We start from the raw sequence: 55,398 nt of genomic DNA on the forward strand, positions 1-55,398 counted from the left end.
GACGTCGAGATAGTCCGCGGCACCGTCGCGATAGCGCGTCAGCGCGAGATCGCGGGTGCGCGCCGCCGCGTCGGCCGCGACATGCTGATCCTTCTCCTGCGCGGCGAGCAGCCGCTGTGCGGACAGGTCGTCCTCGACCTCGCGGAACGCATCGAGCACGGTCTGGCGATAGGTCGCGACGGTCTCGTCATAGTCGGCGCGGGCGATGCGGACGCCCGCCCGCCGCCGGCCGCCGTCGAACACCGCCAGCGCCGCCGACACCGGGCCGAGCGCCCAGAAGGTGTTGGAGGCGCTGAACAAGGCGCCGGTAGCCGCCTGGAAGCCGCCCGACGCGCCGAGCGTCAGCGACGGGAACAGCGCCGCGCGGGCGACGCCGATCCGCGCATTGGCGGCGGCGACGCGGCGTTCGGCCGCGGCGATATCGGGGCGGCGCTCGACCAACGTCGAGGGCAGGCCGGCGGGGATCGCCGGCGGTGCGAGCTGGCGGTCGACCACCGCGATCGTCACCTCGGCGGGCGGGCGGCCGATCAGGACGGCGATCGCATGCTCGTCGCGCTGGCGGGCGATCGCCACCGACGACAATTCGGCCCGTGCGCTCGACAATTGGCTCTGCGCGCGGCTGACGTCGATGCCCGAGGCGATGCCGCCGGTGTGGCGCGTGTCGGTGAGGCGGAAGGCGCGCTCGAACGCGGTCACCGTCTCGCGCAGCAGCACGATCCGCGCGTCGAGCCCGCGCATGTCGAAATAAGCAGTGGCGAGCTGCGCCTGCAGGCCGAGCCGTAGCCCGGCGACATCGGCCTCGCTCGCCTGCGCGGCGGCGGTGCTGGCGCGGATCGAATTGCGCACCCGGCCGAACAGATCGACCTCGTAATCGAGCGAGGGGCCGACCGTCGCCACCGTATAGGTCGCGGCGGAATCGTTCGGCGACAGCGGCCGCCCCGCCGAGACGCGCTGGCGGCCCGCCGACGCGCCGACGCCGATTTCGGGATACAGATCGGACCGGGCCTGACGGACCAGCCCGCGCGCCTGTTCGTAGCGCGCCGTGGCGGCGGCGAGATCGAAATTGCCCCCCGCGACCTGCTCTTCGAGGCCGTCGAGCGTCGCATCGCCGAACGCCTGCCACCATTTGCCCGCGGGCGGCACCGCGGTGCCCGCCGTCTGCCAGCCCGCCGCTTCCTTGAATGCGGGCGGCGTCGCCGCGGTCGGCCGGCGATAGTCGGGCGCGGTCGAACAGGCGGCCATCGCCAGCGCGGCGACGGTGGCGAGCAGGCTTTTAGTGTTTGGCATCGACCGGCGCCTTGGCTGTCCCCGTCACGCGTACCGGATCACCCTCGGCGAGCGAATCGGGCGGGTTGTCGATCACGTCGTCGCCGCGATCCAGCCCGGCGCTGACCTCGACCGTCGCGCCACGATCCTGACCGATCGTGATCGTGCGCAGATGCGCGCGACGGTCGGCACCGACGACCGCGACCTGCGTGCCTTTCTGGCCGATGATCAGCGCGCTCGCCGGCAGCGTCAGCGCATTGCCGCCGCTCGCCAGCGGGAAGCTCGCCTGCGCATAGGCGCCGGGCTTGAGCGCGCGATCGGGATTGGCCGCCTGAACCTCGACCAGCACCGTCCCCGACGCGGGATCGACCGCATCCGCGGTGCGCGTCAGCTCGGCGTCGAAGCGGCGGCCGGGATATTCGGGCAGCGCCAGCGTGACGTGCTGGCCGCGATGGACCTGCGCCGAATAGCTCTGCGGCACGCGGACATAGGCGCGGATGCGGCTGACGTCGGCGACGGTGAACAGCGGCGTCGATCCCGCGGTGCCGGCGGTGACCAAGGCGCCGACATCGGTGGCGCGGCTCGTCACCACCCCGGCGAAGGGCGCGACCAGCCGCGTGAACCCCTGGGTGAAGCGCAGCCGCGACACGTCGGCGCGCGCCGCCTCGGCGACCGCGGTCTTGGCGGCGAGATCGCCGATCTTCTCGTCGGTCTCCTGTTTCGAGACCGCATCCTCGGCGAGCATCGTCCGCCAGCGCGTCGCGGTGGAGGCGGCGAGCTGGCGATTGGCCTGCGCGGTTTGCAGATTGGCGCGCGCCGCGGCGAGCTGCTGGTCGACCTCCGGCGCGTCGAGTACCGCGAGCACCTGCCCCGCCCGCACGGGATCGCCGATATCGACGTACCAGCGCCGGACGTAGCCGCTGGTGCGCGCGAAGATCGGCGCGCTGTTGAGCGCCTGCAACGCCGCCGGCAGCGACAGATTGCCCTGCGTCGTCGTCGCTGCCGGATGCAGCACGGTGACCGCCGGCGTCGATTGCGCGTCGGTCCAGCTCGCGAGCCGATGCTCGGCGCGCGACCGGATCGCGATGCCGGCCCCGGCGACGCCGACCGCGAGCAACGCCGCGCCGATCACGATCGGGCGCAGCGGCTTGCCGGCGCGCTGCACGGCCTCCTGCTCAGCCATGGACTTCCTCCAGACGATTTGCCTCGGGTGCGGCGGCCGCGGCGCGGCGGCGGTGCACGAGGCTGAAGATGACGGGTACGAACAACAAGGTGGCGAAGGTCGCGACGACCAGCCCGCCGATCACCGCGCGGCCGAGCGGCGCATTCTGCTCGCCGCCCTCGCCCAGTCCCAGCGCCATCGGCAGCATGCCGATGATCATCGCCAGCGCGGTCATCAGCACCGGGCGGAAGCGGGTCATTCCCGCCTCCAGCGCCGCCGCGGTCGCATCGCCCAGCTCTGCGAGCCGTTCGCGCGCGAAGCTGACGACGAGGATCGCATTGGCGGTGGCGACGCCCATGCACATGATCGCGCCGGTCAGCGCCGGCACCGACAGCGTCGTGCCCGTGACGAACAGCATCCACACGATCCCGGCAAGCGCGCCGGGCAGCGCGGTGATGATCACGAAGGGGTCGAGCCAGCTCTGGAAATTGACGACGATCAGCAGGTAGATCAGCAGCACCGCGCCGATCAGCCCGAAGCCGAGGCCGGAGAAGGCGCTGTTCATCGTCGCATATTGGCCGCGCAGCGTGACGGTCGCGCCCTTGGGCGCCTGATCCTTCAGCGCGGCAAGGACCGCGTTGATATCGCCCGACACCGCGCCGAGATCGCGGTCGTTGGGGGTCGCGAAGATGTCGACGACCGGCGCGATATTGTAATGCGAGATCACCGCCGCGGCGGTGCTGCGCCGGATCGTGCCCAGCCCGCCGAGCACCTGCGCCGGCCCCGCGGTGCCCGACACCGGGATGTTCGACAGATCGTCGATCGAGCCGACGCGATATTCCGGCGCCTGCGCGACGACCGGATAGGACACGCCGTTTTCCGGGTTGAGGAAGAACACCGGCGCGGTCTGCGACGTGCCGGCGAGCGAATTGGCGACGCTGGTGGTGACGTCGCGCTCGGTCAAGCCGTATTGGCCGATGCGGCTGCGATCGACCGCGACGTCGAGCTGCGGATAGCGCGCCGATTGCTGGATGCGCGCGTCCGCGACGCCGGGGATCGCCTGGATGCGGCGCAGGATCAGCCGCGCATAAGCGGCATTGGCCGCCGCATCCTTGCCCGCCACCTGGATATCGATCGGTGCGGGCGCGCCGAAGTTGAGGATCTGGCTGGTGATGTCGGCGGGCAGGAACGAAAAGGTCGCGCCGGGGAAGTCGCGCGGCAGTTGCTCGCGCAGTGTGCGGACGTAATCGGCGGTCGGCGCGTGATCCTCGGCGAGCTGGATCAATATGTCGCCGTCCTGCGGCCCGACCGTGCCGGAGTTGTTGTAGGTCGTGTTGATCGAGCTGACCGGCAGGCCGATGTTGTCGACCACCGAGACGAGTTCGTTCGCCGGAATGATCTGGCGGATGCGGCGCGCGATCCGGTCGAACTGCGCCGACGTGCCCTCGATACGGCTGCCGACCGGCGCGCGGACGTGCAGCGCCATCTGTCCGGCATCGACCGCCGGGAAGAAGTTCTGGCCGAGGAACGGCACCAGCAGGAACGACAGCAAGGTCACCGCGAGGAAGCCGATCACGAACGGCCGCGGCGTCGCCAATGCGCGTTCGAGCAGCCCGCCGTAGCGCGTGCGGATCGCCTCGAACCGCGCCTCGAACCCACGCTGGAAGCGGACCAGCGGATTGCGCGATGCCGGCGTGCCGGCGCTATGCTGGTCGTGGTCGTCGCCGCTGCCGTGCGGGCGCAGCAGGTACATCGCCATCGTCGGCACCAAGGTGCGCGACAGGATGAAGCTGGCGATCATCGCGAACACCACCGCCAGCGCCAGCGGCACGAACAGGAAGCCGGCGACCCCCGGCAGGAAGAACATCGGCACGAAGACGATACAGATGCACAGCAGGGAGACGAAGGCGGGCGTGACGATCTGCGCGGCGCCGTCGAGGATCGCGGTCCGCACCGGCTTGCCCTGTTCGAGATGCCAGTTGATGTTCTCGATCGTCACCGTCGCATCGTCGACGAGGATGCCGACCGCGAGGCTGAGGCCGCCCAACGTCATCGTGTTGAGCGTATTGCCGGTGATCGCCAGGCCGATGATCGCGGCGAGGATCGCCAGCGGGATCGAGATCGCGATGATGACGGTCGAGCGCCACGAGCCGAGGAACAGCAGGATCATCAGGCTGGTCAGCGCGGCGGCGATCGCGCCTTCCTTGACCACGCCCTCCACCGCCGCCTTCACGAACAACGACTGGTCGCCGATCGGCACGATCTTGAGCCCGGGCGGCAGCGTCTCCTCCAGCTTGGGCAGCGCGTCCTTGATCCCCTGCACGATCGCCAGCGTCGAGGTCGCGCCGTTCTTCAGCACGGTCATGATGACGGAGCGTGCGCCATCGACGTGGACGACGTTGGTCTGCGGCGCGGAGCCGTCGCGGACGTGCGCGACGTCGCGCATGTAGATGGTCGCGCCGCCGACGACCTTGATCGGCAAATTGTTCAGTTCCTCGACGCTGCCCGGCGCGTTGTTGAGCCGCACCGCATATTGGAAGCCGCCGATCTTGGCGAAGCCAGCCGGGTTGATCTGGTTCTGCGCGGCGATGGCATTGCCGACGTCCTGCGCCGACAGGCCCTTCGACTGCAACGCCTGCGGATCGAGGTCGATCTGGATCTGCCGCTGCCGCCCGCCCGAGGGATAGGGGATCGCCGCGCCCGGCACCGTCACCAGGCCGGGGCGGATCTGGTTGCTGGCCAGATCGAACATCTGCCCCTCCGACAGGCCCTTGCCGGACAGAGCGAGCTGGACGATCGGCACGGTCGAGGCGCTGTAGTTGAGCACCAGAGGCGGGGTGATGCCGGGCGGGAGCTGCTTGAGCACGGTCTGCGAGACCGAGGTCACCTGCGCGGTGGCGGTGCGGATGTCGGCGCCGGGCTGGAAATAGATCTTCACCACGCCGATGCCGGGCAGCGACTGGCTTTCGATATGATCGATGCCGTTGACCGTGGTGGTCAGCACGCGTTCGAACGGGGTGATGATCCGTCCCGACATCTCGTCCGGCGACAGGCCGCTATATTGCCACGCGGTGGCGATCACCGGCACGCGGATGTCCGGGAAGATGTCGACCGGGGTACGCAGCGCGGCGAGCACGCCGACGATGCCGATCACGATCGCCATCACCACGAAGGTCAGCGGGCGAGCCAGCGCGGTGCGGACGAGACCGATCATGGCCGACCCTGCGCCGGGGCGGCGGGCATTCTCAACGCAGCGTGGGACACGACCTGCTCCATCGGCTTCGAACCGCAGCGCAACCCTTGCTGCACCGCAGCGATTGCGTGGTTAACCATGCGCTTGTCCAATATCGGTTTACGCCGGATCGAGACGTAGTAGATATGGATCATGGAACTTCGCCATCTCCGATATTTCATCCAGGTCGCCTCCGATTTGCATTTCGCGCGGGCGGCGACGCGGCTCGGCATCTCGCAGCCGCCGCTCAGCCAACAGATCCGCCAGCTCGAGGAAGAGATCGGCGTGCGATTGTTCGAACGGACCAGCCGCCGCGTCGCGCTGACCCCCGCGGGCACATTGTTCCTCGACGCCGCGCGCGAGACGATCCGCCAGGCCGATCGCGCGGTGGAGATCGCCCGCCGGGCGGCGCGGGGCGACATCGGCGCGCTGAGCATCGGCTTCAATCCGTCGGCACCGTTCATCCCGCCGGTCGCGCTGGCGATCAACGCCTACCGCCGCACCTATCCCGACGTGCAATTGTCGCTGACCGAGATGGGCGCGCCCGACCAGATCACCGCGGTGGAGAGCCGCGCGCTCGACATCGGCTTCGTACGCCACTTCGGGCCGCCTGCGCTGCCCGAGGGGGTCGCCGCGACGCGGCTGCTCAGCGAGGGGCTGTTCGTCGCGATGCGCGCCGATCATCCGCTCGCGACGCGCAGTGCGCTGCGGCTGGCGGATATCGCCGGTGAGCCGATGGTCGTCTACGGGCGTGACCGCAGCGGCTGTTTCAGCGACCGTATCTTCGCGATGATCCGCGAGGGCGGCGGCGAGCCGGTGGTCGCGCAGCGCGTCGGCGAAGCCTCGACCCTGCTCGGCCTCGTCGCCGCGGGGGTCGGCGTGACGATCGTCGCCGCGTCGCTGTGCGCCTTGCAGTCGACCGGCCTCACCTATCTGCCGCTGCTCGACCCGCAGGCGCGCACCGACATGTGGCTGATCCACCACCGCCAGTCCGCCACATTGCCCTGCCGCCATTTCATCGCGATCGTCGAGGAAGGGCTCGCCGCGGATCACGCCGTGGCGGCATAACCCGCCCGGCACGCCTGCAATTCTGCCCGCAGCGTGGCGACCAGCGCCGCCGCCGGCATCGGCCGTGCCAGCGGCGCCCCCTGCCCGGCCCATTGCGCGCCGAAGCCGTGCTCGCCCCCCGCCCGCGCCGCGGCGTGCAACGCCTTTCCGGCATCATAGGCGATGGGGTAATCGGGCGGCCGCCGATCGGTGACGAGCGCGGTGAAGCGATTGGCCAGCGCCCGCGCCGGCCGCCCCGAGACCGCCGCGGTCATCCGCGTATGATAGGCCCCCGGCCCCGCCAATGCCGCCCGATAGGCGTCGTCCGCCGCCGACTCCGGGCAGCCGACGAACGCAGTCCCGAGTTGCGCCGCGACCGCACCGAGATCGAGCGCCGCGGCGATCCCGGCGCCGTCCATGATCCCGCCCGCCGCGATCACCGGCAGACGCGTCTCGCGCACCAGCAGCCGGGTCAGCGCGACCGCGCCAAGTTCGTCGTCGGGCGCCGCGGGGTCGAAGATGCCGCGATGCCCGCCGGCCTCGATCCCCTGTGCGACGACGCCGTCGATCCCCGCCGTCTCGATCGCCCGCGCCTCGGCGAGGCTGGTCGCGGTCGCGAGCAGCACGATCTCCCGCCCCCGCAATGCGCCGATCGCCTCCGGCGAAGGCAGGCCGAAGTGGAAACTGACCACCGGCGGCGCCACCTCCAGCAGCATCGCCAGCATCCCGGGATCGTCGGCGAAGCTGCGATAGATCGTCCGCAGCGTCGCCGGCGGCGTCGCCCCGAATTCGGCGAACAACGGCGCGAGCGCCGCCAGCCACGCCGCCTCGCGCGCCGGATCGGCCCGCGGCGTGCGATGGACGAACAGATTGACGTTGAACGGCCGCCCGGTCGCTGCCCGCACCGCCGCGATCATCGCGCGCGCGCCCGCGGCATCGGTCGCGCCGACGCCGATCGAGCCCATCGCCCCCGCCTCGCACACCGCCGCGGCCAGTGCCGGCGTCGACACTCCCGCCATCGGCGCCTGGATCAGCGGCACCGAACATCCGAACCGATCGAACCACGTCATGCCCGTCTCCCGTCACGCGATCTCGGCCATCTCCACCACGCGTTGCTCGCGCGCGCTGATCTCCGCCGCGGTGCCGATCGCGACCGCGCGCAGGCCGTCCTCGGCGCTGACCAGCACCGGCCCCTCACCGCGCACCGCCGCGGCGAAGGCGAGATGCTGGTAATAGGTCGCGCCCTCGTGCGATCCGGCGGCGCGCGCGGTCGGGTCGACCGCAACCCGCGTCCGCTCGACCCGCTTCGGGTTGCCGAAGCCGACGCGCGGCGAGAACACCAGCTCGCCCGGCGGGATCAGCACGTCGAGACGCGCGGCATCGCCCGTCGCGCTCATCTCTTCCTGATGCTCGGCGCCGTCCGCGAACATCGACAGATCGAGCATCGCACGCACGCCATTGGCGAAATCGACAGTCGTGAAGCTGTTGTCGATGATGTCGGGGGCCTCGCCGGCATAACGTTCGTCGCGATGGTTGACGTCCATCGCGCCCGAACAATGGACGCGCACCGCCTCCGCGCCGACGATCAGCCGCATCAGGTCGAAGAAATGGCAGCATTTCTCGACCATCGTGCCGCCGGTGTTGCGCGCGAAGCGGTTCCAGTCGCCGACCTTGGGCAGGAAGGGAAAGCGGTGCTCGCGGATCGACAGCATGTGCAGCCGGCCGACGCGGCCGGCATGGATCTGGTCGATGAATGCGGCGGCCGGCGGCATGAAGCGATATTCCATCCCCGTCCAGAACGGCCGCGCGCGTCCCGCCGCCTGCGCGACGATCCAGCGCGCGTCGGCGATCGTCGTCGCCAGCGGCTTCTCGCACAGGATCGCCGCATCCATGCCGAACAACGGCTCCAGCACCGCGCGGTGGGTGTGATTGGGCGCGGCGACGACGATCGCGTCGACCACCGCCTCGCGCGCGAAGGCGGCGACATCGTCATAGGCGGCGACACCGGCGGCGTGTTCGCCGAGCGCGTCGCGCGCCCAGCCGAGCGAGGTCGCCACCGGATCGACGATCGCCACCACCTCCGCGCCGGGAACGAGCGCGATGTTGCGCAGATGCTCGACGCCCATCATCCCCGTGCCGACCACGGCGTATCTGATCGCGGCTACCATCGCTTGCCTCCCTATGCCATGTCGCCGGTCATGACGACGCTGCGCCTTTCAAGCCAACCCCGCCCGCTCGGCAAGAGCGATATCCTCGTTTCGCCGATAGCCTGGGGCATGTGGCGGCTGGCCGGAGACGACCTTGCCGCGGTACGGGCGCGGATCGACGCCGCGCTCGAAGCTGGGATCACCCTGTTCGACACCGCCGACATCTATGGCGCCGACCAGCCCGCCGGCTTCGGCTCGGCCGAGACGCTGTTCGGCCGCGCGCTCGCCGAGGCGCCAGCCCTGCGCGACACGATGGTGATCGCGACCAAAAGCGGCATCCGCCCCGGCATTCCCTATAACAGCAGCGCGCCCTATCTGGCCGCCGCGCTCGACGACTCGCTCGCGCGGATGCGGATCGACCACGTCGATCTCTACCAGATCCACCGGCGCGACCTGCTCACCCACCCGCAGGAGGTAGCGGCGGCGCTCGACCGGATGGTCGACGCCGGCAAGGTCCGCGCGATCGGCGTCTCCAACCACAGCCCTGCCGAAGTCGATACGCTGCAAGCTTTCCTCGGCCGGCCGATCGTCAGCGTCCAGCCCGAATTCTCGCCCCTGCACGTCGCGCCGCTGTTCGACGGCACGCTCGACCAGGCGATGCGGCACGATCTGGCAGTGCTCGCCTGGTCGCCGCTCGGCGGCGGCCGGCTCGCCGACGGCAGCCATCCCGCGGCACAGGTGCTGGCGGCGCACGGCGCGCAGTTCGGGGTCGACGCCGCGACGACCGCACTCGCCTGGGCGATGGCGCATCCGGCGCGGATCATCCCGATCGTCGGTTCGCAGACGCCGGTGCGCATCCGTGCCTCCGCCGACGCCTATAAGGTCGAATGGACGCGCGCCGCCTGGTACGACGTGTTGCAGGCCGGCATGGCGGAGCGTCTGCCATGACCGCGCGCGGCCCCTGCGAGATCAGCTGGTTCTCGGCCTTGTGCGACGACGATTACGAATTCCTCGGCGTCCCCGATCCCCGGCTGCAATCGAGCTTCGACCATTGCCGCGACATCGTGTTGCAGGCGGAGAGCGGCGGCTTCGACAACGTGCTGCTGCCGTCGGGTTATGCGCTCGGCATCGACACCACCGCCTTCGCCGCGGCGATGGCGCCGCTGCTCCGGCGGATGCGGATGCTGATGGCGGTGCGGATCGGCGAAAGCTGGCCGCCGCAGCTCGCCCGCCAGATCGCGACGATCGACCAAATGCTCGGCGCCGGCGCCGGCGGGCTCGCGCGGCTGGCGATCAACATCATCTCCAGCGACCTGCCCGGCGAGACGCTGGCGAGCGGCCCGCGCTACGCCCGCACGCTGGAGGCGATGACCATCCTGCGCACCCTGCTCGACGGCAAGCCGCTCGATCATCAGGGCGAATTCTGGCAGCTCAGGATCGATCCGCCGCGGATCGGCACGGTCTCGGGCCGCTGCCCGCCGCTCTATTTCGGCGGCCTGTCGGAGGCGGCGCGCGAGGCGGCGGCGCAGGGCTGCGACGTCTATCTGATGTGGCCCGACACGATGGACGGCGTCCGCGCGATCGTCGCCGACCTCCGCGCGCGGGCCGAGCGGCATGGCCGCACCCTGCGCTTCGGCTATCGCGTCCACGTCGTCGTCCGCGAAACCGAGGCGGAGGCGCGCGCCGCCGCCGACCGCTTGCTGTCGAAGCTCGACGACGACACCGGCGCGGCGATCCGCGCCCGCTCGCTCGATTCGCAATCGGCCGGCGTCCGCCGCCAGGCCGAGCTGCGCGAGGAAGCGGTGCGGCAGGACGGCTATGCCGAGGCCAATCTGTGGACCGGCATCGGCCGCGCCCGATCGGGCTGCGGCGCGGCGATCGTCGGCGACCCCGACCAGGTGCTCGCCAAGCTGGCGGCCTATCGCGACGCGGGGATCGATGCCTTCATCCTGTCGGGCTACCCGCATGCCGCCGAAGCCGACCTGTTCGCCCGCCACGTCCTCCCCCGCATCGACCACGCGCCATTGGTGGTGTGAGGGCGATCGTTCGATCGCTTTCCTTATCAAAATCGTCACCCCGGACTCGTTCCGGGGTCTACCGGGCCGCAGGGGAACGGTGTCGAATCAAGCCTTTCTCCTCGCCGCAGGGTGGACCCCGGAACACGTCCGGGGTGACGGGGTAAACTTGGACGACGACCGGCTCGCACGAGCGTCCATATGCGATAGCCCTCCCGCCGGTGGAAGATTTTCCTTCAGTCCCTGAATATCGAAGCCGTTAGCCCTGAGCCTGTCGAAGGGCGGGTGAGTCCCACCGCGCTTCGACAGGCTCAGCACGAACGGAGTGGCGGGAGCCCATCGTGCAGGCCTTGCTGGTCCGCGTAGCGGCACCAGATCGGCCAGATGTCCTCGACTGCAGCATGGGCAGCCGGTGTCGGCGGGAGTAGGTGAACGTCATCCTCGGCCGCCCGATAAACGCCATCGCCCGCGGCCGTCACGATCACCGGCGCCGCCCCGAACTGATCAGCCGTGACATCGACGATAAACCCATCGGCCTCGACCCAGGCATGGCTCTCCCAGCAAGCCGCAACGAACAGGCCGTAACAGGCGTCTATGATGCCAGTGTCCCGATTACCGGACTGACCGCTGCGAAGCACCGCCGCAATCCCGTATCGGTCCAGCACCCGGGTGAGGAACAGGCTCGATCGCACGCAGGTCCACTGCGAGGCCGTGGCGGGCATTGGTGGTCCCCATTGCTCATGCCATCGATGCCAATGCGGCACGAGGAAGGTTCTGGCGGTCGTCGCGAGTGCGAGCAGCATGGCTCGACATCCGGCGTCCGGCCGCATTGATCAAGAGGCTCGTCCCCCAACGCGCTGGCGACGCCCGCGCAAAGCGCGTATGGCGGCGGCATGCTCCAGCCCAGTGCCGCCTTCCTCTCGCGTGCCCGGCCACGCAGCGTCGCGCGGTGGCTGTTCGTCGTCGCCGGTCTCATCGTCGCGATGGTCGTCGTCGGCGGGATCACCCGGCTCACCGAATCGGGCCTGTCGATCACCTCGTGGAAGCCGATCAGCGGCATCGTCCCGCCGCTGACCGAGGCGCAATGGCAGGCCGAATTCGCCGGCTATCGCCGTATCCCCGAATATGCCGCGTTCAACCAGGGGATGACGCTGACCGGCTTCAAACACATCTTCTTCTGGGAATATGCGCATCGCCTGCTCGGCCGGATCATCGGCCTCGCCTTCGCGGCGCCGCTGCTGTGGTTCGCGATCCGCAAGCAGATCCCGGCCGGCTACGGCTGGCGGCTGGTCGCCCTGCTCGCGCTCGGCGGCTTCCAGGGTGCGATCGGCTGGTGGATGGTCGCCTCCGGCCTGTCGGTGCGCACCGACGTCAGCCACGTGCGGCTCGCGATCCACCTGCTCACCGCGCTCACCATCCTCGCCGGCATCGTCTGGACCGCGCTCGACCTGCGCGCGCTGCATCGCAGCCCCCTCGCCCATCCGGCGCGGTTGACCGGCGTCGCGATCGCCGCGCTGGCGCTGCTCGTCGTCCAGCTCCTCTATGGCGCGTTCACCGCCGGGCTCGACGCCGGCTATGCCTTCGCGAGCTGGCCGCTGATGGGCGATGCGCTGTTCCCCGCCAACGTGCCGATGGTCGATCCCGGCTGGCGGAACGCGGTCGACAATCCGGTGGTCGTGCAGTTCATCCACCGCTGGTGGGCGTTCGTCACCGCCGCCGGGCTGGTCTGGCTGGCGGTGCGCGCGACGCGCACCGGCGCGAAGGCGAGCTGGTGGGTGATCGCGCTGGTCGCGTTGCAGATCGTGCTCGGCATCGCGACGCTGCTCAGCGGCGTCCAGATCGACCTCGCCGTCGCGCATCAGGCCAATGCCGCCCTGCTGCTGATCGCCACCGTCTTCGCCGCCCATGCGGTCGGCCGCCAGACCGCCTGAACGAGCCCATGGTACTATTTTACCCGTCAGCAAAGCCGCGCTTTGCTTGACTTTCGGGGGGACTTCCAGCAGTAGCGCGGTCAATCACGCCGTCCTCCGGGGCGGCGTGCATCGTTTCAAACTGGAAGGTCCAACGCCATGAAGGCGCTCATGAAGACCACCAAGTCGGCCAAGCCGCACGAGGTGGAGAAGAAGTGGCATATCGTCGATGCCGACGGCCTGGTGGTCGGTCGCGCGGCGACGATCATCGCCAACGTCCTGCGCGGCAAGCACAAGACGTCGTTCACCCCGCACGTCGATTGCGGTGACAACGTCATCGTCATCAACGCCGACAAGATCCGCTTCACCGGCAACAAGGCCGCGAAGAAGGTCTATTACAAGCACACCGGCTATGCCGGCGGCATCAAGGGCATCACCGCCGCCAAGGTCCTCGACGGCCGCTTCCCGGAGCGCGTTCTCGAAAAGGCCGTCGAGCGCATGATCCCGCGCGGTCCGCTCGGTCGCGAGCAGATGCGCAACCTGCGCATCTTCAAGGGCAGCGAGCATCCGCACGAAGCTCAGAACCCGGACGTTCTCGACATTGGCGGCATGAACCGCAAGAACAAGGTGGGCGCGTAATGACCGACAATCGCCAGTCGCTTTCCGACCTCGCGTCGCTGACGCAGCAGCCCGCTCCGGCCGCCGCCGGCGCGCCCGCGATCACCACCGACGGTGAGGCGCCCGCCGCCCCGACGCAGGTGCTCCCGGTCACCCCGCTGCGCGAGCAGGTCCTCGACAAATATGGCCGCGCCTATGCGACCGGCCGCCGCAAGGACGCCGTCGCCCGCGTCTGGCTGAAGCCGGGTTCGGGCAAGATCACGATCAACGGTCGCGATCAGGAAGTCTATTTCGCGCGTCCGACGCTGCGTCTCGTCATCAACCAGGTGTTCGGCATCACCGAGCGCGAAGGTCAGTATGACGTGATCTGCACCGTCAAGGGCGGCGGCCTCTCGGGCCAGGCCGGCGCGGTCAAGCATGGCATCAGCCAGGCGCTGACCCGCTTCGAGCCGGTGCTGCGTGCGCCGGTCAAGGCGGCAGGCTTCCTGACCCGCGACAGCCGTACCGTCGAGCGCAAGAAGTACGGCCGTGCGAAGGCACGCCGCAGCTTCCAGTTCTCGAAGCGCTAAGCGGTTCGCGAACCACGGTTCCGAAAGGGGCGGTCCGGCAACGGGCCGCCCTTTTTCGTGGCGGCCGTTAGCCCGGCGAGCGCCGGGACCGATAGGAAACGCCTGATTACCTCGGAGCCCCCCCCAGTGCTCCCGCGCAGGCGGGAGCCCAGAACCAAGTGAAACAACGTCTGATGGCGTGCGTGACTCTTGGTCTCCCGCCTACGCGGGAGCACTGGTGGAGCTCGTAGGGTGTCGCGACCGTCGGATTGGCGAACAGGGCGCAACGCCCGCTTCAGAACAGCTTGCGCACCGACAGCTTCACGATCCGGCCATAGGGATCGAGGAACGCCGGCTGGAAGCGATAGGGCGTCACCCCGTTGCGGTCGCGCACCGCGATCCGATCATTGAGAATGTTGTTTACCTGGAGCTGGAAGCTGAGGCTCTTCGCCCAGGTCGCCTTGGTCAGCTTCTCCGCGTCGATCGTACTGTAGAGCGCGAGGAAGGTCCGCGCCGAGAAGCGCAGGTCCGATGCCGCGATCGTGCTGCGGACGCGCGTCGGCGCCTGCCACATGCCGAAGATACCGCCCTGGGCCGGACCGTAGGACCCACCGAGCGATCCCTGCGCCTCGTAACGTGGCCGGCCGCCATTGCCGCTGATCGATTGGCCGTCGAGCAGATCGAGCGTCGGCTGACCGGGCTGCGCCAGCAGCCGGTCGTCGATCCGTGCCGTCATGGTGACGAAGGCATAGAGCGACGGCCGCGGCTTGGGGGGCGGCGGTGGCGGCGCGTCCTTGGCCGGCGGCGTGGCGAGCGGTTTCGGCTCCGGGCCGATCATCGTCCAGAGCGACATCTTGCCCTGGATCTTGCGTTCGCGCTCGCGCGCCAGATTGACCGGGCGGACGTCGACGCTGGTCAATTGCCCGGCCGCATCGCGGACGAACCGGTCCGGAAACGCCGATTGCAGCGCCACCGTCACCGCCTGGAGATAGCCGATCTGGCCGTCGATCCGCGTCGCGATATAGTCGAGGTTGAAGCGCAGCTCCTTGCCCTTGATCGGTTGCCACGCCAGCCCGGCGGTATCGACCTGCCGCCGCTCCGGCCCCAGCGCGGGATTGCCGCCCGCGGTCACCGCGACGAGGCCGCTGGTGCCGGTGACGAAATCGAAGAACGGCGCATTGGGAACGATGACCACCGGATTGGTCAGCAACGCGATATCGGGCGCCGTCTGGCTGACGTTGGTCGAGACGGTGAACTGCAACGGCGCGACCGGCGTCCAGATCAGGCCAAGATTGCGGCTCGCGAGGCTGCCGTAATCGGACACCGCCGACACGCCGAGCGATGCGTTGGCGGAAAGCGACCCGATCGCATCGAGCACGCCGCGGCTCGCCGAGGCGATCGGCAGGTCGAGCGCGACGCTGCCGCTCTTGGTCACCCGGCGCAGGTCGAGCAGCGCCGCCGGCGTGTCGGTCGCGACGCCGCCGCTGGCCGAACGGGCGAAATCGCCGGTCAGCGTCATCTGCGCATCGCCCGCGGGCAGCGCCAGCAGCGGCCCGACCACGGTCGCCTTGCCGACCAGCGTCTGCACCACCGTGCGGCTGCGGCTGACCAGCCGGTCGACGACGGCATTCGCGCCGAGCGGCTGGAACGGATCGGCGCCGGCGTCGATCGCCGCCTGGATCGCGTCGGTCGCGATGCCGCGATCGACCGCGGCGGTGGTCCGCGCGCGATCGTAGCTGCCGGTCACCGTCCAGATCCACCGTTTCAGACTGCCCTGCACGGTGCTGCCGGCATGGAGCGAAAGCGCCTGCGTCCGCTGACGCAGCGTCCCCGCCTCCGGCAGATAGCGATAGAGCAGCACGTCGGTGGCGAAGGGCGACGCCGGATTGCCGGCGGGCACCCGCAGCACCGCGGTCGGCAGGCCCGCCAGCCCGACGCCGCGCTGCGCCTCCATCGTCAGGTTGAGCGACGCGGTCACCGTCTTGCCGATCGGCACCGATTGCGTGCCGTCGACCCGCAACTGATCGCGGCTCGCGAGCGACTGATAGGGCGCCAGATCGGTGACCCGGGGAACCCCCGCGGCGTAACCGGCGAGCGTGCCACGCGCGGCGGGATCCCCCGGCACCGCCGCCGCGGTCACCGCCCTGCCCGCCAGCGCATTTAGCGCCGGATCGATCGCACCGCCGCCGATGCCGGTGACGTTGCCGGTCAGGTCGAACAGGTTGCTCGCATCCGGCACCGTCGACCGCCGCGCCCCGGACAAGGGGTCCTGCCGGTCGTAATTGATCGTCACCGAGGTGCGGCGCGCATCGTCGAGCCGCGTCGAGCCGAGTTCGAGCGCGGCGGTGCTCGCGCCGCCATCGGTGGTGGTACCCGCGCCCTCCTCCACCGCGAGCGAGCGGAAATGCTTCTTGGTGATGAAGTTGGTCACCCGCACCGTCGGCGGAAAGCCGAACCGCGCCGATTCCTGCTCGGGCAGGATCTCGGTCCGCTCGATCGCCTCGGGCGGCAGCGTCCGCAACTCGCCATAGCCCGAAATCCGCCGGCCGTTGAGCAGGAACACCGGGTCGGCGCCACTGTTGGAGGTGGTCAGCGGCTTGAGCAATTTGAAGATGTCGTCGATCCGCGTCGCGCCCAGCGCCTTGAGCGCCTGCGCGTCGAGCACCGCGACCGGCGCGGCATCGCCGATCACCGACCCGCGCAGCCGTTCGCCGGTGATGACGATGTCCTGCGGCGTATCGTTTTGGACTGCCGGCGCCGCAGCCTCCTGCGCCTGTACGGCCGGGGCGGTCGCCAATAGCGCCACGCCGGCGAGCCGATATCCTATCCCGACCGCCATCCCCCCCGACCTTCCCCCCCGCCCGCGCCGAAAGACGAAGACTATGGAGCGAAAGACGAAGTGACAAATCGATTGTGCGATCGTCTTGTTCGCGCAGGACAGTTCAGCGCCGAAACTTGACGATGTCGGCGATTATCCGCGGTAGAACACCAACGCGACTACGACGATCAGCAGCGATACGATCAGCAGCACCGGCACGCGCCGCGCCCTACGGCCTGCCGCGGCGGCCTCGTAGGCATCCATGTCGAAATAGAAGCGCCCCGCCGCCGGCATGCGGATCGACCCGTCGGCGATCATCGCCGCGAACGCCTTCGCCTCGCGGCCCGCGGCGGGGGTGAAGGGGATCGCATCCGACGCGGTCACCGCCCGCGCCTCGACGAAGCGTGGCGCGATCGTGCCGTGGACCAGATAGCGGTCGCGCACCGTGCCGCGTGGCTCGACGCGGGTCAGCCGGCCGCTCATCGCCGCTTGCCCTGGTGGCGGACGTTCGCCGGGCGGCCGCGATGCTTGATGACGCGATCCTTGCGCCCCGACCCGACGTGTCGCGGTCCGGGTGCCGCGCCCTTGCCGCCGGGCAGTTCGAAGCGCAGCGCGCCCGACACCGGATTCGCCTCCGCCAGCCGCAGGTCGATGCGCTGGCCAAGCGTATATTCCTCGCCAGTCTGCTCACCGACCAATTTGCGTGCCGCCTCGTCGAAGCGAAAATATTCGCCGCCCAGATCGCGTACCGGCATCAACCCGTCGCCGCCGATCCCCTCGACAGTGGCGAAGAAGCCGTAATTCTGCACCCCGGTGATCCGCGCCGACAGCGTCTCGCCGACCTTCTCGGCGAGATAGGCTGCGACATAGCGGTCGATCGTGTCGCGCTCCGCCTCCATCGCGCGGCGTTCGAGGCCGCTGATCGTCTCGCCGATCACGTCCATCGCCGCCGCGTCGGTCTGGCCCAGCCCGCCCTCGCCGAGCCGATAGGCGGACACCAAAGACCGGTGGACGAGCAGATCGGCATAGCGCCGGATCGGCGAGGTGAAATGCGCATAGGAGCCGAGCGACAGGCCGAAATGCCCCTGATTGGCCGGGGCGTAATAGGCCTGCGTCTGGGTGCGCAGCACCTGTTCCATCACCTGCGGCCGGAAATCGGCGTCGCCGACGCGGTCGAGCACGTGGTTGAACGTCGCCGGACGGATCACCTGCCCCAGCGCCAGCGGTACGTCGAACGTCTCCAGATACTCCTTGAGGGCGACCAGCTTCTCGCGGCTCGGCGGTTCGTGGACGCGATACATCACCGGTGCCTTCTTCGCCTCCAGCGCCTTGGCGGCGGCGACGTTGGCGGCGATCATATAATCCTCGATCAGCCGGTGCGCGTCGAGCCGTTCGCGCGGCGCCACCGACATGATCCGCCCCATCTCGTCGAGCACCACCCGCCGCTCGGGCAGGTCGAGGTCGAGCGGCTCGCGCGCATCGCGCGCCTTGGCGAGCGCACGCCAGCAGGCCCAGAGCGGCGTCAGCACGTCGATCATCCGCCCCTCGCCGGCGTCGATCACCGCCTGCGCATCCTCATACGCCAGGTTCGCCGCGATCCGCACCCGCGCGCGCGTGAAGCGCCAGCTCTTGAGCGCGCCCGACTTGCCGACCTGCAAAAGGCAGACCAGCGCCGCGCGATCCTCGCCCTCCTTGAGCGAACAGACTTCGGCGGACAGGATCTCGGGCAGCATCGGCACCACGCGGTCGGGGAAATAGACCGAATTGCCGCGCCGCCGCGCCTCGCGATCGATCTCGGAGCCCGGGCGCACGTAGAAACTGACGTCGGCGATCGCCACCACCGCCCGCCAGCCGCCGGCATTGGCGGGATCGTCGTCGGGCGCCGCCCAGACCGCATCGTCATGATCGCGCGCATCGGCCGGATCGATCGCGACGATCGGCAGATGCGTCAGGTCCTCGCGATCGTCGCCGAGCGGCTGCTGCGACACCCGTGCCGCCTCGTCGAGCGTATCGCCGCTGAACACGTCGGGGATGCCGAGCTTGTGGATCGCGATCAGCGAGAAGCTGCGCGGCGCGAACGGATCACCCAGCCGCTGGACGACGCGCACGCTGATCCGCGGCGGCCGGCCGGTCATCTCCGTCATCACCAGATCGCCCGCCTCGGCGCCGCCGGTGTCGGAGACGGGAAATTCGCGCCGGTCCTTCTTCTCGACCCCGGTCAGCCAGAACCGCTCCCCCTCGCGGCGCAGCACGCCGAGCACCTGTTCGGACGCCTTGGCGAGCACCTTCATCGGATGCGCGATCCAGCCGTTCCCGGCCTCCTCGGTCCGCGCGAGGATGCGCTCGCCGATCCCCAGCGCGCCCCGCTTGCGTTCGCGGACGCGCAGCCGCGGCGGCGGCGTTTCCGCCTCCCAGCGATCGGGCACCGCCCAGACGTTGCCGCCGTCGTCGACGTCGGCGACGCGCAGCACCGTGACCTTGGGCAGGCCGCCCATCTTGTGGAAGGCGCGGCCGGGGGCGCCGTCGATCAGCCCCTCGTCGGCCATGTCCTTGAGCATCGCCTTCAGCGCGATCTTCTCCTGCGCGGTCAAGCCGAACGCCTTGGCGATCTCGCGCTTGCCGGCGGGAACGTCGGAGGTTTCGATGAACTGGAGGATCTGCGCCTGCGTCGGCAGGCCGGGTCTGGTCTTGTTTTTCACAGACCAGAGATAGGGACTGCACCCGCCGCCGTCATGCCCCAACTTTGCGCGGACGCGCCGGAGGGTCTACAGGCGCGCCATGCCGCCGATCCGCGTTTGTGCGCTCTACCGCTTCACCCCCTTCCCCGACCCCGCGGCCTTGCAGGCGCCGCTGCTCGCCGCCTGCGAGGCCGCCGGCGTGCGCGGCACGTTGCTGCTCGCGCACGAGGGGATCAACGGCACGATCGCCGGCCCCGACGCGGGCGTCGACGCGGTGCTGGCGCATATCCGCGCGCTGCCCGGCTGCGCGACGCTCGACGTCAAGGACGCGCGCGCCGACGCGATGCCCTTCCACCGCACCAAGGTGCGGCTGAAGCGCGAGATCGTGACGATGGGCGAACCCGCGATCGACCCGCTCGACGCCGGCCATTACGTCGATCCGGCCGAATGGAACGCGCTGATCGCCGATCCCGCGACCCTGGTGATCGACACGCGCAACGATTACGAGGTGGCGGTCGGCAGCTTCGCCGGCGCGGTCGATCCGCAGACGCGCACCTTCCGCGAATTCCCGGCGTGGTTCCGCGCGCATCGCGGCGAACTGCTCGCCGGCACGAAGCAGGTCGCGATGTTCTGCACCGGCGGCATCCGCTGCGAGAAGGCGACCGCCTTCCTCAAGGCGGAGGGCGTCGAGGACGTCTTCCACCTCAAGGGCGGCATCCTGCAATATCTCGAGGACGTCCCCGCGGAAGAGAGCCGCTGGCAGGGCGAATGTTTCGTCTTCGACGAACGCGTCGCGGTCGGTCACGGCCTGACGCCGGGAACGCACGGCCTGTGCCGCGCCTGCCGGATGCCGGTGTCGCCGGCCGACCGCGCCTCGCCGCTGTTCGAAGAGGGCGTCAGCTGCCCACGCTGCCACGCCGCGCGCAGCGAAACGGATCGCGCCCGCTATGCCGAACGGCACCGCCAGGCGCTGCTCGCCGAGGCACGCGGCGAGGCGCATGTCGGCCGGCGGTACGAAGAGGACACCTCTCCTTCCTGAAAGTCAGCGGCCGGGGTGTCCGCGTTACAGATACGTCTCACGACCGTGCGTCGCACCGTCGCATGCCGCTCCCCCGCTCGCCAAGCATACTCCGTCACCCCGGACTCGTTCCGGGGTCCACGCCGCGGCGAGGAGACCGGCTTGAGGGGAAACCATCCTTTTGCGGCTCGGTGGACCCCGGAACAAGTCCGGGGTGACGAGTTTTTGGACGAGCCCGATCGAGCCTCATCCTCCCGCTCTTCCTTTAGGAGGGCTGAGCGACTTACCGAGACGCCTCAATAGCTCCGCGCAAGCAGCACCCGCTCCACCGCAGGTCCGCCGGTGAACACGCAGGCGCCATCCGCCGCCGCCGCATCGGACGGCGCGTTGCGGATCGTCAGCTTGAGCGCCTTCAGCCGCTCGACCACCGCGTCGAGCGCCGCGCCGGTCGGCCGCGCCCATTGCACCTCGACCCAGCCGGGATTCTTCACGCCCTCGGCGAAATGCGCCTCGACCGCGGCGAAATCCGCCGCCGGCACGATCGCCGCCTGCATCCGCGCCCGCGCCTCGTCGTGCAGCGCCTGCTGGATCGCCGCGAGCAACGCCGGCGCCTCCGCCTCGAAATCGCCGCGCGCCATCACCTGGCTATCGAGCTTGCCGTCCTCGCGATACAGCCGGTCGCGGCGGATCACCGAGACGTTGCCGCCCGCCATGTCGCGCCCGCCGATCTCGATGACGATCGGCGCGCCCTTCTTCACCCAGCCCCAGCGCTTGGTCGCCGCCTTGGCCGGCTTGAGGTCGAGCAGCGCGCGCACCGGCTCGCCGAGCGCGGACAGGCCGGCGAGGTTCGACTGGATGTCCTTTGCATAAGCGATCAGCGCCTCGTCCTCGGGCTGGTCGCGCAGCATCGGCACGATCACGATCTGCCACGGCGCGATCCGCGGCGGCACGCGCAGCCCGTCGTCGTCGCCATGCACCATGATGACGCCGCCGATCATCCGCGTGCTGACCCCCCAGCTCGTCGTATTGGCCAGTTCCAGCTCGCCGCTGGCGTTCTGGAAGCGGATGTTCTGCGCGTGCGCGAAATTGGTGCCGAGGAAATGGCTGGTCCCCGCCTGCAACGCCTTGCCGTCCTGCATCATCGCCTCGATGCTGTAGGTCGCGACCGCACCGGGGAAGCGCTCGTTCTCTGGCTTCTCGCCGGCGACCACCGGCAGCGCGAGGCAGTCCTCGGCGAAGCTGCGATAGACTTCGAGCATCTTGCGCGTCTCGTCGCGCGCCTCGTCGGCGGTGGCGTGGGCGGTATGGCCCTCCTGCCAGAGGAACTCGCTGGTGCGCAGGAACATGCGCGTCCGCATCTCCCAGCGCACGACGTTCGCCCATTGGTTGATGAGCACGGGCAGGTCGCGCCACGACTGCACCCAGCGCGCGAACGCCGTGCCGATCACCGTCTCCGAGGTCGGCCGCACCACCAAAGGCTCCTCGAGCTTGGCGGCGGGATCGGGCATCAGCCCGCCCTTGCCGTCGGGGATCAGCCGATGGTGGGTGACGACCGCCATCTCCTTGGCGAAACCCTCGACGTGCTCCGCCTCCTTCTCGAAATAGGAGAGCGGGATGAACAGCGGGAAATAGCAATTCTCATGGCCGGTCGCCTTGATCCGGTCGTCGAGCAGCCGCTGGATCCGCTCCCAGATGCCATAGCCCCAGGGGCGGATGACCATACAGCCGCGCACGCCCGATTCCTCGGCGAGATCGGCCTCGGCGATGACGGATTGATACCAGGCGGCGAAGTCGGCGTCGCGCGTGACGGAAAGAGCGTGCTTCATGGCGTGGACGCCTAGCCAAAGCGCTTCGGCGCGTCACCCCCCTCACGCACTGGCCGCGAACCGTGATCGGCGCGACGTGGGAAGCGCTACGGAGTCACGACCGGGCCGGCCGCCAACATCCGCTTGCCGCGGAGATACATCTCCAGCCGCTGCGCGCTGAACAGCCCTAGCGCCAGCGCCATCAGCACGTCGGTGATCGCCATCGGATCGAGCCCCGCCGGCCCCGCATAGCTCAATGCGCCGCGCGCGCTGCTGCGCACGACGATCAGCAGCACGATGAACAGCAACGCCGCCGGCGACGAGGTCTGGCCGAGCCGGTGCGTCTCCGGATCGAGCGTGATCCGCATCATCTTGCCGCGCTGCCAGCCGAGCGCCGCCCCCAGTGCCAAAGCGACGAGGCAGAAGGCCCAACCCCAGCCATGCGGCGGAAAGCGCGTGAAGGTGAAGCCGATCACCACCGCATAGAAAGCGGGCAGGATCCACAGATGTTCGAGCTTGAGCGGCCGCACCCGGCTCATCCGCTTCCAGCGGATCGCCATCACCACCGCGACGACCACGAGCGGGATCGCATAGCTGATCCACCCGCCCGGTTGCTGTCCCTGCATATGTCCGTGTCCCCGCCCGTTACGGGACAGAAACTAAAGCCACCGACGGCATTGCGAAAGGGGGTATCCTAGCCCCAACCTCCGTCACCCCGGGCTCGACCCGGGTCCCGCTACGCCCGAAACGCGAAGGTAGCGGGACCCCGGCTCAAAGCCGGGGTGACGAGGGAGCTGCCTTTATTCCGCCGCCTGCGCCAGCGGCTGTTCCTTCCATACCAGCACCGGCTTGCGCGCCGCCTGCGTCTCGTCGAGCCGCGCACGCGGCGCGAAATGCGGCGCGGTCTTGAGGCTGGCGTCGCCGGCCTTGGCCCGTTCCGCCACGCTGCGCAGCGCGCCGACGAACTGGTCGAGCGCCGCCTTCGATTCGGTCTCGGTCGGTTCGACCAGCATCGCGCCGTGGACGACGAGCGGGAAATAGACCGTCATCGGGTGGAAGCCCTCGTCGATCAGCCCCTTGGCGACGTCGAGCGTCGAGAAGCCCTCGGCGAGATTGGCGTCGGAGAAGATCGCCTCGTGCATGCACGGCCCCGACTTGGCGAAGGGCGCGTCGAGCGTCCCCTCCAGCGAGCGCAGCACGTAATTGGCGTTGAGCACCGCATCCTCGGCGACCTGCTTGAGGCCGTCGGCACCGTGGCTGAGGATATAGGTCAGCGCGCGGGTGAACATCCCCATCTGGCCATGGAAGGCGGTCATCCGGCCGAACGTGTCGGGATGATCGTCGCCCGCAGTCTCTTCCTCAATGAGCTGGATATGGCCGTCGGCCATGCGCGCGGTGAACGGCAGCGGCCCGAAGGGGCTGAGCGCCTCCGACAGCACCACCGGCCCGGACCCCGGTCCGCCGCCGCCGTGCGGGGTCGAGAAGGTCTTGTGCAGGTTGATGTGCATCGCGTCGACGCCGAGGTCGCCGGGCCGCACCCGGCCGACGATGGCGTTGAAATTGGCACCGTCGCAATAGACGTAGCCGCCCGCATCATGGACCGCATCGCTGATCGACTTCAGGTCGCGCTCGAACAGGCCGCAGGTGTTGGGGTTGGTGATCATCACCGCGGCGACGTCCGGCCCCAGCCGTGCCTTCAACGCCGCGGTATCGACGCGGCCATCGGCGGTGGCGGGGATATCCTCGACGGTGAAGCCGGCGAAGGCCGCCGTGGCGGGATTGGTGCCATGCGCCGATTCGGGCACGAGGACGACCTTGCGATGGCCCTCGCCGCGCTTCTCCAGCGCCGCCTTGATGCACAGGATGCCGCACAATTCGCCGTGCGCGCCGGCCTTCGGCGACATGGCGACGCCGTGCATGCCGGTGAGCTTGATCAGCCACACCGCCAGTTCGTTGATGACCGCGAGCGCGCCCTGCACGGTGTCGACCGGTTGCAGCGGATGTACGTCGGCGAAACCGGGGAGGCGCGCCATCTTCTCGTTGAGCCGCGGATTGTGCTTCATCGTGCACGAGCCGAGCGGGAACAGGCCGAGGTCGATCGCGTAATTCTGGCGGCTGAGCCGCGTATAGTGACGGATCGTCTCGGGCTCGGACAGGCCGGCAAGCCCGATCGGCGCCTTGCGGCTAAGATCGCCGAGCCGCGACCCCGCGACGTCGCCCTCGGCGAAATCGACGCCGGTGGTCTGCGTATCACCGATCTCGAAGATCAGCGCCTCTTCCAGCATCAGCGCCTTATTGCCGGTGAAGGTCGGTGCGGCGCCATTGCCGCCGCCGGCGGTCATCTCGGGACGCCAGCCGCTCTGATTGATGCTCATGCCAGAACCTCCTCGAGTGCGGCGGCAAGGGTTTCGACGTCCTCCGCGGTCGTCGTCTCGGTGACCGCGACGATCAGCCCGTTGGCGAGGCCCGCCTCGTCCGGATACAGCCGGCCGAGCGACACGCCCGCCAGGATGCCGCGATCGGCGAGCGTCCGCACCACGGGGCGCGCCTCGACCGGCAGCTTCAGCGTGAATTCGTTGAAGAAGGTCTCGGTGACCAGCTCGACGCCCGGCACCTTGGCGAGGCGATCCGCGGCGCGGCACGCCGCGGCGTGGTTGATCCCCGCCAGCCGGCGCAGCCCCGCCTCGCCGAGCAGCGTCATGTGGATCGAGAAGGCGAGCGCACAAAGGCCCGAATTGGTGCAGATGTTGCTCGTCGCCTTCTCGCGACGGATATGCTGTTCGCGCGTCGACAGCGTCAGCACGAAGCCGCGGCGACCCTCCGCATCCACCGTCTCGCCGCAGAAGCGGCCGGGCATCTGGCGGATGTACTTCTCCTTGCAGCCCATCAGCCCGACGTACGGACCGCCGAACTGGAGGCCGACGCCGAGCGACTGGCCTTCGCCGACGACGATATCGGCGTCCATCTCGCCCGGCGAGGTGATCGCGCCCAGCGCCACCGGCTCGGTGACGACCGCGATCAGCAGCGCCTTGTTGGCGTGGCAGGCGTCGGCGAGCGGCGTCAGGTCGGCGATCCGGCCGAGGATATCGGGATATTGCACGACGACGCACGACGTATCGCCGTCGATCGCGGCGATCATCGCATCGATATCCGTTTCGGCGGTCAGCGCCGGCGTAGAGGTTTCGAGATGATCGCCGGTGTATTTCGCCATCGTCTTGGCGACGCTGACATAATGCGGGTGGAGCCCGCCCGACAGGATCGCCTTGCCCTTGCGGGTGATGCGCCGCGCCATGCCGATCGCTTCCCAGCAGGCGGTCGAGCCGTCGTACATCGACGCGTTCGCCACGTCGGTGCCGAGCAGCCGCGCGACCTGCGTCTGGAACTCGAACAGCATCTGCAGCGTGCCCTGCGCGATCTCGGGCTGATACGGCGTATAGGCGGTGAGGAACTCGCCACGCTGGATCAGGTGATCGACGCTCGCCGGCACGTGATGGCGATAGGCGCCCGCACCGAGGAAGAACGGCACTTCGCCCGCGACCGTGTTCTGGCGGGCGAGCGCGGTCATATGCCGCTCGACCGCCAGTTCGGAGGCGTGGTTCGGCAGGTCATGGATCGGGCCGGACAGGCGGGCGGCCTCGGGCACGTCGACGAACAGATCGTCGATCGATCCCGCACCGATGACCGCGAGCATCGCGTCGCGGTCGGGCTGGGTAAGCGGCAGGTAGCGCATCATCATTCCCTTGAGAGCCCCGCCTGTGGGAAGGGCCTTTACCTATGGCGACGGGCTGAGGTTCGATCGATCATCCCCGCAGGTCCCGTCACCCCGGACCAGTTCCGGGGTCCACCGGGCAGCAGGGGCGCCCTATCGTTTCAGACCGTCCTCCTCGCCGCCGCGTGGACCCCGGAACAAGTCCGGGGTGACGTATCAAGCGCGGCGAGGCATCGACCAGAGCGGAGCACCAATTGCGAGGCTGATCGTTACAGCTTGGCGACGAAATCCGCGTAGGCGGCTTCGTCCATCAGCGTCTCCAGCTCGGCCGGATCGCTGAGCGTGATCCTGAAGAACCAGCCTTCCGCTTCCGGATCCGAGTTGACGAGGCTGGGATCGTCCGACAGCGCGGCATTGCCCTCGGTCACCGTCCCCGACACCGGCGAATAGACGTCCGACGCGGCCTTGACCGATTCGACCACCGCGGCCTCGTCGCCCTTGCCGAGCTGCTTGCCCGCCTCGGGAACGTCGACGAACACGATGTCGCCGAGCTGGCCCTGCGCATAATCGGAGATGCCGACGGTGCCGGTGTCGCCATCGACATCGACCCACTCATGATCTTCGGTGAAATAACGGCTCATCACTTGCCTCCTGCGCGGACATAGCGGTGGGGAACGAACGGCATCGGAGCGACCGTCGCCTCGTGGATCTTGCCGCGCTGGACGAGGCGCAGCGGCGTGCCGGCCTCGGCGAGCGCGGCGGGAACATAGGCCATGGCGATCGGCGCACCGACGCTCGGCGCGAAGCCGCCGCTGGTGACGCGGCCGATCACCGCGCCCTCGGCGTCGACGACGCTCGCGCCCTCGCGCACCGGCTGGCGCCCGGCGACCGACAGGCCGACGCGCTTGACCGCGGGACCATCGGTCCGCTCGGCGAGGATACGCGCGGCGCCGGCGAAATCGGCGGCCTCGCGGCGGCGCTTGGACAGAGCGAAGCCGAGATCGGCCATCACCGGCGTCGTCTCGGGATCGAGATCGTGGCCGTAGAGCGGCAGTCCGGCTTCGAGCCGCAGCGAATCGCGCGCACCGAGGCCGATCGGCTTGACCTCGGGCTCGGCGCAGATCGCATCGGCGAAATCGGCGGCGGCTTCGGCGGGGATCGAAATCTCGACGCCGTCCTCGCCGGTATAGCCCGAACGGCTGATCCACAGCGCATGGCCGTTCCAGTCGAACGCGCCCGCGGTCATGAACACGAGGTCCTCGACGCCGGGGATCAGGCGCGACACGGCGGCGACCGCCTTGGGCCCCTGCACCGCGAGCAAGGCCTGATCTTCCATCAGGTTCATCGTCAGATCGTCGGGCAGCACGTCGAGCAGATAGGCGAGATCGTCATATTTGGTCGCGCCGTTGACGACGACGTAATGGCTCGCCGCGCCGAACGGATGCGCGCCCTCGGCGGGCAGCGTCGTGGCCATCAGATCGTCGAGGATGCCGCCCTCGTCGTTGAGCAGCAGCGAATAGCGGATCTTGGTCGGCGCGAGCCCGGCGATATCGCCCGGCAGCACCGCTTCGAGCGCCTTGGCGACGCCGGCGGCGTCGAGCCCGTCGCCGGTGAAGCCGACCTGGCCCATATGGCTGACGTCGAACAGGCCGGCGGACTCGCGCGTCCACAGATGCTCGGCCATGATGCCCTCATATTGGACGGGCATTTCATAGCCGGCGAACGGCACCATGCGGCCGCCGCGGGCGCGGTGCCAGCCGTCGAGCGGCAGCAGCTGGATTGCGGGCTCGTCGCCGTCGAGGTCGTCGAGCGGGTCGGGCAAGGTGTCTGGCAGCGAATCGCTCATCAACCGTCTCCAAGAAAGGCACGGGACCAAAGACGGCACGGGGCCGCAATCGATCCGTCATACCCCCTCTGTCACGGTGACCTGAGAGCTTTGACCCGGCGCGTCTCCGCAGCGGGCTTACCCCTTCGGTGGCTCCTCAAAGGAACGCTTTCCAGAGTGTCGATAAGGCAGCGCGCGGTCCCGTTTGCCTGAGAGATTCCGGGGTGGTTGCTCCTTCGGCGGCCTCCTTGTGAAGAGGCTCTCTCCCGCGCCCGCCCATGCCGGTCGCCCGGCATCGACGCGTGGTGCTGTGACGGGCGGCGGGGCCTTAGTCAATGCGGAAACGCCCTCCCCTCCCTGCGCGGGAAGGGAAGAGAATCAGCGTTGCGCGTTATACTTCAGCTGGTCGTCGGTGAGCTGGAAGCCGACCAGCGCCTCGAAGGTCGCGCGCAGGACCGCGGAGCGCACCTCCGGCCGCGCCAGCGGATCGGTCGCGGCATCCTCGTCGCCCGCCTTGCGCTTGCGGGTGAGCTGGTTGCGCACCTCGTCGGGCAAGGTCGCCGCCGCCCGCGCGATCTGCGTCGAGGCGGTGCCCTGCGCCTGCGCGCGCGCCTGCCCGGCGTCGAAATGCACCGCGATCTGCCCCTTGCGCTTGGCGGTCACCGCCGAGCCGCCGCGGACGATCGCGATATAATAAGGCAGCACCACGTCGCGCGGGCCCTCGGTCCGCGTCCGCCGCGCGAGCACGTCGAAGGTGACGCTGGTGGCGATCTGCTCGCCGGCGTCGTTGCAGGCGCCGCGCACGTTGGTCATGCTGGCGACGACGTCGATCGCGCTCGCGTCGCGGCTCGTCGCCGGATCGAACAGGGTGATGTCGCCGGTACCGGCGGCGACGCCGACCGTCGGGCAGGCGGAGCGCACGGCGGAGATGCCGCCTTCGACGATCTCGCCCTTGCTGGCGCAGCCCGAGAGGATCAGCGCGAGGGCGGACAGGCCTAAAGCCGGGGTTTTCACGAGGACGCGTACCTTTGTCGAACGGACAGTGATGCGCCGCCGGAGAACCCGGGCGATGCGCGGCGCACCATAGGAACCGGCTTTCCCGCGTGCAAGCAATCGCGTACTTCCGCGCGGTGAGCCAATCGCGTACTTCCGTGCGCCGCACCAATCGCGTAGAACCGCCGGCATGGCCTCCCAATTCCCCGCGGACGGCGGCAAGCCCGTCCTCGAACTGCTGATCGCCGCACCGCGCGGCTTCTGCGCCGGCGTCGACCGCGCGATCCGCATCGTCGAACTCGCGATCGAGAAGCACGGCGCGCCCGTCTACGTCCGCCACGAGATCGTCCACAACAAGTTCGTCGTCGACACGCTGAAGGCGCAGGGCGCGGTGTTCGTCGAGGAGCTCGACCAGGTGCCCGACGGCGCGCCGGTGGTCTTCTCCGCGCACGGCGTGCCCAAGTCGGTGCCGGTCGACGCGCAGAACCGCGGCCTCGACTATCTCGACGCAACCTGCCCGCTGGTGTCGAAGGTCCATCGCCAGGCCGAGCGGCTCGTCGCCGCCGGCCGCCACATCGTCTTCATCGGCCACGCCGGCCATCCCGAGGTCGTCGGCACCTTCGGCCAGGTGCCTGCCGGCGCGATGTCGCTGATCGAGACCGCCGCCGATGCCGAGATCTTCGCGCCGGTCGATCCCGACAATCTCGCCTTCCTCACCCAGACGACGCTGTCGGTCGACGACACCGCCGCGGTGGTCGCGGTGCTGCAGCGCCGCTTCCCCAACATGCTGCCGCCGCGCGGCGAGGACATCTGCTACGCCACCTCGAACCGGCAGGCGGCGGTCAAGGCGATCGCCGCGGCGTGCGACGCGATGCTGGTGATCGGCGCCCCCAATTCGTCCAACTCGGTGCGGCTGGTCGAAGTGGCGGAGCGCGAGGGCATCCCGGCGCGGCTGATCCAGCGCGCGGGCGATCTCGACTGGACGTTCCTCGACGGCGTCGGCACGCTCGGCATCACCGCCGGCGCCTCCGCGCCCGAGCTGCTGGTCCGCGAACTGGTCGACCTGCTCTCCACCCGCTTCGCGATCACGGAGCGCGAGGAGGAAACGACGCGCGAGACGATCGCATTCAAACTGCCACGCGGCCTCGACGCCGCGGCATAGGCTGACCGTCCCCCGGCGCACGTCCGGGGGACGTGGAGACTGGGGAGGGATCATGGCCGTCTACACGCACGTCTCGGCCGAGGCGCTGTCCGCGTTCCTGCGCCGCTACGCCGAGGTCGGCGAGCTCGTCTCCGCCAAGGGTATCGCCGAGGGCGTCGAGAACAGCAACTATCTCGTCGACACGACGACCGCGCGTTTCATCCTGACGCTCTACGAGAAGCGCGTCGACGCCGGCGACCTGCCCTTCTTCCTCGACCTGCTCGATCATCTGGCGGACCGCGGCCTGCCGGTGCCGCCCGCGATCCGCGACCGCGACGGCGTCGCGATCCAGACGCTGGAGGGCCGCCCCGCCTGCCTGATCCGCTTCCTAAACGGCGTCTCGGTGACCCGCCCGACGCCGGATCAGGCCGCCACCGCCGGCGCCGCGCTCGGCGCGCTACACGCCGCGGTCGCCGATTTCGACGGCAGCCGGCCCAACAGCCTCGGCATCGCCGACTGGCGGCCGCTGCTGATGCGCTGCGGCAGCGATCTCGACGCCATCGCGCCGGGCCTGTTCGCGCGCGTCGATGCCGCGCTGGCGGCGGTCGAGACGGCCTGGCCGCACGATCTGCCGACCAGCGTCATCCACGCCGATCTGTTTCCCGACAACGTGCTGATGCTCGGCGCACGGGTGACCGGACTCATCGATTTCTACTTCGCCTGCCGTGACATACGCGCCTATGACGTCGCCGTGATGCACACCTCCTGGGCCTTCGATCCGCAGGGCGCGCCGCTCGCCGGCGTCGGCCCGGCGCTGCTCGCCGGCTATGGCGGGGCGCTCGGCCTGTCCGCCGCCGAGCGCGCCGCGCTGCCGGTGCTCGCGCGCGGCGCGTGCATCCGCTTCCTGCTCACCCGCGCATGGGACTGGCTCGACACGCCGGCGGATGCGCTGGTGACGCGCAAGGACCCGCTCGCCTATCTGCGCCGGCTCGACTGGTACGACGCCCATCCGGAGGCCTTTGCATGACCGACCCCGCCGCCCCCCAGCTCGTCGAGATCGCCACCGACGGCGCCTGCAAGGGCAATCCCGGCCCCGGCGGCTGGGGCGCGCTGCTCCGCTTCGGCGGCCACGAGAAGGAATTGTCGGGCGGCGAGACGCTGACCACCAACAACCGCATGGAGCTGACCGCGGCGATCGAGGCGCTGCGCGTGCTCACCCGCCCGTGCCGGATCAAGCTCAGCACCGACAGCAAATACGTCATGGACGGCCTGACCCGCTGGATCCATGGCTGGCGCAAGAACGGCTGGCGCACCGCCGACAAGAAGCCGGTCAAGAATGCCGAACTCTGGCAGGCGTTGTTCGCCGAGACGCAGAAGCACGAGATCGAATGGATCTGGGTCAAGGGCCACGCCGGCAACGCCGACAACGAACGCGTCGACAAACTGGCGAGTGACGCGGCGATTGCGGCGAGCCGCCCGGCGGGGTGACCTGGTCCTCCCCCGCCAGGGGGAGGTGGCACGGCGCAGCCGTGACGGAGGGGGAGGATGGGGTGGTAGCCGCCAATTTTGCTCCCGCCCTATCCTCCCCCTCCACCACTCGGCTGACGCCGAGCGGTCCCCCTCCCCCCTTGCGGGGGAGGACTTAAGCGAACCGCCCCGCGGCATAGCGCGCGACGTCGACCCCCTCGAACCCCGCCGGCAGGGCCGTCCCCAGCAACAGGCTCGCCGCCACCGCCGCGCCGGCGGGCGCGGTCTGGATACCGAAGCCGCCCTGCCCCGCGCACCAGAACAGCCCCGCCACCGCCGGATCGAAGCCGTACACCGGCAACCGGTCCGGCGCGAAACTGCGCAATCCCGCCCAGCGCCGCTCGACTGCCGCGACCCGCCAGTCGACCACGCCCTCGAACCGGTCGACCGCCAATGCGACGTCGATCTCCTCGGGCGCGACGTCGTGCGGATCGACCGGCGTCTCGTCGTGCGGACTCAGCCACAGCCGCCCCGCCTCCGGCTTGAAATAGAAGCGCCCCGCGATATCGGCGACATGCGGCAGATCGGCGCCCGCGGGCGGATCGGTGCGCAACTGCACCATCGTCCGCCGATAGGGCTGGATGCCGAGCGGCGCCGCCCCCAGCCGCACGGCGATGCGATCGGCCCAGGCCCCCGCCGCATTCACCAGCACGCGCGCGCGATACGTCCCCGCCGGCGTCGCGATCGTCCAGATGCCGTCGGCACGCCGCGCCTCGTCCAGCCCGGCGCGCGTCGCGATCGCTCCACCGGCGCGGCGAAATTCAGCCAGATAGGCGGCATGGAGCGCCGCGACATCGATATAGGCGCAGCTCGGCTCGTGCACGCCGAGCGTCCATTCGGGCCGCAGCCCCGGCACGAACGCAGCGGGATCGACGCGGTCGAGCGCCACCGTGGTCCCCTCGAACGCGGCGAGGAAGGCGTCGACCCGCCCGGCATCCGCCGCCCGCCCGATATGCAGCGACCCCAGCGGCGCGAGATAGCCGCCGCCGCGCAACGCCGCTTCGGAGGCGCTGGTCAGCGGCTGGATGCCCGGCCCGCCATAGGTCTCCGACCAGAAGGCCGCCGAGCGCCCGGTGCTGTGATAGCCCGCCTGCGCCTCCGCCTCGAGCAGCAGCACGCGGGCGTGCGGCGCGAGCGCGGCGGCGAGGCTGGCGCCGGCGATCCCCGCGCCGACGATTGCGATATCGTGGATCATCGCAGCCGGTCCAGGAACGCGTCGATCGCGTCGAAGGCACGCCGCCGCACCGCATCGTCCTCGCGCAGGATCTCATGCGCCGATTCGGCACCGAAGCGCACCAGCTCGACCCGCGGCAGCCGCGCCGCCAGCCGCACCGCGGCGCGGGCATCGACCAGCCGGTCGGCATCGGCGACCAGCATCAGCATCGGCACCGCGAGCGTCGCCAGCCGCGGGTCGGCCTGCAGCCGCGCGCCCGAGTCGAACGCCTCGAGCACCCACGCCCAGCTCGGCGGCCCAAGCAGCAGCGACGGATCGCGCGCATACCAGAAGGCCTCGTCGGCATAGCGATCGAGCGAATGGGTGAGCCGCTGCTGGCGATGGCCGGCGGACGCCTTGCCCGGCCGCACCGTCCACGCCGGCCGGGCGGGATCGCCGATCTTCGTCATCGCCCAGGCGACCGCACGACCGGCCCGCGCGCCGAGCGGTGAGCGCACGCCGATCATCGGCGACACCAGCACCGCCGCATCGGGCACGACGCCGCCGTCGAGCATCGCGCGCAGCGCCAGATGCCCGCCCATCGAATGGCCGAGCAGCACCGCCGGTCCGCTCCCCTCGCGCGTCCAGTCGCGCCAGAAGGCGGTGAGGTCGCCCACCCACGCGTCGAAACTGGCGGCATGGCCGACGTGCGGATCGGCGGCGAGCCGCCCGGAGCCGCCCTGCCCGCGCCAGTCGAACGCGGTCACCGACCAGCGCCGGGCATGCAGGTGGCGGATCGTCTCGAGGAATTTCTCGACGATGTCCGCGCGGCCGCCCTGCACCAGGATACGCCCGCGGGCGTCGGGGTGCGGCCAGTCGAAGCGACGGTGGCGCCAGCCGTCGGGCGCCCGCCATTGCGTCAGGCGCGAATCGGCGGGCAGGTCGCGGCGCAGCTCGGCTTGGTCGGTCATCGTTGCTTTGGTTACGGTTTCGCAAGCCATGCCGTCTACCTGTCGCGTCCGATGGGATGGGATAGTCTATTGATCGCGGCGCTGGCCGTCACGCTCGGCGGCCTACTCGTCGCCGCGGGAATCGAGGATGCCCGCACCCGCGAGATCGCCAATGGCAAGAATGCGGCGATCGCGCTGCTCGCGCCGCTGTGGTGGTGGGCGATGGGGCTCGGCTGGGGCGACGTCGCGGTGCAATTGCTCGTCGCGGCGATCGTCTTCGCGGCGTTCGTCGGCGCCTTCGCCTGCGGCTGGATGGGCGGCGGCGACGTCAAGATGATCGGCGCGCTCGCCTTGTGGCTGCCGCTCGGCGGCCTGTTGCAGATGCTGATGCTGATGTCGGTGCTCGGCGGCGCGATCACCGTCGCGATGATGATCGAGCGCCGCTGGCAGCGCCGAATCGGCGAGGTCGAGGTGCCTTATGGCGTCGCAATCGCCGCGGCGGCGCTGCTCGCGCTGCCCGCCACTCTGCCAGCCCTTTGAAGACGAACCGGATTTTAACCAGTCCGCGGCCAAGATGGCCCAATCAACCACCGGTGCGCTGAAAGGCCCGTTGAGACCATGGATAGTCGCAAGATCGTTTTGCTGGTGGGCGCGTTGCTCGTCGCCGGCATCACGGCATTTTTCGCCCGCTCGTTGCTCGTCGGCGCCTCCGCGCCGCAGGCGGTGGCGATGGGCGCCCCCGCCCCGGTCGTCGTCACCGGCCCGGAAGTGCTGGTCGCGACCCGCGCGCTGCCCGTCGGCACGATCCTCGACGCCACCGCGCTCAAGTTCCAGCCGTGGCCGCAGCAGCTCGTCGACAATGCCTATTACCTCAAGGCGGGCACCGACGTGGCGAAACTGACCGGCACCGTGGTGCGCAACGCGATCACCGCCGGCCAGCCGGTCACCCGCGGCGCTTTGGTGTCGCCGGGCGACCGCGGCTTCCTCGCCGCCGCGCTCGGACCGGGGATGCGTGCGGTCACCGTCAGCGTGTCGAGCCAGGCGGCGGTCGCCGGCTTCGTCTTCCCCGGCGACCGCATCGACCTCGTCCTGACCCAGACCGTCAACGGCGGCGGCGACGGCCAGCCGCTCAAGGTGTCCGAGACGATCATGCGCAACGTCCGCGTGCTCGCCACCGACCAGCGCACCGACAATGTCGTCGGCGAGGACGGCAAGTCGAAGGTCACGAGCTATTCGACGGTGACGCTGGAGGCGACGCCGAAGATGGCCGAACAGGTCGCGGTGGCGCGCACGATCGGCGAATTGTCGCTGTCGCTGCGCGCGCTCGCCGACAATTCGACCGAACTCGAAGAGGCGATCGCCAGCGGCGCGGTCAAGGTGCCCGACGGCGACCCGCGCGCCGAAAAGGCGATGATGCTGCGCCTCGCCACCCAGCCGCAGACCGGCGGCACCACCTTCGCCACCGGCGCCGACGTCTCGCGCTTCCAGCGCAGCACCGTGCCGGCACGCGCACCGGCCGCCGGCACCCCGATGGGCACCGGCACCGCACCGGGTGGCGCGCCCGGCGCCGGCGGCGCGACGATCCAGGGCCCGGCCGTGCGGATCGCCCGCGGCAACACCGTGACCGTCGTTCCGGTCGGAGGGAAAAACTGACATGCCTCTCGTCCACCCCCTCCGCACCCGCTGCGGCCGCACCGCCGCCGTCGCGCTGGCGCTCGCCACCACGGTCGCCGCGCCGCTCGCCATCGCCGATGCGCGCGGCACCGGTGCCGATGCCGCGGTCGCCGGCGTCAGTTCGTCGGTCGTCCAGGTCAACACCGGCCGCGGCCGGCTGGTGACGCTGTCGCGACCGATGAGCGACGTCTTCGTCGCCGATGACAGCATCGCCGACGTCCAGGTCCGCTCGCCGACGCAGCTCTACATCTTCGGCAAGAAGACCGGCGAGACGACGATCTCCGCCACCACCCGCGGCGGCGCGGTCGTCTATGCGACCACCGTCCGCGTCGGCAACAACCTCGATTCGATCGCGGCGATGCTCCAGCTCGCGATGCCCGACGCGCGGCTCGTCGCGACGCCGATGAACGGCATCGTGCTGCTCACCGGCACCGTCGCCGGCCCCGGTGACGCCGCCGAGGCCGAACGGCTGGTCCAGGCCTATGTCGGCGACGCGACCAAGGTGCTCTCGCGCCTCAAGACCGCGACCCCGCTGCAGGTCAATCTGCAGGTCCGCATCGCCGAGGTCAGCCGGACGTTCATCAAGAACGTCGGCGTCAACCTGCTGTCGCGGGATACGTCGGGCGGCTTCCTCTTCGGCATCGGTTCCGGTCGATCGCCCGGCACGATCAATGTGAGCCCGACCGCCGCGGACCCGAACGTGGCGCCGACCACCGGCTATACATTCACCAATACTGGCGGCGCGCAGCGGACCACGCTCGGTTTGGCCGGCCGACTGCTCGGCCTCGACATGCTCGCCGCGATCGATCTCGGCGAGACGCTTGGTCAGGTGACGACGCTCGCCAACCCCAATCTCACCGCCTTGTCGGGCGAGACCGCGACCTTCCTCGCCGGCGGCGAGATCCCGATCCCGCTCTCCGGCGGGCTCGGCACCGTCACCGTCGAGTACAAGCAATATGGCGTCAGCCTCGCCTATACGCCGACGGTGCTGTCGGACGGCCGGATCTCGCTGCGCGTCCGTCCCGAGGTGTCGCAGATCGACAATGCCAATGCGGTCAGCGTCGGCGGCACCCGCGTTCCCGGCATCACCACCCGCCGCGCCGAGACGACGCTGGAGCTCGGCTCGGGCCAGAGCATGATGATCGGCGGCCTGCTGTCGAACAGCCACGGCAACAACATCGACAAGACGCCGTTCCTCGGCGACCTGCCGATCATCGGCTCGCTGTTCCGCTCGACCAACTTCCAGCGCAACGAGACCGAGCTGGTCATCATCATCACCCCCTATCTGGTGAAGCCGGTGAGCGATCCCGCCCAGATCGCGCTGCCGCATGACGGCTATCGTGCACCGAGCGATGCCGCGCGAATCCTGCTCGGCGAGGTCGGTTCGGGCGGCAACGGTCCGCGTCCGGTGCCGACGATGGTCCCCGGCGGCCAGCCGCCCGCGCCGACGATCGGCGCCGCCGCGGCGGTGCCGCCGGTGCCGCAGCGTCAGCCCGCGCCCGCCGCCGCCGATCCGCGCGCCACGTCGAAGAAGAAGGGCGCCGTCCCCGCCCCCGGATTTTCCAACTGATGCCCGCGCCGGCCCCGATCAAGGACCCGTTCAAGGACATGGCCCCGATGACCAAGCATAAGCTGCTCCTCGCCACCCTGCCCGCGCTGCTTCTCGGCGGCTGCATGGGCACCACCAACCGCGGCCTCGAATCGGTTCATCAGCCGGTCGTCGCACGCAGCGATTACGCGCTCGACCTCGCCACCGCCGGGGCCGGCCTCGCCGCCGGCGAAGGCCGCCGGCTCGCCGGCTGGATGGACACGATGCACCTCGGCTTCGGCGACAAGGTCGCGATCGACGAGAGCGCCGACGGCGCCGGCCGCGCGCGCGACGAGATCGCCGCCGTCGTCGCCAGTTACGGCCTGCTGCTCTCCGACGACCGGCCGGTGACCGCCGCGCCGGTGACGCCCGGCACGCTGCGCGTCGTCGTCAGCCGCATGCACGCCAGCGTGCCCGGCTGCCCCGACTGGAGCCGCAATTCGAGCAACGAATTCGACGCCAACACCTCGTCCAACTACGGCTGCGCCATCAACGCCAACCTCGCCGCGATGATCGCCCGCCCGAGCGACCTGATCTCCGGCACCGATGCGCAGCCGCTCGTCGACACCGCAGCCAATGCCAAGGCGATCGACACCTATCGCAAGAAGGCGCCGACCGGCGCCGCCGCGCTGCAGGCGACCAGCGCCCGCGGAGCCAATTGATGAACGCCCCCTGGAAACCCGCCGGTCTGTCGACGCGCGAGCCGTTCGCCGCCTACGTCTGCGACGAGACCACCGCCGAAACGCTGCGCCCGATCGCCGCCGAACTCGGCTGGTCGGTCGACAAGGTCTACAAGGGCGGGCTGCGCAACGCCGTCCAGTCGCTGTCGGTCTCGGCCAGCCCGCAGATCCTGCTCGTCGATCTCGCCGAATCGGGCGATCCGCTCAGCGACATCAACGGCCTCGCCGAAGTGTGCGAGCCCGGCACGGTGGTGATCGCCGCGGGCCAAGTCAACGACGTGCGCCTCTACCGCGACCTGATCGCCAGCGGCATCCAGGATTATCTGCTCAAGCCGCTGCATCCCGACGCGATGCGCGAGGCCTTCGGTCACGCGCAGGCGATGCTCAACGCCCCCAAACTCGCCGAGGCCAGCATCGACCGGCCGCATTGCGCGATCGCCGTCATCGGCACGCGCGGCGGCGTCGGCGCGTCGACCGTCGCCACCTCGACCGCCTGGCTGCTCGCCGAGCGCGAGAAGCGCACCACCGCATTGCTCGACCTCGACGTCCATTTCGGCACCGGCGCGCTGACGCTCGATCTCGAGCCCGGCCGCGGCCTCACCGACGCGATCGAGAATCCCAGCCGCATCGACGGCCTGTTCATCGAACGCGCGATGGTCAAGGCGACCGAGAAGCTCGCCGTCCTCTCCGCCGAGGCACCGATCAACGCGCCCCTGGTCACCGACGGCGCCGCTTTCTACCAGTTGCAGGAAGAGATGCGCGCCGCCTTCGAGGCGACGGTGGTCGATCTGCCGCGTGCGATGCTGGTCCAACATCCGCAATTGATCAGCGACATCCAGGCCGCGGTGATCGTGACCGAACTCACCCTCGCCTCGGCGCGCGATACGATCCGCATCCTGTCGTGGCTCAAGACGCATGCGCCGCAGACGCATCTCACCGTCGTCGCCAACCGCGTCCACCCCGCCGCGCAGCTCGAGATCAGCCGCAAGGATTTCGAAAGCTCGATCGAGCGCAAGATCGACTTCCTCGTCCCCTTCGACCAGAAACTGGCGGCGCAATCGGCCAAGCTCGGCAAGCCGCTCGCCGAGGCGGGCAAGAACACCAAGACGATCGCGCCGCTGATCGACCTCACCCGCCACGTCCTCAACGCCGGCGAGGAACTCGTCGCGGGCAGCGGCGACGGCAAGACGCGCAAGAAGGGCAAGTCGTTGATCGGCGGCTTCTCCGCGTTGCTGCCGCGCCGCGCCAAGAAATAGCGTCGCGGCGATGGACCTCTTCCCTCTCGCGATGGTGCTGCTCGGCGGCGGACTGGCGATCGCCTTGGTCGCCTTCGCGCTTGCCGGCCCGTCGCCGCAGCGCGCGCAGACGCGCCGCGTCGCCGCGATGCGGATGCGCCACGGCGATTTCGCGGTGGTCGAATCGCAGATGCGGCGCATCGCCGCCGGCCGCGTCCAGACCCGCACCGACCTCGCGGTCGGCCGGCTGCTGCCCAATCCGGCGCAGCTCGCCCACCGGCTGGCGATGACCGGCAAGGACTGGAGCGTCGGCCGCTACGGCATGGTCAGCGCCGGGCTGATCGTCGTCGTCGCCGGGCTGCTGATGCTCAAGGGCGCGCCGTTCCTCTTCGCCCTGCTGTTCGGCGTCGCGGTCGGCGCCGGCGTGCCGCATTGGATGGTCGGCTATTTCATCCGCCGCCGCGTCACCCGCTTCACCGCCAAATTCCCCGATGCGATCGAATTGCTCGTCCGCGGCCTGCGCTCGGGCCTGCCGGTCAGCGAGACGATCGGCGTCGTCGGCAACGAGGTGGAGGGGCCGGTCGGCGAGGAATTCCGCATGGTCTCCGACAAGATGAAGATCGGCATGTCGATGGACGCGGCGTTGCAGGACACCGCCGACCGGCTCGGCACGCCCGAATTCCAGTTCTTCGTCATCACCATCGCGATCCAGCGCGAGACCGGCGGCAATCTCGCCGAAACGCTCGCCAACCTCGCCACGGTGCTGCGCCAGCGCGGCCAGATGAAATTGAAGATCAAGGCGATGTCGTCCGAATCCAAGGCTTCGGCCTATATCGTCGGGTCGCTGCCGTTCATCGTCTTCGGGATGATCTGGATGATCAACGCCGGCTATATGCAGGGCTTCTTCTCCGAACCGCGGCTGATCATCGCCGGCATCGGCGGCCTGCTGTGGATGGGTATCGGCGTGTTCATCATGGCCAAGATGGTCAGCTTCGAAATCTGATGGCCGGGGGCGAATAGACATGCAGGCTTCCGGACCGACGCTGATGGGCATCGACGTGCTCTGGGTCGCGACCATCCTGTCGGGGGTCGCCGCCTTCGCGGTGATGCTCGCCATCTATACGGTGATGCGCACCGTCACCGATCCGATGACCAAGCGCGTCAAGGCGCTCAACGAACGCCGCGAACAGCTCAAGGCCGGCATCACCGCCTCGACCAAGCGCCGCGCCAAGCTGGTCCAGCGCAGCGACACCACCGACTGGATGCGCGGCCTGCTGTCGTCGCTCAAGGTGTTGCAGGACAGCCAGGTCAAGGACGCGCAGCTCAAGCTGATGCGCGCCGGCATCCGGTCGAAAGAATGGGCGGTCGGCGTCATCTTCGGCCGGCTCGCGCTGCCGATCGTGTTCGGCGGCCTGATGGTGGTCGTCGTCTACGGACTCGATTATTTCCCCGACTGGTCGCCGTTCAAACGCTATGCTCTGGTCGCGGTGACCTTCATCCTCGCCTACAAGGCGCCGGACATCTATCTGAAGAACAAGATCACCAAGCGCAGCGACGCGATCCGCAAGGGCCTGCCCGACGCGCTCGATTTGCTGGTGATCTGCGCCGAGGCGGGCCTGACCGTCGACGCCGCCTTCCACCGCGTCGCCAAGGAGCTCGGCCGCGCCTATCCCGAACTCGGCGACGAATTCACGCTGACCGCGATCGAACTCGGCTTCCTCACCGAACGGCGGCAGGCGTTCGAGAATCTCGCCACCCGCGTCGACCTCGACGCGATCCGCGGCGTCGTCACGACGATGGTACAGACCGAGAAATACGGCACCCCGCTCGCCTCGGCGCTGCGCGTGCTGTCCGCCGAATTCCGCAACGAACGCATGATGCGCGCCGAGGAAAAGGCCGCCCGCCTGCCGGCGATCATGACGATCCCGCTGATCCTCTTCATCCTCCCGACGCTGTTCATCGTCATCCTCGGCCCCGCCGCCTGCTCGATCAGCGACGCCTTCTAGCGGGAGCTCCCTTTGGGGGCATCCCCCATGGGGACGTAGAAGACATTCTCCCCCATGAGATGGGAGACATTCCCCACCGCCGTTCGCCCTGAGCCTGTCGAAGGGCAGGTGAGACCCGATCCGCTTCCCCCTAAGATCCGTCACCCCGGACTGGTTCCGGGGTCCACTGCGCCGCAAGGGCATGGCGTAACCTCCAGCCGTTCTCCTCGCCGCAGAGTGGACCCCGGAACCAGTCCGGGGTGACGGATGGATTGCGAGAGCGACGGACCCACACAACGCCCGGCTGTCCTACACCCGCCGCAAATGCTAGAGAGCGCCCCCCACACGCTCTTTCTCATCGCCATCGATCAGCACGTTTCCGGAAACGATAAACCCGGATCGTTTCCATTCAGGTGTCCATCTTGTCCACGTTCGGCGCCTAACCCATTCCACCACAACGACACCGCCTCCACGCAGCGCGACGCTCCGTCGCCGCCGATGAACCAACCCCCGCCGCGCTCGTTATGCACCCGTAACAGGGAGGCTCGGATGCTGTTCACCACCACCACGCAGTTCGTCGCTTTGGCATTGTGCCTCGTTGCCGGCTGGTTCTTCGGGCTCGCCAGCCACGGCGGTGGCCGCAAGTGGAAGACGCGCTATGCCGACGAGCGCGAGGCGAATGCCGGCTATCGCAAGCAGGGCGACGCCGCGCTTGCCGACGCCAACCGCCGCATCGCCGAGCTGGAGCGCGAGAACGACCGTCTCGCCCGCACTGCCGAAACCGTACCGGTCGCCGCCGCCCCCGTCGCCGCCGCGCCGACCATCGGGGAGCGTCTCACCGGCCGTGCCCGCCCGGTGCGCACCGTCCGCCCTGCCTACCCCGCCGGCAACCGCCCCGGCTGGTTCGATTTCGGCGATCGTTCGCGCGTCTGACGCGACCGCCGCGCCCGGATCGCCACCGCTCGACTTCCGCGGCGTGACCGGGCAAGATCGCGCCATGGAGACCATCTCGCGCACCGGCGGCCAAATTCTGGTCGATCAATTGCTTGCACAGGGTTGTGAGCGGATTTTCACGGTGCCGGGGGAAAGCTTCCTCGCCGTACTCGACGCGCTCCACGACGCGCCCGGCATCGCGACGGTGGTCTGCCGGCAGGAAGGCGGCGCGGCCTATATGGCCTGCGCCGACGGCACGCTCACCCACCGCCCCGGTATCGCCTTCGTGACGCGCGGGCCGGGTGCGACCAATGCCGCGATCGGCGTCCATGTCGCGCGGCAGGATGCGCAGCCGCTGATTCTCTTCATCGGCGACGTCGACCGCACCACCCGCGACCGCGAGGCCTTCCAGGAAATCGATTTTCCCGCGATGTTCGCCCCGATCGCCAAATGGGCGGCGCGGATCGACGATGCCGCGCGCATCCCCGAATATGTCGCGCGCGCCTATGCGGTGGCGATGAACGGCCGGCCCGGCCCGGTGGTGCTGGCGCTGCCCGAGGACATGCTGCGCGACACCGCTGCGGTCGCCGACCGGCCCCGTGTCGAACGCCTGCCGCAGGGCTGCGACGAAGCCCCGCTCGAACAGCTCACCGATCTGCTCGCCACCGCCGAACGGCCGCTCGCGATCGTCGGCGGCGCGGGCTGGGACGGCGTCGCCGCGCAGGATTTCGCCGCCTGGGCCGATCGCACCGGCGTCCCCGTCGCCACCGCCTTCCGCCGGCAGGATGCCATCCCGAACGCCTGCCCCAGCTACGCCGGCAATCTCGGCTACGGCCCCAATCCGGCGCTCGTCGCGCGCGTGAAGGATGCCGACCTGCTGATCGTCGCGGGTGCGCGGCTCGGCGAGGCGACGACCGACGGCTATACGCTGATCACCCCCGATCACCCCGGCCAGCGCCTCGTCCACGTCCATCCCGATGCGAACGAACTCGGCATGACCTATCGCACCGATCTGGCGATCTGCGCCGGCATGGCCGAATTCGCCGAGGCACTGGTCGCGCTCGACGGCCCGCCCCATCCCGGCGGTGGCGAGGCGCATGCCGAATGGCTGCAATGGTCCACGCCCGCGCCGCGCGACGGCGTTACGATGGACCTCGGCCCCTGCGTCGCCGCGATGCGCGAACAGCTTCCCGCCGACACGATCATCTGCAACGGTGCCGGCAATTACAGCGGCTGGTGGCACCGCTATTGGCACTATCCCGCCCCCGGCACGCAGCTCGCGCCGACCGCAGGGGCGATGGGCTACGGCCTGCCCGCCGCGGTCGCCGCTGCGCTCCGCTATCCCGAGCGGCAGGTGGTCGCGCTCGCTGGCGACGGCTGCTTCCTGATGAACGGTCAGGAACTCGCCACCGCCGTCCAGCACGATGCGCAACTGCTCGTGCTGGTCGTCGACAACCAGGCCTATGGCACGATCCGCATGCACCAGGAGCGCGAATATCCCGGCCGCGTCGCCGCCACCACGCTCGCCAATCCCGATTTCGCCGCGCTCGCCCGCGCCTACGGCTGCTGGGCCGAGACCGTCGAGCGCACCGACGATTTCGCCCCCGCACTCGCCCGCGCGACCGAACAGCGCGGCGTCCGCCTGCTCCATCTGCGCACCGACGTCGACGTGATCACCCCCGCCACCACGCTCGGTAAGCGACCGGCCTAGCTCCGCCCGCGCGCCGCGCGGGTCGGCACCACCAGCCGGTCGAGGAAGTTGCGCAACTCGGTCATCCGCGTGCGCGGCTCGGTCACCTGCTCGTCGAGGCCCAGCCGCCACGCCAGATCGCGCCGGTCGGGCGCGTCGTGCAATGCCTCGACCAGCGCCGCATGCGTCGCCACGTCGAGCGCGTCTCGCGCCAGCCCCAGCGCGACCAGATCGTCCGCCTGCCGCCGCAGCGCCGCCGCGACCTCGCGCAGCGAGATTTCCGGATGATATTGCACGCCCCAGAAGATGCCGCCGTCGTGGCGGATCTCGGCCGCCTGCACCTCGGTGACGCCGCTCGAGGCAAGCAGCCTGCCGCCTGCGGGCAGCGTCGCCACCTCGTCGCTATGCACCGCCGGCACGTCATAGGCCGGCGGCCGACCGGCGAGCAGCGGATGATCCTGCCCTGCCGGCTGGCGCACGATGCGCCTCGCGAACCCCGCCTCGCGTCGCGCGCCCATCGCCCGCACGGTGCCGCCCGCCGCGACCACCGCGACCTGCAAGCCCGCGCACGACCCGAACGCCGGCGTCCCCGACCGATAGACCGCGCGCATGAAGTCGATCTCGCGCCGCGCCTCGGGCGTGTCCTCGTACAGATGAAGCGGCGACCCGGTCAGGATCACCCCGTCATAGCCGTCGAGCCCGCCCGCCGGCGCCGCCGCATCGTGATCCGCCGGCTTGACCCGCTCGCAGACCGCATCGGGGACCAGCGCTCCAAGCCGCTTGAGAAACGTCTCGCCCGAACTGCGCCCGACGCTCTCGCGCCGCGTTTCGCGCGCCGCCGGCGGCTCGCTTTCGGCCACCAGCAACCGCAAGGGCATCGTCATCCGTCGGCCGGTTTCGTCGTCACGGTCCGGCCGCGCTCGATCAGCGCATCGATCGCTTCGGTCTCCAGCCGCCCCGCCGTGATCAGCGCGGCCTCCGGCGTCAGCGACACGGCGACCCCATCGGGGCCATCGACGATGATCTCACCATGTTCATGGCTGACCGAGGACGGAGTATTGTACGGCGTGGTCATTAGACACTAACAAGCCATATTAACCGATGTGTCCGTCACCCGGACAAAATTGTCCCCGGTCAGGCCATGCCGTCAGCGCAGCTTGTCGCTGCCGTTGATCAACGCGGCCTTCTCGCCGTCCGACATCGCCGCGGCATTGACGTCGGCATCGTCGATCGCATCCGCCTGCTGGCTCGCGCTCTTGCGTTCGGCCTTGGCCTGATCCTCGAGATTGTCCGCCTGCGCTTCGAGCGAGTCGGCACGGTTGTCGGCCGCGGCCTTGACGTCGCTGCCCAGCTTGTCATCGCCCTTGCCACCGCATGCGGCGAGCGACAGCGCCATCGTGCCTGCGCTCAGCGCGATCATCATCTTCTTCATCTGCGTCGTCCCTGTTGAATATGGAAAGGGCCGCCCCGCTTCCCCGGGACGGCCCTTTGCCGGTCATTTCACCCGAAGGTCAGATATTGTCGCCGAGCGCGCCCTTGACGCCGCCCTTGAACTTCTCGCCCTTGCCTTCGGCCTGCTGGGCCTTGCCCTCTGCGGTCAGGCTGGCATCGTCATTGTGCTTGCCGATGGCTTCCTTGGCGTTGCCGATGGCTTCGTTGACGGTGCCTTTGATCTTGTCGGTGAGCTCGCCCATGAGGACCTCCTGCTATGACCGCGCCCCGCCAACCGGGCCGCTTGATCTACAGCAAGGACAACGGGTTGGGAACGGACCGGTTCCGTGACAAATGCGTCAGGCGGTCAGATCAGCCCGGCGAGCGGGCTCGACGGATCGGCATAGCGGCGCTGCCCCATCCGCCCGGCGCGATAGGCGAGCCGCCCCGCCTCGACCGCCGCGCGCATCGCCGCCGCCATCATCACCGGGTCCTTCGCCTCGGCGATCGCGGTGTTCATCAGCACGCCGTCGCAGCCCAGTTCCATCGCCACCGCCGCGTCCGACGCGGTGCCGACCCCGGCGTCGACCAGCACCGGCACGCCCGCGCCCTCGACGATCAGCCGGATCGTGATGCGGTTCTGGATGCCCAGCCCCGACCCGATCGGCGCGCCCAGCGGCATGATCGCCACCGCGCCGGCATTCTCCAGCCGCTTCGCCGCGATCGGATCGTCGACGCAATAGACCATCGGCTTGAAGCCCTCGTTGGCGAGGATCTCGGTCGCACGCAGCGTCTCGTGCATGTCGGGATACAGCGTCTTCGCCTCGCCCAGCACCTCGAGCTTGACGAGGTCCCAGCCGCCCGCCTCTCGCGCCAGCCGCAGCGTGCGGATCGCGCTCTCCGCATCGAAACAGCCCGCGGTGTTGGGCAGATAGGTGACCTTCTTCGGATCGATGAAATCGGTCAGCATCGGCGCGTTGGGATCGCTCACGTTGACCCGGCGCACCGCGACGGTGACGATCTCCGCCCCCGATGCTTCGAGCGCGGCGGCGTTCTGCGCGAAATCCTTGTATTTGCCGGTACCGACGATCAGCCGCGACCGGAACGTCCGCCCCGCCACCGTCCAGCTGTCGTCCGCGATCGGCTTCTGGTGATCGCCGCCGCCGACGAAATGGACGATCTCGATATCGTCGCCGTCCTCGACCCGCACGTCCTTCAGCGTCGAGCGCGGAACGACTTCGAGGTTACGCTCGACCGCGACCTTCTCCGGCACCAGCCCCAGCTCGGTGGCCAGTTCGGCGAGGCTCAGCCCCGCATTGACGCGCTTGTGCGCGCCGTTGACCGTGATCGAAACCGTTCCGTCGCTATGGGGCATCAGGCTTAACTCCTTGGCGCCCCATCTAGGCGCGTGATCGTCGGTGTCCACCTTCGCAAAGCTGATTCACGCGAAGGCGCGAAGGCGCGAAGGCGCGAGGAAGGTCGCTTTGTTCGCGCAGAGGCGCGGAGGCGCAGAGATGGATTGCCCGCGGCAGCGGGCTTTCCCTCTTCCGGGCGACCGTAGATAGCCGCTGCGCGGAAAAGGACTGAGATCGTCCCGCACGCGCCCTCTCTGCGCCTCCGCGCCTCTGCGCGAACCAACCCTTTTCCTTCTTCGCGCCTTCGCGCCTTCGCGTGAAAACACACCGTCTTTGCACCGCCCGCCGAACAGCGATAAGCCCGCGCCATGACCGACACCATCTTCGTCCTCAACGGCCCCAACCTCAACCTGCTCGGCACGCGCGAGCCCGAGATCTACGGTGCCGACACGCTCGACGACATCGCCGGCCAGCTCGAGGATCGCGCCCGCGAACTGGGGCTGGAGATCGACATGCGACAGTCGAACCACGAAGGCCATCTGGTCGACTGGCTGCACGAGGCGCAGGCCCGCCGTGCCAAGGCGGTGATCCTCAACGCCGGTGCCTTCACGCACACGTCGATCGCCGTCCACGACGCGATCAAGGGCATCAGGACCCCGGTCATCGAGGTGCATCTCTCCAACCCGCATACCCGCGAAGACTTCCGCCACGTCAGCTTCGTCGGGCGCGCCGCGAAGGGAACCATCGCCGGTTTCGGTGCGCTCTCCTACACCCTTGCGCTTGAAGCCGCGGCGCGCTTCTGACAGGAGGCTCCCCCATGACCGACCAGACCAACTCCGGGGCCCAGACCCAATCGATGCAGGTTGACGTGAACCTCGTGCGCCAGCTTGCCGAACTGCTCGACGCCACCCACCTCACCGAGATCGAAGTGGAGGAAGGCGACCGCAAGATCCGCGTCGCGCGCAAGGCCGCCGCCGTCGCCGCACCCGTCCAATATGCGCCGCAGCCGATGGCCGCCGCGCCCGCGCCCGCCGCGGCTCCCGTCGCCGCCGAGGCCGGCGCGATGGCACCGACCGTCAGCACCGCCAATGCGGTCAAGTCGCCGATGGTCGGCACCGCCTATCTCTCCGCCGAGCCGGGCGCCAAGCCGTTCGTCGCGGTCGGCAGCACCGTCGCCGCGGGCGACACGCTGCTGATCGTCGAGGCGATGAAGGTGATGAACCCGATCACCGCGCCGACCGCCGGCACCGTCCGCCAGATCCTGATCGAGAACGGCCAGCCGGTCGAGTTCGACCAGCCGCTCGTGGTGGTCGAGTAAGGCATGCGCCCGATCAAGAAGCTGCTGATCGCCAACCGCGGCGAGATCGCGCTGCGCATCCATCGTGCCTGCCACGAAATGGGCATCACCACCATCGCGGTCCATTCCACCGCCGACGCCGATGCGATGCACGTGCGGCTTGCCGACGAGGCGATCTGCATCGGGCCGCCGGCGGCGACCGACAGCTATCTCAACATCCCCAACATCATCTCGGCGGCCGAGATCAGCGGCGCCGACGCAATCCATCCCGGCTACGGCTTCCTCAGCGAGAATGCGCGGTTCGCCGAGATCGTCGAGATGCACGACCTGCTGTTCGTCGGCCCCAAGCCCGAACATATTCGTACGATGGGCGATAAGGTCGAGGCGAAGCGCACTGCTGGCGCGCTCGGCCTGCCGCTCGTGCCGGGCTCGGACGGCGCGATCAGCGACGTCGCCGAGGCGAAGGCGCTGGCGGCGGAGATCGGCTATCCCGTCATCATCAAGGCGGCGAGCGGCGGTGGCGGCCGCGGCATGAAGGTGTGCACCGGCCCCGAGCATCTCGAAACGCTGATGCAGCAGGCCGGCACCGAGGCGAAGGCGGCGTTCGGCGACGCCACCGTCTATATGGAAAAATATCTCGGCAACCCCCGGCATATCGAATTCCAGGTCTTCGGCGACGGCAACGGCAACGCCATCCATCTCGGCGAGCGCGACTGCTCGCTGCAGCGCCGCCACCAGAAGGTGCTCGAAGAGGCCCCCTCGCCGGTCATCACCGCCGAAGAGCGCGAGCGGATGGGCGGCATCGTCGCCAAGGCGATGGCCGACATGGGCTATCGCGGCGCCGGCACGATCGAATTCCTGTGGGAAGACGGCGACTTCTACTTCATCGAGATGAACACCCGGCTGCAGGTCGAGCATCCCGTGACCGAGATGATCACCGGTCTCGACCTCGTCCGCGAACAGATCCGCATTGCCGAGGGCCATCCGCTGACGCTGCGGCAGGAGGACGTCCAGTTCCGCGGCCACGCGATCGAATGCCGGATCAACGCCGAGGATCCGCGCACCTTCGCCCCCTCGCCGGGTCTGGTGAAGCAATATCACGCGCCGGGCGGCATGCACGTCCGCGTCGATAGCGGCCTCTACGCCGGCTACCGCGTCCCGCCTTATTACGATTCGATGATCGCCAAGCTGATCGTCTACGGCACCACGCGTCAGGGTGCGCTGCGCCGCCTGCGCCGTGCACTCGAGGAATTCGTGATTGAGGGACCGACGACGACGATCCCGCTGCATCAGGCCTTGCTCGACGATCCGGAGTTTCAGGACGGCCAATATACGATCAAGTGGCTGGAAGAATGGCTGGCCAAACAGGCCGACTAAATCCTCCCCGGCACGGGGAGGTGGCAGCGCGCCAGCGCTGACGGAGGGGGGCTTCCACGGACGCTGCATCCGCGGCGATCCCCCTCCAAAACCAGCCTGCGGCCGGCGGTCCCCCTCCCCGTGCCGGGGAGGAATTAGGAGCGAACGATGCACGCCACCATCTACCACAATCCGCGCTGCGGCACGTCGCGCAACACGCTGGCGCTGCTCACCGACGCGGGCGCAGACGTCACCGTCATCGAATATCTCAAGCACCCGCCGACCGTAACGGAGCTTGCGCGTCTCTACGCCCGCGCCGGCATCAGCCCGCGCGACGGCCTGCGCCTCACCGAGCCCGACGCCAAGGCGCTCGCCGAGAGCGACGCGGACGACGCGACGATCCTCGAAACCATGACGATCAACCCGATCATCATCCAGCGCCCGCTGGTCGAGACCGACAAAGGCGTCGTCCTCGCCAGACCACCCGAAACCGTCCGCACGATCCTGTAACCCCATTCCTCCCGCCGCATCCCGCGGCAATGCCCGCGCAACGGGCAAACCGGCCGCATCTGCCCGTTTTCCAAGCAGCAAATCGCGCCGAATCCCGGTTGCCCCGAGAGGCTTGGGCTGGCACGTTTGGTGCACTGTCCGCGCTCGGAGCGCGGGCTCCGCTAGGGGGCATATTGCCGTGAAGAAGGTCGAAGCCATCATCAAGCCGTTCAAGCTGGATGAGGTGAAGGAAGCACTGCACGAGATCGGCGTCAGCGGCATCACCGTGACCGAGGCCAAGGGCTTCGGCCGCCAGAAGGGCCATACCGAACTCTATCGCGGTGCCGAATATGTCGTCGACTTCCTGCCCAAGGTGAAGCTCGAGGTCGTCGTCGACGATGCGCTCGCCGATCGCGTGGTCGAGGCGATCGCCAATGCCGCGCAGACCGGCCGCATCGGCGACGGCAAGATCTTCGTCATCCCGGTGGAGGCCGCGCTGCGCATCCGCACCGGCGAACGCGACGAGGCCGCGATCTAAACCGTCACCGAATTGTCACCCCGATGTCCGTCGGGGTCGCCTAGTTACGACACGATCCCGGCCGTCGCCGGGGCACCGATAAGGAAAGAGCTGATCATGGCTGCCACCGCCAACGACATTCTGAACAAGATCAAGGAAGAAGAGATCGAGTGGGTCGATCTGCGCTTCACCGACCCCAAGGGCAAATGGCAGCATCTCACCATGGTCGCCGGCCTGATCGGCGAGGACGAGCTGACCGACGGCCTGATGTTCGACGGCAGCTCGATCGAGGGCTGGAAGGCGATCAACGAGTCCGACATGGTGCTCAAGCCCGATCTCGACGCGGTCTACACCGATCCCTTCTCGGCGACGCCGATGCTGATCGTGTTCTGCGACGTCGTCGAGCCCTCGACCGGCGAGCTCTACGCCCGCGATCCGCGCTCGACCGCCAAGCGCGCCGAGGCCTATCTGAAGACGACCGGCATCGGCGACACCGTGTACGTCGGGCCGGAAGCCGAATTCTTCATGTTCGACAACGTGCAGTTCGACACGAACTATGCCGCGTCCTATTTCAAGATCGACGATATCGAGCTGCCGACCAATACGGGGCGCGAATATGAGGGCGGCAACCTCGGCCACCGTCCGCGCGCCAAGGGCGGCTATTTCCCGGTCGCGCCGGTCGACAGCGCCGTCGATATCCGCGGCGAGATGGTCTCGACGATGATCGAGATGGGCCTCCCCTGCGACAAGCATCACCACGAGGTCGCCGCCGCGCAGCACGAGCTCGGCATGACCTTCGGCACACTGACCACCACCGCCGACCGCATGCAGATCTACAAATACGTCGTCCACCAGGTCGCGCACGCCTATGGCAAGTCGGCGACGTTCATGCCGAAGCCGATCAAGGAAGATAACGGCTCGGGCATGCACACGCACTTCTCGATCTGGAACGGCAAGACGCCGCTGTTCGCGGGCGAAGGCTATGCCGGCCTGTCGGAGATGTGCCTGTTTTTCATCGGCGGCATCATCCGTCACGCCAAGGCGGTCAACGCCTTCACCAACCCGACTACCAACAGCTACAAGCGGCTGGTGCCGGGTTACGAAGCGCCGGTGCTGCTCGCCTATTCGGCGCGCAACCGTTCGGCCTCCTGCCGCATCCCCTATGGCACCGGCCCCAAGGCGAAGCGCGTCGAGATCCGTTTCCCCGACGCGATGGCCAACCCCTATCTCGCTTATGCGGCGCTGATGATGGCGGGCATGGACGGCATCCAGAACAAGATCCATCCGGGCGAGGCGATGGACAAGAACCTGTACGACCTGCCGCCGGCAGAGCTCGCCCAGGTGCCGACCGTCTGCGGTTCGCTGCGCGAGGCGCTCGACAGCCTGGAAGCCGATCACGACTTTCTGCTCAAGGGCGACGTCTTCTCGAAGGACCAGATCGAGGCCTATGTCGAGATCAAGCGCGGCGAGGTCGCCCGTTGGGAAATGACCCCGTCGCCGGTCGAGTACGATATGTATTACAGCGCGTAAGACGTACCACCCCCGATCCGTTGGTGCTGAGCCTGTCGAAGCACCATGGGACGCAAGGCCCTCCGACAAGCTCGGGGCAAACGGGGTGATTTGTTAGAATAGGAAGGGCGCCCGCAACGATCGGGCGCCCTTTTGCTTTGGAGAGGACTGATGACCCAGCCGCATCTCAACCGCCGTGCCTTGCTCGGCGCCGGCACCGCCGCCGCTTTTGCCGCGACCACCGCCGGCACGGCATCGGCGGCGACTGCCCCCCTCGCCCCGCGCCCGCCGATGGGCTGGAACAGCTGGAACAGCTTCGCGACGACGATCAACGAGGCGCAGGCCCGCGAAACCGCCGCGATCATGCAGGCCAAGCTGCTGCCCTTCGGCTACGACGTCTTCACCATCGACATCCAATGGTACGAACCCGGCGCGTCGAGCTACACCTATAGCGACACGCCGCAACCGACGTTGGACGGCTACGGCCGCCTGCTCCCCGCCCCCAATCGCTTTCCGTCGAGCGCAGGCGGCAAGGGGTTCGCGCCACTCGCCGCCGACGTGCATGCGATGGGCCTGCGCTTCGGCATCCACCTGATGCGCGGCATTCCGCGCCTCGCGGTCGAGCGCAACCTGCCCGTCTTCGGCACCCGCTACCGGGCGAAGGACATCGCCGACACGGCGAGCATCTGCCCGTGGAACCCGGATATGTACGGCGTCGACATGACCCGCCCCGGCGCGCAGGCCTATTACGACAGCGTGTTCGCGCTCTACGCCGGCTGGGGCGTCGATTTCGTCAAGATGGACGACATGAGCCGCCCCTATGACGCGCACGCCCCGGAGATCGAGGCGGCACATGCCGCGATCCAGCGTAGCGGCCGACCGATCGTGCTCAGCCTCTCCCCCGGCGAGACGCCGGTGGCCCGCGCCGACCACGTCCGCCGCCATGCGCAGATGTGGCGGATCAGCGACGATTTCTGGGACGAATGGTCGATGCTGGAGGCGCAATTCACAAGGCTGGAGAATTGGCACGCGGTCGACACCAGCGGCGGCTGGCCCGACGCCGACATGCTGCCGCTCGGCCAGCTCGCGCTCGGCGCCCGCGCGACCAAATTCACCCCCGACGAACAGCGCACGCTGATGACCTTATGGGCGATCGCCCGCTCGCCCCTCATCATGGGCGGCGACCTGCGCCACCTCGACGCCCCGACGCTGGCGCTGCTCACCAATCGCGCGGTGCTTGCGGTCAATCAGGCGAGCCGCGACAACCGCCCGCACTTCGTCGCCGACGGAACGCGCATCTGGTCGGCGCGCCCGGTGGATGGCGCCGGTGTCTACGTCGCATTGTTCAACACGACGGCAAAACCGATGGATGTAGGCCTGCCACTCGCGATGCTCGGCCTACCTGCCACGGTCACCGCGACCGACCTGTGGACCGGACAGACGATCGGCCGGGCAAGCCATCGCTTCACCCGGCCGATCCCGCCCCATGGTGTGGGGCTGTATCGATTGCAGCCCTGAGGGCTTATTTCTGGCAGGCGACGATCGCGGTGACGACCGAGATCGTTTCCTCCGGGTCGCGGACGCGGACCGTGTCGAGGCCGAGTTCCTTCGCGGGATAGTCGTTGCCGCCCGGGAAGATCGCGTCGCCGATGAACATCATGCTGTCGAGCGGAATGCCGCTCTCGTCGCGCAGCTTCTTGAGGCCATAGGCCTTGTCGACGCCCTCACGCGTGATGTCGATCGAGGTCGCGCCACCCATGTTGATCGACAGGCCCGGCAGGCGCTGCTTGAGATCGGCCTGAATGACCTTGCGCTTCTCGAACTTGGGATCCCAATGCTCCTTCTCCTTGATCGGCGCTTCCTGGCCGAGCGCGGAGAAGGTGATCTGGCTGCCGCGATCCTCGATCCGCTCACCCCAGGTCTGTTCGGGAGTGAAGCCGGTCGCCTCGAGCGATTCGTCGAACGCCTTGAGGATCTTCGCCTTGGTCTCGTCGTCGAACAATTCGGCGTAGACTGGATTCCAAGCACCGTCGCGATAGGTGTAGAGCTTGGTGCCGGTGGTCGGCATCAGCCACAGCTTCGACAGGTCTGCGCGCGCCGGCAGGCGGCTCGCCACCTGCTTCTGGAACTGCGGCCAGTCGCCGCCCGAGATCACCGCGACATGCGCTACGCCGAGCAGGTCGGCGAGCGCTTCGCCCATCGGTTCCTGCAGGGGCTGCTTGCTCTCGGCCAGCGTTCCGTCGAGGTCGAAGGCAACCAGTTGTTTCATGCAGCCACTCCAATGCGGGGAAAGATGATGGTGTCGATCGCGTGCGCGACGCCGTCCGCGTCATTGCCGCTCGTAACCTCATGAGCAATAGACTTAACCGGATCGGGCGCATTGCCCATGGCAATTGCGAGGCCGGCGCGTTCCAACATCGGGACATCATTATATTGATCGCCGAGCACCGCGACCGCGTCGAGCGGCTGGTCGAACGTCTTGGCGAGCGCGATCAGCCCGTCGCCCTTGTTGGCCGCCAGCGCGGTGACGTCGAGATAATAAACCTGACTCTGGACGATCGTCGCATCCCCGCCATGCGCCGCCTTGCAGCGTTCGGCGAGCGTGGCGAGCATCGCATGATCGTCGCTGACGAAGGTGATCTTGTCGGCATGGTCGAGCAGTTCGGCGAAGTCGCTGGTGACGATCGCGTCCTGATTGGACGCGCGCCGTTCGCTGTCGATATGCGCGCCGACGTCGGTCGAGGCATACCAGAGGTTGTCGGCGAAGACCCAGACGTCGACCGGACTGTCGGCGGCGATCGCCATCACGCCGCGCGTCACCGCCTCGTCGACGATATGATGCTCGGCGACGCTGCCGTCGCGGCGGAAGATGATACCGCCGTTGAACGCCGCCATCGGCGCATCGATCGCCAGCGTCTCGGCGATCGGCAGGATTCCCGACATCGGCCGTGCGCTGATGACGGTAAAGCCGATCCCCGCCGCCTCGAGCCGGCGCACCGCCTCGGTCGTGGCGGGGGTGAGCTGCTTCTGCTTGTCGACGAGCGTACCGTCGATGTCGGACACGACCAGCCGGATCGGCGGACTCACTGCGGCATCTCGACATGGCCGCCGAAGCCGAAGCGCATCGCCGACAGCACCTTGTCGCCATAGGTATGCTCGACGCGGCTGCGATAGCGCGCGAACAGCGAGGCGGTGAGCACGTTGGCCGGCACCTTCTCCTCCATCGCCGCGTCGATCGTCCACTGACCCTCGCCCGAATCGGCGACGCTGCCCGAGAAGCCTTCCAGCTTCTCGTCCTTGGCGAGCGCGATCGCGGTGAGATCGAGCAGCCACGACGAGATGACGCTGCCGCGACGCCAGACTTCGGCGATGTCGGTCATGTTGAGGTCGAAGCGTTCGTCCTCGGGCAATTTGTCGCTGTTCTTCGATTTCAGGATGTCGAAACCCTCGGCATAGGCCTGCATCAGGCCATATTCGATGCCGTTGTGGATCATCTTGACGAAATGGCCGGCGCCGGCGGGGCCGGCGTGGATATAGCCCTTTTCGGCGCGTTCATCGACGACGTCGGCGACGCGGCCCGGGGTGCGCGCAATGGTGCCGAGGCCCGGCGCGAGCGCGTCGAAGATCGGGTCGAGCAGGTTGACCGTCTCGGTATCGCCGCCGATCATCATGCAATAGCCGCGCTCCAGCCCCCAGACGCCGCCCGAGGTGCCGACGTCGACATAATGGACGCCCTTTTCGGCCAGCGCCTTGGCGCGGCGGATATCGTCCTTGTAGAAGGTGTTGCCGCCGTCGATGACGATGTCGCCGTCATGCGCGCCTTCGCCGATCGCGCCGATCGTGTCCTCGGTCGGGCCGCCGGCGGGGAGCATCACCCACCAGATCGCCGGGCTGTCGAGCTTCGCCCGCACGTCGTCGAGCGAATTGGCCGCCTCGGCGCCGTCCTTGGCGAGCGCCTGTACGGCGTCCGCGTTGCGGTCGTAGGCGACGATCTCATGGCCCGCCTGCATCAGCCGGCGCGCGATATTGCCACCCATGCGGCCGAGGCCGATCAGTCCGATCTTCATGCTTGCTGTCCTGCCGATTGTTATGATGCG

53 protein-coding genes and 2 riboswitches (1 of these 55 running past the window's edge) are annotated in these 55,398 nt (G+C 69.0%); of the genes, 26 read left to right on the forward strand and 27 right to left on the reverse strand.

Annotated features, from left to right (window positions below; translation table 11 throughout):
* The 4 genes in view from AC07UH_RS10425 to AC07UH_RS10440 are tightly spaced (each overlapping or abutting the next) and all read right to left on the reverse strand, a layout consistent with a single transcriptional unit that may run on beyond the window.
* On the reverse strand, positions 1 to 1,287 hold the 5' portion of the coding sequence (locus tag AC07UH_RS10425; protein ID WP_495179882.1) for an efflux transporter outer membrane subunit. The gene continues 111 nt to the left of window position 1, outside the view; only the first 1,287 of its 1,398 coding nucleotides appear in the window; the start codon lies at positions 1,285 to 1,287; its stop codon lies off the left edge, out of view.
* Positions 1,274 to 2,449: an efflux RND transporter periplasmic adaptor subunit gene (locus AC07UH_RS10430; protein WP_495179881.1), complete on the reverse strand. Its 1,176-nt coding sequence runs from the start codon at positions 2,447 to 2,449 to the stop codon at positions 1,274 to 1,276. Before AC07UH_RS10430 ends, AC07UH_RS10425 begins: the two co-directional genes overlap by 14 nt.
* Positions 2,442 to 5,642 (reverse strand): efflux RND transporter permease subunit, encoded by a 3,201-nt coding sequence (locus AC07UH_RS10435; RefSeq protein WP_495179880.1) that lies wholly within the window; start codon positions 5,640 to 5,642, stop codon positions 2,442 to 2,444. The genes AC07UH_RS10430 and AC07UH_RS10435 overlap by 8 nt, the downstream gene beginning before the upstream one ends.
* Complete coding sequence (locus AC07UH_RS10440) at positions 5,639 to 5,815, reverse strand: hypothetical protein (protein ID WP_495179879.1); 177 nt, start codon at positions 5,813 to 5,815, stop codon at positions 5,639 to 5,641. Before AC07UH_RS10440 ends, AC07UH_RS10435 begins: the two co-directional genes overlap by 4 nt.
* Between AC07UH_RS10440 and AC07UH_RS10445 the strand changes: the two genes are divergently transcribed.
* Positions 5,814 to 6,728 carry a LysR substrate-binding domain-containing protein gene (locus AC07UH_RS10445; RefSeq protein WP_038660543.1) on the forward strand — a complete coding sequence of 305 codons (915 nt, stop codon included), beginning with the start codon at positions 5,814 to 5,816 and terminating at the stop codon, positions 6,726 to 6,728. The two genes, AC07UH_RS10440 and AC07UH_RS10445, sit on opposite strands and share 2 nt — an antisense overlap.
* On the opposite strand, the gene AC07UH_RS10450 is transcribed toward AC07UH_RS10445, so the two are convergent.
* Positions 6,710 to 7,777 carry an NAD(P)H-dependent flavin oxidoreductase gene (locus AC07UH_RS10450; RefSeq protein WP_495179878.1) on the reverse strand — a complete coding sequence of 356 codons (1,068 nt, stop codon included), beginning with the start codon at positions 7,775 to 7,777 and terminating at the stop codon, positions 6,710 to 6,712. The two genes, AC07UH_RS10445 and AC07UH_RS10450, sit on opposite strands and share 19 nt — an antisense overlap.
* Positions 7,778 to 7,789: 12 nt before the next feature.
* Positions 7,790 to 8,875: a Gfo/Idh/MocA family protein gene (locus tag AC07UH_RS10455; RefSeq protein ID WP_495179877.1), complete on the reverse strand. Its 1,086-nt coding sequence runs from the start codon at positions 8,873 to 8,875 to the stop codon at positions 7,790 to 7,792.
* 30 nt (positions 8,876 to 8,905) lie between these two features.
* Here AC07UH_RS10455 and AC07UH_RS10460 point away from each other — a divergent pair, with 30 nt between their 5' ends.
* A complete protein-coding gene (locus AC07UH_RS10460; RefSeq protein WP_495179876.1) occupies positions 8,906 to 9,802 on the forward strand; it encodes an aldo/keto reductase in 897 nt (298 codons plus the stop codon).
* On the forward strand, positions 9,799 to 10,890 hold the full coding sequence (locus AC07UH_RS10465; RefSeq protein ID WP_038660549.1) for an LLM class flavin-dependent oxidoreductase: 1,092 nt from the start codon (positions 9,799 to 9,801) through the stop codon (positions 10,888 to 10,890). The genes AC07UH_RS10460 and AC07UH_RS10465 overlap by 4 nt, the downstream gene beginning before the upstream one ends.
* 290 nt (positions 10,891 to 11,180) lie before the next feature.
* Here AC07UH_RS10465 and AC07UH_RS10470 read toward each other — a convergent pair whose 3' ends face one another.
* On the reverse strand, positions 11,181 to 11,672 hold the full coding sequence (locus tag AC07UH_RS10470) for a hypothetical protein (protein WP_495179875.1): 492 nt from the start codon (positions 11,670 to 11,672) through the stop codon (positions 11,181 to 11,183).
* A 90-nt stretch (positions 11,673 to 11,762) separates the two neighbouring features.
* Here AC07UH_RS10470 and AC07UH_RS10475 point away from each other — a divergent pair, with 90 nt between their 5' ends.
* The 3 genes from AC07UH_RS10475 to rpsI all read left to right on the forward strand — a co-directional run bounded on the left by AC07UH_RS10475 (position 11,763) and on the right by rpsI (position 13,966).
* A complete protein-coding gene (locus tag AC07UH_RS10475) occupies positions 11,763 to 12,800 on the forward strand; it encodes a COX15/CtaA family protein (protein WP_495179874.1) in 1,038 nt (345 codons plus the stop codon).
* Between the two features lie 138 nt (positions 12,801 to 12,938).
* Complete coding sequence (gene rplM, locus AC07UH_RS10480; protein ID WP_038660554.1) at positions 12,939 to 13,418, forward strand: 50S ribosomal protein L13; 480 nt, start codon at positions 12,939 to 12,941, stop codon at positions 13,416 to 13,418.
* Positions 13,418 to 13,966 carry a 30S ribosomal protein S9 gene (gene rpsI, locus AC07UH_RS10485; RefSeq protein WP_038660557.1) on the forward strand — a complete coding sequence of 183 codons (549 nt, stop codon included), beginning with the start codon at positions 13,418 to 13,420 and terminating at the stop codon, positions 13,964 to 13,966. Before rplM ends, rpsI begins: the two co-directional genes overlap by 1 nt.
* Positions 13,967 to 14,240: 274 nt before the next feature.
* Here rpsI and AC07UH_RS10490 read toward each other — a convergent pair whose 3' ends face one another.
* The 3 genes from AC07UH_RS10490 to AC07UH_RS10500 form a co-directional block, all read right to left on the reverse strand.
* Positions 14,241 to 16,784 (reverse strand): TonB-dependent receptor domain-containing protein, encoded by a 2,544-nt coding sequence (locus tag AC07UH_RS10490; RefSeq protein ID WP_495179873.1) that lies wholly within the window; start codon positions 16,782 to 16,784, stop codon positions 14,241 to 14,243.
* 132 nt (positions 16,785 to 16,916) lie between these two features.
* Positions 16,917 to 17,246, reverse strand: a complete 330-nt coding sequence (locus tag AC07UH_RS10495; protein ID WP_137896908.1) for a hypothetical protein — start codon at positions 17,244 to 17,246, stop codon at positions 16,917 to 16,919.
* A complete protein-coding gene (locus AC07UH_RS10500; RefSeq protein WP_495179872.1) occupies positions 17,243 to 19,462 on the reverse strand; it encodes a ribonuclease R family protein in 2,220 nt (739 codons plus the stop codon). Before AC07UH_RS10500 ends, AC07UH_RS10495 begins: the two co-directional genes overlap by 4 nt.
* 79 nt (positions 19,463 to 19,541) lie before the next feature.
* Between AC07UH_RS10500 and trhO the strand changes: the two genes are divergently transcribed.
* Positions 19,542 to 20,480, forward strand: a complete 939-nt coding sequence (trhO, locus tag AC07UH_RS10505) for an oxygen-dependent tRNA uridine(34) hydroxylase TrhO (protein ID WP_495179871.1) — start codon at positions 19,542 to 19,544, stop codon at positions 20,478 to 20,480.
* Positions 20,481 to 20,755: 275 nt separating this feature from the next.
* Here trhO and proS read toward each other — a convergent pair whose 3' ends face one another.
* The 7 genes from proS to AC07UH_RS10540 form a co-directional block, all read right to left on the reverse strand.
* On the reverse strand, positions 20,756 to 22,285 hold the full coding sequence (gene proS, locus AC07UH_RS10510) for a proline--tRNA ligase (RefSeq protein ID WP_495179870.1): 1,530 nt from the start codon (positions 22,283 to 22,285) through the stop codon (positions 20,756 to 20,758).
* 86 nt (positions 22,286 to 22,371) lie between these two features.
* Positions 22,372 to 22,890, reverse strand: coding sequence for a CcdC protein domain-containing protein (locus AC07UH_RS10515; protein WP_495179869.1), 519 nt, complete (start codon positions 22,888 to 22,890; stop codon positions 22,372 to 22,374).
* A gap of 174 nt (positions 22,891 to 23,064) precedes the next feature.
* Positions 23,065 to 24,639 carry an aminomethyl-transferring glycine dehydrogenase subunit GcvPB gene (gene gcvPB / locus AC07UH_RS10520; protein ID WP_137896903.1) on the reverse strand — a complete coding sequence of 525 codons (1,575 nt, stop codon included), beginning with the start codon at positions 24,637 to 24,639 and terminating at the stop codon, positions 23,065 to 23,067.
* On the reverse strand, positions 24,636 to 25,994 hold the full coding sequence (gcvPA, locus tag AC07UH_RS10525) for an aminomethyl-transferring glycine dehydrogenase subunit GcvPA (protein ID WP_495180470.1): 1,359 nt from the start codon (positions 25,992 to 25,994) through the stop codon (positions 24,636 to 24,638). The genes gcvPB and gcvPA overlap by 4 nt, the downstream gene beginning before the upstream one ends.
* Before the next feature lie 248 nt (positions 25,995 to 26,242).
* On the reverse strand, positions 26,243 to 26,614 hold the full coding sequence (gene gcvH, locus AC07UH_RS10530) for a glycine cleavage system protein GcvH (protein WP_038660583.1): 372 nt from the start codon (positions 26,612 to 26,614) through the stop codon (positions 26,243 to 26,245).
* Complete coding sequence (gene gcvT / locus AC07UH_RS10535; RefSeq protein ID WP_495179868.1) at positions 26,614 to 27,819, reverse strand: glycine cleavage system aminomethyltransferase GcvT; 1,206 nt, start codon at positions 27,817 to 27,819, stop codon at positions 26,614 to 26,616. The genes gcvH and gcvT overlap by 1 nt, the downstream gene beginning before the upstream one ends.
* 58 nt (positions 27,820 to 27,877) lie before the next feature.
* Positions 27,878 to 27,984, reverse strand: a riboswitch (glycine riboswitch).
* Positions 27,985 to 28,077, reverse strand: a riboswitch (glycine riboswitch).
* Between the two features lie 99 nt (positions 28,078 to 28,176).
* Complete coding sequence (locus tag AC07UH_RS10540; protein WP_249340451.1) at positions 28,177 to 28,812, reverse strand: hypothetical protein; 636 nt, start codon at positions 28,810 to 28,812, stop codon at positions 28,177 to 28,179.
* A 169-nt stretch (positions 28,813 to 28,981) separates the two neighbouring features.
* Between AC07UH_RS10540 and ispH the strand changes: the two genes are divergently transcribed.
* Genes ispH through rnhA form a run of 3 tightly spaced genes read left to right on the forward strand, consistent with a single transcriptional unit; the run spans position 28,982 to position 31,420 of the window.
* Positions 28,982 to 29,953 (forward strand): 4-hydroxy-3-methylbut-2-enyl diphosphate reductase, encoded by a 972-nt coding sequence (gene ispH / locus AC07UH_RS10545; RefSeq protein ID WP_495179867.1) that lies wholly within the window; start codon positions 28,982 to 28,984, stop codon positions 29,951 to 29,953.
* 52 nt (positions 29,954 to 30,005) lie between these two features.
* Positions 30,006 to 30,959, forward strand: a complete 954-nt coding sequence (gene thrB, locus AC07UH_RS10550) for a homoserine kinase (RefSeq protein ID WP_495179866.1) — start codon at positions 30,006 to 30,008, stop codon at positions 30,957 to 30,959.
* Complete coding sequence (gene rnhA / locus AC07UH_RS10555) at positions 30,956 to 31,420, forward strand: ribonuclease HI (RefSeq protein ID WP_038660592.1); 465 nt, start codon at positions 30,956 to 30,958, stop codon at positions 31,418 to 31,420. Before thrB ends, rnhA begins: the two co-directional genes overlap by 4 nt.
* A 154-nt stretch (positions 31,421 to 31,574) precedes the next feature.
* On the opposite strand, the gene AC07UH_RS10560 is transcribed toward rnhA, so the two are convergent.
* Together AC07UH_RS10560 and AC07UH_RS10565 are read right to left on the reverse strand one after the other, a co-directional pair.
* A complete protein-coding gene (locus tag AC07UH_RS10560) occupies positions 31,575 to 32,654 on the reverse strand; it encodes an NAD(P)/FAD-dependent oxidoreductase (protein ID WP_495179865.1) in 1,080 nt (359 codons plus the stop codon).
* Positions 32,651 to 33,583, reverse strand: coding sequence for an alpha/beta fold hydrolase (locus tag AC07UH_RS10565; RefSeq protein ID WP_495179864.1), 933 nt, complete (start codon positions 33,581 to 33,583; stop codon positions 32,651 to 32,653). Before AC07UH_RS10565 ends, AC07UH_RS10560 begins: the two co-directional genes overlap by 4 nt.
* Positions 33,584 to 33,634: 51 nt before the next feature.
* Here AC07UH_RS10565 and AC07UH_RS10570 point away from each other — a divergent pair, with 51 nt between their 5' ends.
* The 9 genes from AC07UH_RS10570 to AC07UH_RS10610 all read left to right on the forward strand — a co-directional run bounded on the left by AC07UH_RS10570 (position 33,635) and on the right by AC07UH_RS10610 (position 43,368).
* Entirely contained in the window at positions 33,635 to 34,102 is a 468-nt protein-coding gene (locus AC07UH_RS10570) for an A24 family peptidase (protein WP_137899848.1), read from the forward strand.
* A gap of 78 nt (positions 34,103 to 34,180) precedes the next feature.
* Positions 34,181 to 35,215 (forward strand): Flp pilus assembly protein CpaB, encoded by a 1,035-nt coding sequence (gene cpaB / locus AC07UH_RS10575; RefSeq protein ID WP_038660604.1) that lies wholly within the window; start codon positions 34,181 to 34,183, stop codon positions 35,213 to 35,215.
* A gap of 1 nt (position 35,216) precedes the next feature.
* On the forward strand, positions 35,217 to 36,806 hold the full coding sequence (locus AC07UH_RS10580) for a type II and III secretion system protein family protein (protein ID WP_495179863.1): 1,590 nt from the start codon (positions 35,217 to 35,219) through the stop codon (positions 36,804 to 36,806).
* A 47-nt stretch (positions 36,807 to 36,853) separates the two neighbouring features.
* Complete coding sequence (locus AC07UH_RS10585) at positions 36,854 to 37,486, forward strand: CpaD family pilus assembly protein (protein ID WP_495179862.1); 633 nt, start codon at positions 36,854 to 36,856, stop codon at positions 37,484 to 37,486.
* The gene (locus AC07UH_RS10590) at positions 37,486 to 38,760 is read left to right on the forward strand and encodes a CpaE/TadZ family protein (protein WP_038660609.1); all 1,275 of its coding nucleotides are present in this window, start codon (positions 37,486 to 37,488) and stop codon (positions 38,758 to 38,760) included. The genes AC07UH_RS10585 and AC07UH_RS10590 overlap by 1 nt, the downstream gene beginning before the upstream one ends.
* A gap of 10 nt (positions 38,761 to 38,770) precedes the next feature.
* The gene (locus AC07UH_RS10595) at positions 38,771 to 39,742 is read left to right on the forward strand and encodes a type II secretion system F family protein (protein WP_038660612.1); all 972 of its coding nucleotides are present in this window, start codon (positions 38,771 to 38,773) and stop codon (positions 39,740 to 39,742) included.
* Between the two features lie 19 nt (positions 39,743 to 39,761).
* A complete protein-coding gene (locus tag AC07UH_RS10600; RefSeq protein ID WP_171009555.1) occupies positions 39,762 to 40,745 on the forward strand; it encodes a type II secretion system F family protein in 984 nt (327 codons plus the stop codon).
* A gap of 528 nt (positions 40,746 to 41,273) precedes the next feature.
* Entirely contained in the window at positions 41,274 to 41,657 is a 384-nt protein-coding gene (locus AC07UH_RS10605; protein ID WP_495179861.1) for a hypothetical protein, read from the forward strand.
* A gap of 64 nt (positions 41,658 to 41,721) precedes the next feature.
* Positions 41,722 to 43,368: a thiamine pyrophosphate-binding protein gene (locus AC07UH_RS10610; protein ID WP_495179860.1), complete on the forward strand. Its 1,647-nt coding sequence runs from the start codon at positions 41,722 to 41,724 to the stop codon at positions 43,366 to 43,368.
* Here the strand turns inward: AC07UH_RS10610 and AC07UH_RS10615 are convergent.
* The 5 genes from AC07UH_RS10615 to thiS all read right to left on the reverse strand — a co-directional run bounded on the left by AC07UH_RS10615 (position 43,365) and on the right by thiS (position 46,153).
* Positions 43,365 to 44,231, reverse strand: coding sequence for a type 1 glutamine amidotransferase (locus AC07UH_RS10615; protein WP_495179859.1), 867 nt, complete (start codon positions 44,229 to 44,231; stop codon positions 43,365 to 43,367). The two genes, AC07UH_RS10610 and AC07UH_RS10615, sit on opposite strands and share 4 nt — an antisense overlap.
* Positions 44,228 to 44,422, reverse strand: coding sequence for a hypothetical protein (locus AC07UH_RS10620; protein WP_038660633.1), 195 nt, complete (start codon positions 44,420 to 44,422; stop codon positions 44,228 to 44,230). The genes AC07UH_RS10615 and AC07UH_RS10620 overlap by 4 nt, the downstream gene beginning before the upstream one ends.
* A 72-nt stretch (positions 44,423 to 44,494) precedes the next feature.
* Positions 44,495 to 44,779 (reverse strand): hypothetical protein, encoded by a 285-nt coding sequence (locus AC07UH_RS10625; RefSeq protein ID WP_495179858.1) that lies wholly within the window; start codon positions 44,777 to 44,779, stop codon positions 44,495 to 44,497.
* A gap of 79 nt (positions 44,780 to 44,858) precedes the next feature.
* Positions 44,859 to 45,041: a CsbD family protein gene (locus AC07UH_RS10630; protein ID WP_038660638.1), complete on the reverse strand. Its 183-nt coding sequence runs from the start codon at positions 45,039 to 45,041 to the stop codon at positions 44,859 to 44,861.
* A 104-nt stretch (positions 45,042 to 45,145) separates the two neighbouring features.
* Positions 45,146 to 46,153: a sulfur carrier protein ThiS gene (gene thiS / locus AC07UH_RS10635; protein WP_081974343.1), complete on the reverse strand. Its 1,008-nt coding sequence runs from the start codon at positions 46,151 to 46,153 to the stop codon at positions 45,146 to 45,148.
* A gap of 348 nt (positions 46,154 to 46,501) precedes the next feature.
* Between thiS and aroQ the strand changes: the two genes are divergently transcribed.
* The 7 genes from aroQ (at position 46,502) to AC07UH_RS10670 (ending at position 52,819) form a co-directional block, all read left to right on the forward strand.
* The gene (gene aroQ / locus AC07UH_RS10640) at positions 46,502 to 46,936 is read left to right on the forward strand and encodes a type II 3-dehydroquinate dehydratase (protein WP_179509257.1); all 435 of its coding nucleotides are present in this window, start codon (positions 46,502 to 46,504) and stop codon (positions 46,934 to 46,936) included.
* A gap of 14 nt (positions 46,937 to 46,950) precedes the next feature.
* Positions 46,951 to 47,451 carry an acetyl-CoA carboxylase biotin carboxyl carrier protein gene (accB, locus tag AC07UH_RS10645; protein WP_038660644.1) on the forward strand — a complete coding sequence of 167 codons (501 nt, stop codon included), beginning with the start codon at positions 46,951 to 46,953 and terminating at the stop codon, positions 47,449 to 47,451.
* A 3-nt stretch (positions 47,452 to 47,454) separates the two neighbouring features.
* Entirely contained in the window at positions 47,455 to 48,807 is a 1,353-nt protein-coding gene (gene accC / locus AC07UH_RS10650) for an acetyl-CoA carboxylase biotin carboxylase subunit (RefSeq protein WP_495179857.1), read from the forward strand.
* A gap of 147 nt (positions 48,808 to 48,954) precedes the next feature.
* Entirely contained in the window at positions 48,955 to 49,296 is a 342-nt protein-coding gene (locus AC07UH_RS10655) for an arsenate reductase family protein (RefSeq protein WP_495179856.1), read from the forward strand.
* A 178-nt stretch (positions 49,297 to 49,474) separates the two neighbouring features.
* The gene (locus AC07UH_RS10660; RefSeq protein ID WP_038660652.1) at positions 49,475 to 49,813 is read left to right on the forward strand and encodes a P-II family nitrogen regulator; all 339 of its coding nucleotides are present in this window, start codon (positions 49,475 to 49,477) and stop codon (positions 49,811 to 49,813) included.
* A 96-nt stretch (positions 49,814 to 49,909) separates the two neighbouring features.
* Positions 49,910 to 51,322 (forward strand): type I glutamate--ammonia ligase, encoded by a 1,413-nt coding sequence (glnA, locus tag AC07UH_RS10665; RefSeq protein WP_137899601.1) that lies wholly within the window; start codon positions 49,910 to 49,912, stop codon positions 51,320 to 51,322.
* A gap of 150 nt (positions 51,323 to 51,472) precedes the next feature.
* Positions 51,473 to 52,819, forward strand: coding sequence for a glycoside hydrolase family 27 protein (locus tag AC07UH_RS10670; protein ID WP_495179855.1), 1,347 nt, complete (start codon positions 51,473 to 51,475; stop codon positions 52,817 to 52,819).
* Positions 52,820 to 52,823: 4 nt separating this feature from the next.
* Here the strand turns inward: AC07UH_RS10670 and AC07UH_RS10675 are convergent, their stop codons facing one another.
* From AC07UH_RS10675 to gnd, 3 genes are read right to left on the reverse strand one after another with little or no spacing between them, the layout of a single operon-like run.
* Positions 52,824 to 53,570 carry an HAD-IIB family hydrolase gene (locus AC07UH_RS10675; RefSeq protein ID WP_137899599.1) on the reverse strand — a complete coding sequence of 249 codons (747 nt, stop codon included), beginning with the start codon at positions 53,568 to 53,570 and terminating at the stop codon, positions 52,824 to 52,826.
* Positions 53,567 to 54,388 (reverse strand): Cof-type HAD-IIB family hydrolase, encoded by an 822-nt coding sequence (locus AC07UH_RS10680; RefSeq protein WP_495179854.1) that lies wholly within the window; start codon positions 54,386 to 54,388, stop codon positions 53,567 to 53,569. Before AC07UH_RS10680 ends, AC07UH_RS10675 begins: the two co-directional genes overlap by 4 nt.
* Positions 54,385 to 55,368 carry a phosphogluconate dehydrogenase (NAD(+)-dependent, decarboxylating) gene (gene gnd / locus AC07UH_RS10685; protein WP_495179853.1) on the reverse strand — a complete coding sequence of 328 codons (984 nt, stop codon included), beginning with the start codon at positions 55,366 to 55,368 and terminating at the stop codon, positions 54,385 to 54,387. Before gnd ends, AC07UH_RS10680 begins: the two co-directional genes overlap by 4 nt.
* Positions 55,369 to 55,398: the final 30 nt, after the last annotated feature.

This window comes from Sphingomonas sp. GW821-FHT04B01 (assembly GCF_059420425.1).

What these genes read in the sequence shown, in the direction of transcription:
- AC07UH_RS10595 (WP_038660612.1), top strand. Translation starts at nt 38,771, where the DNA reads ATGGACCTCTTCCCTCTCGCGATGGTGCTGCTCGGCGGCGGACTGGCG.
- AC07UH_RS10585 (WP_495179862.1), top strand. Translation starts at nt 36,854, where the DNA reads ATGACCAAGCATAAGCTGCTCCTCGCCACCCTGCCCGCGCTGCTTCTC.
- AC07UH_RS10580 (WP_495179863.1), top strand. Translation starts at nt 35,217, where the DNA reads ATGCCTCTCGTCCACCCCCTCCGCACCCGCTGCGGCCGCACCGCCGCC.
- accB (WP_038660644.1), top strand. Translation starts at nt 46,951, where the DNA reads ATGACCGACCAGACCAACTCCGGGGCCCAGACCCAATCGATGCAGGTT.
- AC07UH_RS10445 (WP_038660543.1), top strand. Translation starts at nt 5,814, where the DNA reads ATGGAACTTCGCCATCTCCGATATTTCATCCAGGTCGCCTCCGATTTG.
- aroQ (WP_179509257.1), top strand. Translation starts at nt 46,502, where the DNA reads ATGACCGACACCATCTTCGTCCTCAACGGCCCCAACCTCAACCTGCTC.
- AC07UH_RS10515 (WP_495179869.1), bottom strand. Translation starts at nt 22,890, where the DNA reads ATGCAGGGACAGCAACCGGGCGGGTGGATCAGCTATGCGATCCCGCTC.
- cpaB (WP_038660604.1), top strand. Translation starts at nt 34,181, where the DNA reads ATGGATAGTCGCAAGATCGTTTTGCTGGTGGGCGCGTTGCTCGTCGCC.
- AC07UH_RS10655 (WP_495179856.1), top strand. Translation starts at nt 48,955, where the DNA reads ATGCACGCCACCATCTACCACAATCCGCGCTGCGGCACGTCGCGCAAC.
- gcvPA (WP_495180470.1), bottom strand. Translation starts at nt 25,994, where the DNA reads ATGCGCTACCTGCCGCTTACCCAGCCCGACCGCGACGCGATGCTCGCG.
- AC07UH_RS10590 (WP_038660609.1), top strand. Translation starts at nt 37,486, where the DNA reads ATGAACGCCCCCTGGAAACCCGCCGGTCTGTCGACGCGCGAGCCGTTC.
- AC07UH_RS10565 (WP_495179864.1), bottom strand. Translation starts at nt 33,583, where the DNA reads ATGACCGACCAAGCCGAGCTGCGCCGCGACCTGCCCGCCGATTCGCGC.
- AC07UH_RS10440 (WP_495179879.1), bottom strand. Translation starts at nt 5,815, where the DNA reads ATGATCCATATCTACTACGTCTCGATCCGGCGTAAACCGATATTGGAC.
- gcvPB (WP_137896903.1), bottom strand. Translation starts at nt 24,639, where the DNA reads ATGAGCATCAATCAGAGCGGCTGGCGTCCCGAGATGACCGCCGGCGGC.
- AC07UH_RS10460 (WP_495179876.1), top strand. Translation starts at nt 8,906, where the DNA reads ATGACGACGCTGCGCCTTTCAAGCCAACCCCGCCCGCTCGGCAAGAGC.
- AC07UH_RS10450 (WP_495179878.1), bottom strand. Translation starts at nt 7,777, where the DNA reads ATGACGTGGTTCGATCGGTTCGGATGTTCGGTGCCGCTGATCCAGGCG.
- ispH (WP_495179867.1), top strand. Translation starts at nt 28,982, where the DNA reads ATGGCCTCCCAATTCCCCGCGGACGGCGGCAAGCCCGTCCTCGAACTG.
- rnhA (WP_038660592.1), top strand. Translation starts at nt 30,956, where the DNA reads ATGACCGACCCCGCCGCCCCCCAGCTCGTCGAGATCGCCACCGACGGC.
- AC07UH_RS10620 (WP_038660633.1), bottom strand. Translation starts at nt 44,422, where the DNA reads ATGACCACGCCGTACAATACTCCGTCCTCGGTCAGCCATGAACATGGT.
- AC07UH_RS10675 (WP_137899599.1), bottom strand. Translation starts at nt 53,570, where the DNA reads ATGAAACAACTGGTTGCCTTCGACCTCGACGGAACGCTGGCCGAGAGC.
- gcvT (WP_495179868.1), bottom strand. Translation starts at nt 27,819, where the DNA reads ATGAGCGATTCGCTGCCAGACACCTTGCCCGACCCGCTCGACGACCTC.
- proS (WP_495179870.1), bottom strand. Translation starts at nt 22,285, where the DNA reads ATGAAGCACGCTCTTTCCGTCACGCGCGACGCCGACTTCGCCGCCTGG.
- glnA (WP_137899601.1), top strand. Translation starts at nt 49,910, where the DNA reads ATGGCTGCCACCGCCAACGACATTCTGAACAAGATCAAGGAAGAAGAG.
- AC07UH_RS10625 (WP_495179858.1), bottom strand. Translation starts at nt 44,779, where the DNA reads ATGAAGAAGATGATGATCGCGCTGAGCGCAGGCACGATGGCGCTGTCG.
- trhO (WP_495179871.1), top strand. Translation starts at nt 19,542, where the DNA reads ATGCCGCCGATCCGCGTTTGTGCGCTCTACCGCTTCACCCCCTTCCCC.
- AC07UH_RS10490 (WP_495179873.1), bottom strand. Translation starts at nt 16,784, where the DNA reads ATGGCGGTCGGGATAGGATATCGGCTCGCCGGCGTGGCGCTATTGGCG.
- AC07UH_RS10670 (WP_495179855.1), top strand. Translation starts at nt 51,473, where the DNA reads ATGACCCAGCCGCATCTCAACCGCCGTGCCTTGCTCGGCGCCGGCACC.
- AC07UH_RS10470 (WP_495179875.1), bottom strand. Translation starts at nt 11,672, where the DNA reads ATGCTGCTCGCACTCGCGACGACCGCCAGAACCTTCCTCGTGCCGCAT.
- thiS (WP_081974343.1), bottom strand. Translation starts at nt 46,153, where the DNA reads ATGCCCCATAGCGACGGAACGGTTTCGATCACGGTCAACGGCGCGCAC.
- AC07UH_RS10630 (WP_038660638.1), bottom strand. Translation starts at nt 45,041, where the DNA reads ATGGGCGAGCTCACCGACAAGATCAAAGGCACCGTCAACGAAGCCATC.
- accC (WP_495179857.1), top strand. Translation starts at nt 47,455, where the DNA reads ATGCGCCCGATCAAGAAGCTGCTGATCGCCAACCGCGGCGAGATCGCG.
- rplM (WP_038660554.1), top strand. Translation starts at nt 12,939, where the DNA reads ATGAAGGCGCTCATGAAGACCACCAAGTCGGCCAAGCCGCACGAGGTG.
- AC07UH_RS10600 (WP_171009555.1), top strand. Translation starts at nt 39,762, where the DNA reads ATGCAGGCTTCCGGACCGACGCTGATGGGCATCGACGTGCTCTGGGTC.
- AC07UH_RS10495 (WP_137896908.1), bottom strand. Translation starts at nt 17,246, where the DNA reads ATGAGCGGCCGGCTGACCCGCGTCGAGCCACGCGGCACGGTGCGCGAC.
- AC07UH_RS10475 (WP_495179874.1), top strand. Translation starts at nt 11,763, where the DNA reads ATGCTCCAGCCCAGTGCCGCCTTCCTCTCGCGTGCCCGGCCACGCAGC.
- AC07UH_RS10610 (WP_495179860.1), top strand. Translation starts at nt 41,722, where the DNA reads ATGGAGACCATCTCGCGCACCGGCGGCCAAATTCTGGTCGATCAATTG.
- AC07UH_RS10430 (WP_495179881.1), bottom strand. Translation starts at nt 2,449, where the DNA reads ATGGCTGAGCAGGAGGCCGTGCAGCGCGCCGGCAAGCCGCTGCGCCCG.
- AC07UH_RS10615 (WP_495179859.1), bottom strand. Translation starts at nt 44,231, where the DNA reads ATGACGATGCCCTTGCGGTTGCTGGTGGCCGAAAGCGAGCCGCCGGCG.
- AC07UH_RS10465 (WP_038660549.1), top strand. Translation starts at nt 9,799, where the DNA reads ATGACCGCGCGCGGCCCCTGCGAGATCAGCTGGTTCTCGGCCTTGTGC.
- gcvH (WP_038660583.1), bottom strand. Translation starts at nt 26,614, where the DNA reads ATGAGCCGTTATTTCACCGAAGATCATGAGTGGGTCGATGTCGATGGC.
- rpsI (WP_038660557.1), top strand. Translation starts at nt 13,418, where the DNA reads ATGACCGACAATCGCCAGTCGCTTTCCGACCTCGCGTCGCTGACGCAG.
- AC07UH_RS10455 (WP_495179877.1), bottom strand. Translation starts at nt 8,875, where the DNA reads ATGGTAGCCGCGATCAGATACGCCGTGGTCGGCACGGGGATGATGGGC.
- AC07UH_RS10560 (WP_495179865.1), bottom strand. Translation starts at nt 32,654, where the DNA reads ATGATCCACGATATCGCAATCGTCGGCGCGGGGATCGCCGGCGCCAGC.
- gnd (WP_495179853.1), bottom strand. Translation starts at nt 55,368, where the DNA reads ATGAAGATCGGACTGATCGGCCTCGGCCGCATGGGTGGCAATATCGCG.
- AC07UH_RS10605 (WP_495179861.1), top strand. Translation starts at nt 41,274, where the DNA reads ATGCTGTTCACCACCACCACGCAGTTCGTCGCTTTGGCATTGTGCCTC.
- AC07UH_RS10435 (WP_495179880.1), bottom strand. Translation starts at nt 5,642, where the DNA reads ATGATCGGTCTCGTCCGCACCGCGCTGGCTCGCCCGCTGACCTTCGTG.
- AC07UH_RS10570 (WP_137899848.1), top strand. Translation starts at nt 33,635, where the DNA reads ATGGGATGGGATAGTCTATTGATCGCGGCGCTGGCCGTCACGCTCGGC.
- thrB (WP_495179866.1), top strand. Translation starts at nt 30,006, where the DNA reads ATGGCCGTCTACACGCACGTCTCGGCCGAGGCGCTGTCCGCGTTCCTG.